Source organism: Pseudomonas sp. GD03903, from assembly GCF_029840045.1.
GTDB lineage: Bacteria > Pseudomonadota > Gammaproteobacteria > Pseudomonadales > Pseudomonadaceae > Pseudomonas > Pseudomonas pseudonitroreducens.
On sequence record NZ_JAOCBT010000025.1, the window covers coordinates 1 to 57671 of the forward strand.

Here is a 57671-nt window from a genome sequence, read left to right on the forward strand (position 1 = left end):
GCGCGTGGTGCAGGCACCGGACCTGGATTTCTGCGGGATACGCGAGGTGGAGATGATCTACGAGGACAGCGCCGGCCAGCGGCATACGCTGCGCTATCCGGTGTGGGGGCAGGGGTGTGGGAATGAGAACTGACGGCTCAGGCGGGAGCCCGGCTGCGGAACAGTTACTTGCTTCATCCGGGGCTGCAGTGCTCGGGTGCTCCTGACCGCGAACGCTATGGGCGTGTCCCTGTGGGCGAAAGCCAGTCGCACTATCGGGAAGGCAGCGGATGTGCGCGCAGCGACTTGCGGAAATCTGCCGGGGACATCCCGCGTGCCTGGCGGAAGGCGTGGCTGAAGGCGCTGGCCTGGGAGAAGCCGAGCAACAAGGCAATCTCCAGGACGCTGGAGTTGGTGTGCCGCAGATGCCGCTCGGCCAGGTCCATGCGCACCGACTCCAGAACCTGGTTGAAGCCCTGACCTTCCGCGGTGAGCTTGCGCTGCAGGGTTCTCGGGGACATGGCGAGCTGGCCGGCCAGACCTTCGAGGCTGAAATCCCCGTTGGGAATGCGTTCGGCCAGCAGCGCGCGCAGGCGGCCGGTTACTGATCGTGGGGTATGGGTGCGTCCCAGTTGCCGGTCGGCTTCGAGCAGCAGACTTTTGTGGGTGCTCGGGTCTGCGCCCATGATCCGCATGGAAAGCAGCGATTCGGAGAACGTCAGTACATTGCTGCCCGCGCCGAATTCCACCGGGCATCCGAAGTAGCGTTCGTAGAGAGCCGGATCACCCATCGCCGAGTGCATCATCTTCACTCCCAGCAACGGCACGTTGCAGCCGATGAGCCAGCGCCCGTAGGCTGCCCGGCCGGCAATCAGCGCTTCCAGCAGGTAGCCGTTGCAGGGCTCCTGATCGTCGACGAGTACGTCCTCCACCATCACCACATTGTTGTTGATGCTGATATGTGTCTGGCTGGACGGAAGATCCAGGACTATCGCCGCATAGCGGTGAACCAGACTGAGCGATTCGCCCAGCGTCGAGCTGGTCATCATCATGTAGCCGAGCACGCCATAGCTGCTGACATGCACCTTCGAACCCACCACCAGTCCGAAATGCGGTAGCCCGGTCAGGTAGGCGGAGCGTTCCAGCAGGTCGCACAGATAGTGAAGGGGAATCCGCTGGATCGGATCATGGAGCCAATCCTGGGGCAGTTCGACCTCGCGCAGAAGTTACTCAACCTGGCATCCATGCTGTTCAGCGACTCGTAACGCGTGATTGACGAATGTGGCGCTGACGGTGGCAGGGCGCATAAGAATGTCTGGGTCCGGTAAAATTGGGCGCGAATCTAGCAAGGGCAACGCTGGGGCGGCGAGTGGCATCCGTCGGCAGCGTCAAGCCCGGCCGCTGACCAGCACACCGGCACCGGTGATCTGCGTGGCGGCTTCGGATAGCAGGAACATGATCACCGCACAAAGCTGCTCCGGTGCCACCCAGCGACCGTACTCGGCACCTGGCATCGCCGCGCGATTCTGCGGAGTGTCGAGGACGCTGGAGAGCACCGCATTGACGGTGATCGCCTTTCCCTTCAGTTCCTCGGCGAGGTCCTCGGTCAGGTTCAGCACGGCGGCCTTGGTCGCCCCATAGACACCGTTGGCCTGGCCCTTTCGGGCGGCAACCCCTGAACCGATGTTGACGATGCGCCCGGCCGGCGATTGCAGCAGCAGGGGAAGCGCGGCCTTGCTGATGTTCAGCGCGGTACGCAGGTGCACGCCATACAGCCATTTCGCCAGGTTGCGATCCCCCAGCGGCATGGGCCGGCAGGTGATACCGCCGATGATGTTCACCAGTGCGTCGAGACGCCCGAAATGCTTCTCGACTTGCTGGATGATCTCCAGACAGGTGGGCGCTACGGTCAGGTCGACGCGGGGCAGGACCAGCAGGGTGGGCGAGGAGGGTACCGGGCAGGGCGTGCGGTCGATCAGCACCAGCCTGGCGCCACACCCCGCGAAGAGGTTCGCCAGCGCCTCGCCGAGGTCCCCGAAAGCCCCGGTGATAGCTACGACGCGGTCCGACAGCAAATGATCCATGGTCAACCTCCGGCCTGTGCGTTTAGCGCACGTAAGCTAAAGAGGAGTCCGCCTGGAGTCATGCGACTGAACGTCAACTTGGTATCGATAATCCGACATCGGTGTCGGAGCGGGAGAATCAGGCGTTTGGTCGGAACTTCCCCCGCCATTCGAACAAGCTATGTCCCTGCTGTATTGGAATAAGTGGCTACGATCTGGCGCTTGGCACTGAGGTCCGGTCGTCAGGAGTGCTTTGGCCGCAAGCGCTTCTGGCGCACTGTCAGCCTCACCTTCCGCACCGTCTCCACAAACGGCGTGACGATCAGGCTCCACAGCGACGAATACTTCGCATCGTCATGCTCCCCCGCGCCGAACTGGATTGGCTCCGGCGCGCGCTGGGTGACGTAGAGCGTGCCGAACAGCCAGTCCCACAGCGACAGGTTGATGCCGAAGTTCCTGTTGAAGTGCCGAGGCGCGTCGCTGTGGTGGATCTGGTGCTGGGCGGGGCTGTTGATCACGTGCTCGACCAGCGGCCCGAACGACAGCCACACATGGCTGTGGCGCAGGTTGGTCGCCAGCACGTTGAACAGCAGGATCAGGTAGGTCACGCCGAACAGCGTATAGGCGCTGATCTGCCCGCCACAGACGTACCAGAAGATGCCGGCGTAGGCGCCCAGCAGCACGGTCCCGGCCAGGTTCGCCGCCAGCTTCTCGACGAAGTGCACGCGGCTCGCCGTGATCGGTGTCAGCACCGCCGCCGAGTGATGCACCTTGTGGAACGCCCACAGCCAGCGCGAGTGGAAGGCGCGGTGCACCCAGTAGTTCTTGAAGTCGCTGACCAGGAACACGCCCAGCCCATAAAGAAGTGACAGGCTGAGGTTCTCGCCCACCTGCGGCCGCGCGCCCCACAGGTTGGTGAAGAAGGCGATGTAGTCGCCCGAGCGCAGGATGTAGGGATCGACCAGCCCGATGATGGGCAACAGCAACACCACATTGAGGATGCCGCGCACCAGGTAGTAGCGGTAATCCAGCAGCGCCGAACGATGGAAATTAACCCGCGCGCCGCCAATGAACTGCCAGAACGACGTCGATTGCGTCAGCCCGCGTTGCCGGCGGAAGCGGAACAGCGCGTAGGCGATGGCGTAGGAGCACAGCAGGAACACCACGCCGACGCGGCCACTGAGGTCGAAGAGGCCGGCGACCTGGTTGGTAACCGGATCGACCACCAGCTCGGTGAGGTGACGATGGATATGAGAGAGGTCAGGCATGGGCGCTGGCGCCGGAAGTCAGGTGAACAGAGTTGAACGTCGAGTGACCGGCCATGGCGCTGAGGCGCTGGCGACTCATGGGGCGTCACGTGTTCGCTCAGCATGGGACCTGGGGGAGGACGCTGTCAAAGTTCAGCAGCGCCGGGGCGGGGCAATTCGACAGGGGGGCGTCAGCAACCTGATGTGCGGAGGCGATCGGAGTGGCCTGAAATGGCCTGCTGAACGGGACAGCCCATCGATGAGGTGGGCAGGCGCCCGCACGGCGCACTAAGCCAGGGCGTAACCTTGAGGGAGTCGGCCAAGAACCGATATCCGCGAAGCTGCAGGTTCCGCGCGACGGGCAGGGTGCAGAGGTTTGCCGGTCAGCAATGAGCCGCGTGGTTGATGGCTCAGGCTGCCGTCGCCAAGGGCTGCTGTTGTCGATCCAGCATTTCCTGGAGTTCAGCCACTGAGTCCAGGACTCTCTGCGCCCAGCGCTCATCGTCCGGACGCACGACGACGACGCGGAAACCGTGGTCATGGCCTTCGCTCTTCACGCCTTCGGAATCATCGACATGCAGGTCGATATCGAATGCCGGCGGAAGTTTCGAGGGCGAGTTCGCCAGCCCGCGCTCGGTCAGGGCCTGGTTGTGCCGAACGCTGTTGACCACGCCGTCGACGTGGATGCCATACAACAACAGCCAGCGCCGGATATAGGACGGTGTACGGCCGGAGGACGTGTAGACCCAGATGCTGCAGCCCTGGCGGCGTAGTTCCCGGGTCAGGGAGCGGGTGCCGATACGCAGCGGTTCGCCAAGCCAGCGATGAATGAACAGCGGGAGCCTGCTGGGTTCGACGTCGCTGTGGTGGGGGAGGCAGGCCAGGGTGTCATCGATATCGAACGAAATCCGTATGCGCGGGCGTCCGAACCGGTAAGGCGCAAGGGAACCCTTCATGGCGTCCCACAGCTGATCCTTGATGGCCAGGCAGGTTGCGAGCATGGGCTGGGTGGTCATCAGGCACCTCCCTGATGGGCGGAGGCGTGTTTTTCGCCAAGGAAGAATCGCTGCGAATCCGCTGCCTGATCTTCGAGGAAGGCTGCGTACTTTTTCTTGATCTTGGGCAATTCGAAAAGCGCCTTTACGCCATGCTTGGCAGAGTTGCGGATGACCGATGACGGGTTGTAGTAACCCTTGGCGTTGTCCAGGGTCAGCACGAACGGCGGCAGCCCGGCACGTAGCAGCAGATAGCTGACGATGAGCGAGCCGCTGCGATGGTTACCTTCGATGAACAACTGCGGTTTGCTCAGAATCCGCACATAGACCCCGGCCGCGCGCTTCCACACCGATTCGCTGTGATACGCGCAGTACCAGTTGAACAGGTCCTTGATGCCGCCTTCCACGTTGTTGAAGAAGTGCGCCTCGGTGGCCGCCAGGTGCGGCGCGAATTCCAGCCGACGGGCAGGGTCCCGGCCGCACAGCACGGTGGCGTTGATCTCCAGCATCAGGTTGACCTGCTGCAGATCGAACAGGTCGACGCCCCGTGCGACGTAGTCGTCGATCAGGGCGTAGCCCTCCAGCACGTTGTGCAGCACTTCGTCGGTGAACGGATCACGCGGCTCGGTAAAGCACTGGCTGAGCTCGCCGAAACGGCCTTGCACCTCACGCAGCGCACGTTCAATCGCTCGCAGATCAAGACGGCGCGTGGCAGGCATGGGCGACCCTGAAGAGGAGGTGAGAGGCTTCATACGACTGCAGATTCGACTCAGCTGAACTTGCCGCTGATGTAGTCCTCGGTCATTTTTTCTCGCGGGCTTTCGAAGATCTGCTTTGTCGCGCCCATTTCGACCAGGTAGCCCGTGCGCGTGCCCTGGGAAATGTCCACCGAGAAGAATGCCGTGGTGTCAGCGACACGGATGGCCTGCTGCATGTTGTGGGTGACCAGCGCGATGGTGTAGTCCTTCTTCAGCTCGACCATCAGCTCCTCGACGCGGCGGGTAGCGATCGGGTCGAGTGCCGAGCACGGCTCGTCCAGCAACAGGACTTCCGGTTCGGTGGCAATCGCGCGAGCGATGCACAGGCGTTGCTGCTGGCCACCGGAGAGCGACAGGCCGCTCACCTTCAGCTTGTCCTTCACTTCATCCCACAGCGCGGCGCCCTGCAGGGCATGCTTGACCCGGTCGCCGATGTCGCCCTTGTAGCGATTGAGGCGCAGGCCAAACGCGACGTTGTCGAAGATGCTCATCGAAAACGGGTTCGGCTGCTGGAACACCATGCCGATGTAGCGGCGCACGACCACAGGGTCCACACCCTTGCCGTAGACGTCCTGCCCGAGGAAATGCACATGGCCCTCGAAACGGAAGCCGCGCACCAGATCGTTCATCCGGTTCAGGCTGCGCAGCACGGTGCTCTTGCCGCAGCCGGAAGGGCCGATGAAGCCGGTGATCTTGTTCTTTTCGATCGGCACGTGGCTGTCACGTACCGCCATGAAGTTGCCGTAGAAAATCTTGTCCAGTTTGCAGTCCATGACCACCTGGGTCTCGGCGCCAACCGGGGCGACTTTCTGTGCAGTAGCTGTGTTCACGATTCGGATGCTCCGTATCTCAAAACTTGGGCTTGCCAAAAATGCGACTGATGACGTTCACGATCAGCACGATCATCACCAGCACCAGCGATGCGGCCCACGCGAGCTCGAGCTGGTTGTCGAAGGGCATGCCGGAGAAGTTGTAGATCAGTACGGAAAGCGAGGCCGTGGGGTTCATCACTGCCAGGCTGCCGTCGTGGTAGATCCAGTAGTTGCTGAACAATGCGGTGAACAGCAACGGTGCGGTCTCGCCTGCGGCGCGCGCCACGGCCAGCATGACGCCGGTGAGGATTGCCGGCAGGCCGGTAGGCAGCACGATCTTCCAGATCACCTGGGCGCGGGTGCAGCCCATGCCGTAGGCGGCATCCTTCATGATCTTGGGCACCATCTTCATCGACTCTTCGGCCGTGAGCACGACGATCGGCAGCATCAGCACGGCCAGTGCCACGCCACCCGCCGGTGCCGAGTAGGTGCCGGTGGTCATCACGACCAGAGCGTAGGCGAAGACCCCGGCCAGGATGGAGGGCAGGCCGGTGAGCGTCTTGGCGGCAAAGCGCGCGGCGCTCGCCAGTTTGCTGTCCGGCCTCAGTTCAGCCAGGAAGACGGCTGCCATGATGCCAACCGGAACGGCAATGGCGGCGGCGATACCGACCATGACGAAGGTGCCGGCCAGCGCGTTGCCGAAGCCGCCGCCCGTCTCGAAGCCGGTCGGTGGCAGCTCGGTGAAGACCTCCAGGCTCAGGCGTGCACCGCCGCGGGTGATCAGCATGTAGAGCACGGAGATCAGCGGCACGCTGGCCAGCAGGGCGCCGATCCAGACCAGCGTGGTCAGCACGAGGCTGCGCAGGGCACGGCCCTCGAGCTTGCGCTGCAGGCTCGGCAGGGCGGATGCGGTGGGAGTGAGGCTGGTCATTACTTGGTCCCCCGCTGGGCGTAAAGCATGATCATGGAGCCGAGTACGTTGACGATCAGGGTGATGAACATCAGCACCAGTGCGGCATACATCAGCACTTCAACCTCGTTCGGCCCGGCTTCGGGGAAGTTCAGCGCCAGCAAGGCTGCCAGCGTGTTGGCCGGTGCGAACAGCGACAGGGAAATGGTGTTCGCGTTGCCGACCAGCATGGCCAGGGCCATGGTTTCACCCAGTGCGCGGCCCAGGCCCAGGACCAGGGAGCCGAAGATGCCGGTGGCAGCGGAGGGCACCATCACCTTGAGGATCGCTTCCCAATGGGTGGTTCCCATTCCGTAGGCGGCCTGCTTGGTCTTCATCGGCACGCTGGCAAGAGCGTCCTGCGAGACCGCGGCAATGGTGGGCAGAATCATGATGGCAAGCACCAGAGAGGCGGGCAGCAACCCTGGCCCGCTCAACGATGTGCCGAAAAAGGGTATCCAGCCGAGTTCGCTGTTCAACCACGCCGTCAGCGGGCGAATGGCCGGGATCACCACGTAGATCCCCCACAGGCCGTAAACGACGCTGGGGATGGCGGCGAGCAGTTCGACGATGGTACGGAACACCGCCGCCAGCCTGGCGGGGAGGAAATCCTGGGTCAGGAAGATCGCCATGCTGACGCCGAACAGGCCTGCGATCAGCAGCGCGATCAGTGCGCTGTAGAGCGTGCCCCAGATGGCCGGCAAAATGCCGTACTTGCCCTGGTTGACGTCCCAGACCGAACCCAGGAGAACGTCCAGGCCATGTTTCTCCATGCCCGGAAAGGCCTTGCGGCCGACTTCGAACACGAGGGCAACGACCAGCACCAGAATCAGGACCACACCCAGGCGTGCAATGGCACGGAAGGTCCGGTCAACCAGGAAATCCTTCGCGGATGGCGGTTGGCAGGCAGAGTCCGGATTTACCGGTACGACAAAAGGTTGGGTCATGGGGGAGTTCCGGAACAGGTGGAAATCTCATCCGGCGTGGCTGACAGCCCACGCCGGATGAAGACTCGCAGGCGTTACTGGATGTTGGCGGAAGCTTTGCGAACCTGATCGACGACTGCTTGCGGCAGCGGGATGTAGCCCATCGAATCAGCGATCTTCTGCCCTTCGGTCAGGCCGTACTCGACCATTTCACGCATGGCCTTGGCCTTGGCCGGGCTCTCGTTGTGCTTGCGGAAGATCATCCAGGTGTAGGAGGTGATCGGGTAGGACTGGGCACCGTCCGGATCGGGCAGCCAGGCCACCAGGTTCTCCGGGAACTTCACGGCAGCCAGCGCCGCAGCACCGCTTTCTGCGTTCGGTACGACGTACTGACCGGCCTTGTTCTGCAGTTCGGCGAAGTCGACCTTGGCCAGCTTGGCGAAGCCGTACTCGATATAGCCGATGGCGCCAGGGGTCTGGCGAACGGTAGCGGTCACGCCATCGTTCTTCGGCGACTTGATGAATTTGTCGCTGGCCGGCCAGTTGACGGTGTTGCCTTCACCCAGGGCAGTCTTGAACTCCGGGTTGATGGTCGACATGTGCTTGGTGAACACAGCGGTGGTGCCGCTGGAGTCCGCACGCACGACAACGGTGATCGGCAGGGCCGGCAGCTTCAGCTCAGGGTTGGCCGCGACGATCTGCGGGTCGTTCCACTGAGTGATCTTGCCCAGGAAGATGTTGGAGTAAACGTCGCGCGGCAGTTTCAGCCCTTTGGGGCTGCCCGGCAGGTTGTACGCCAGGACGATTTCGCCGGCGGTCATCGGCAGCAGTTGCACGCCTTCGGCAACCTTGGCGATGTCCTCGTCCTTCATGGCCGAGTCACTGGCCGCGAAATCCACGGTCTTGTTGAGGAAATCCTGTACGCCCGCACCGCTGCCCTTGGACTGGTAATCCACGGTGACGCCAGCGGTTTTCTTGCTGAAGTCCTTGAACCAGGTCAGGTAGATCGGAGCGGGGAAGCTGGCGCCCGAGCCGGTCAGGCGGACGCTTTCGTCGGCAAAGGCGACGGAAGTGGCACACATGGACAGCGTAACGGCGATCGCAGCAGATTTCACAAAGCTTTTCATCGAGGGCAATCCTTTTGATATCGGGCTGCCATACTGTGATCGGGTCCTGTGAAATTTTTATGACAGCGCGGTGGCAAGCGCTCTGGCTCGCCGGCTCGACTGGCCTATCTCCGGGCTTCCGCGATGCGCGTCAGGTGAATTCGCAGCTACTGCCCGCCTTGGCTGGCGGCCATTTCAGGGTAGGGGCGGAGGGGCAGGGCGGGGGAATGCCCCATCTGTTCGATGAGCGCGCTGCGCAATAAATAGTTACGGTCACTCGGCAGTGCAGAGGTGGGTGAACAAGGCGATGTAGTCGCCCGGCGCAGGAGGTACGGGTCGACCAGCCCGACGATGGGCAGCAGCAACACCCTATTCAGAATGCCGCGCATCAGGTAGTAGCGGTAATCCAGCAGCGCCGAGCGATGCAGATTCACCCGGCTGCCGCCAATGAACTGCCAGAACGATGCCGCCTGCTTTGCCGGCAGAAGCGGAACAGCGCCTAGGCGATGGTGTAGGAGCACAGCAGGAACACCACGCCGACGCGGCCGCTGAGGTCGAAGAGGCCGGAGTGCTAATTGGCCACGGGCTTGATGAGTAGGGTGATCAGGTGCTGGTGGAGGTGCGAGAGGTCAAGCATGAGAGTTATGCGCCGTTGAGTCCTACGTTCAGAGTATTCTTGCTGTGGCAGTTGCAAAATGGGGGGGGCATTTCGTTCAGATAGAAGGATGGGGGCGCGGGTCTGAATCACCAAGATGGATTCATAGTGGAAAAATAAATCCTACCCCTTCTTCGGTCATGGGTGAAATGCTCGGTAAGCTCAAGATTTTTCTTTTTATGAAAACGGCTCTCTTGAGTAGGTGTTTTAGTCCTAGGGTTGTTTTGATTTTTTTGGAGGGGATGAAGTGCTCGATTTTTACGATTTAATTGATAGAAAGATATTCTTTCGCGACCCTGGCGTAAATGTAATGGGGGAGAACGTTTTTACCATATTGGTCGGAAAGAATGGTTCAGGAAAGAGTCAGTTGCTGAGGTCGGTTTTGTTGAGTTTGGTTGGGGACTCATTATTGGTGGGTGTTAATCTTCAGGAGCGATTTAAAGAGTCAGTATCTCCGTCGAAGTTTGTTTTCTCTGGTCGACCCAAAAGTGTAATTGCTTCATCTGTCAGTCCGTTTGATAAATTTCCCATCAGTAAGTCGAAGAATAGGGCGGGGTATTATAGGTACTTGGGGCTGAAAGGTCTATCCAGTATGAATCTGGGTGCTGGGTTTATGAGTAGAACGATTTCTTCACTTGTTGATGTTCTTGTTAGTTGTCCGGAGCGGTTTGGGGTTGTAGGAAAGATTTTTGATTATCTAAATTATGACTTCTATCTTCGCTCAAGAGTACAGCTTGATATTCCTTTGGAGGAGGTTCAAGTTATCCTTGGCTCAGGAAGTTCTCATGATGCATTTTTTTCTGCCCTGAGAAGCCGCTATGGTTCTGTCGAATTCTCTCAGTCTAATAGGTTTAACTATAGTGAGGACGAGGTTGAGTCAATAATTTCGGCGCTTTCACACGTCTTGGCTCAGAGAGGGGAGAGGCGGAAGGGGAATGTAAAGTTTGATTTCTTTCTGACAAAAGATGGTGTTTTTTTAGAGTCAGGGCCGATAGATGGCTCGACATTGATTTTGTTGCGGAGTGGGCTGTTAGTCTCTAAGGAGATTAGCTTGTCAAAGAAGGGGGTTGGCAAACCTTTTCATATTAAAGATGCTAGCTCTGGTGAGCAGTCAGTTCTTTTGTCGCTCCTTGGTATCGCGAGTCATATTGTAGACGGGTCGTTGGTGTTAATTGATGAGCCTGAAATATGCCTGCATCCTGAGTGGCAAGAGAGATACATTGAACTTTTGGTGGGGCTTTTTAGTTCCTTTGTTGATTGTCACTTTATAATTGCGACCCATTCGCCGCAAATAGTTTCGGGGGTGGGTGACAGAAACTGCTATGTGCTTGATGTGCAGAGTGGTGAAATGAATTCGGCAGCGTCGTTCAATAAGAGGTCTGCTGATTTTCAGTTGGCTAATTTGTTTAGTGCTCCGGGATATAAGAATGAGTATTTATCTAGGGAGGTAATCGGTGTGCTGATGGCGCTATCTCGTCGCGAGGAGTTGTCGCCTCAGCGCCGTGAGTCAGTAGAGAAAATGGTGCGACTTTTGCCGTTGATTAATTCGGATGATCCAAATTTCAAGTTAATATCTATGTTGGCAGATGTTATGGAGTCTAGCTGATGGTTGCTGCTAGGCGCTGTTTTCAATTGACTAATGCGTATGTTTATACCGCTGAAGAGGTATTGCTGATAGAGCGAGGCTTTTCCGGTCTCTCCAGTGAGGATATGTACCGATTTTGGGGGGCTATTAAAGATGGTGAGTGGAGTGATCTAAAAGGACGAATAAAAACTCATTATATTTTGGTGCAAGATTATACTTGTCCCTATTGCCTTCAGCGTATGCAGGTTGACCACAAAGGGATGTGGGATGCGGAGCATATAATTCCAAGGCGGTCGCATCCGCATTTTACCTTTGAGGCTGAAAATCTATGTGTGAGTTGTAAAGATTGTAATGGAGAAAAATCTAATAAGGCCGTGACGAAGTCTTCCGTAAAAAATAAATTTAGCCGAGATGAAAGCGACTATTTAATTGTTCATCCTCATTTTGATAAGTATTCTGATCATATAAAAGTGGTCGCGCCTGCAGGTTTCTATCTTCCTAGAACTGATAAGGGGCGAGCGCTTGTGGAAGTTTGTGGTCTGTTAAGGTTTGTCTTTCAATATGCCGACTATGGTTTTGCCTCGGCCGAGGTTAAGGCGCAAATGGCGGATTTAAATTTCCAGTTGCAAGAGTCTGTGGATTCTCTAGAGCAATCTTTTGTTCTTGACTGTATACAGGAGTTGGCTGCTAGGGCAAAGGATGCAATGCGTAAAGATTCCTTGAAGAGTTTGATGTCTTGAATAGTTTCTGGGGTTTTATAGATCAAGTTTTTTATGTGGCTTTAGATTTTAAGTCGCGTGCAACTCCCCTGCTTGACGTATATCGGTCATCTACTTAACCTCTCCTTGCCCTGGGAAAGCGCCAGGGTCGGGTTTGGCGACTCGAATAACTACCTAGGTGCGGTGACGCTTCGTCAGATCGTGGCATATCAACACGTCCACGGTTCTTCGCTATGGCGGGCCGCACAGGGAGACCTTCGGGTCTGCCGGGACCTAGGTAGCCGGTTCGCCAACCCTGTGTGGCTCTGCCTCCCTCATCGTTTGGCGACGATCAGGGCGGTGGTTTCTCGAAACTACCTAGGAAAAGCACATGGACGACATCTACGTTCCCACCGTATTCCACCGCTACAACCGTTCCCTGCGCGGCGTGTTGATCGACAACCAGCCCTGGTTGGTCGCCCGCGAGCTGGGCTATCTGATCCGCGAGCGGGTCGAATCGTACGTACTTCGAATGGATGAAGACCTCTTTCGCGAAGCGCGCCTGGTGACGGGTGGCGGCGAGGAGGTCGTGTTGTTGGTCAGTGATTTCGGCGCCTTCCATGTGCTGCATCGGTTTCGCGATCCGGAGCATCGGGAGTTGCGCAAGTGGATCACCGGGCATGTGTTGCCGGTGCTGAGGGATCAGGGACCGGGCAGGGCGGGATACCCGCAGCGCATGCAGGCAAGAGGGGAAGGTCGGGCGCTGGCGGTACTGGATTGGCAGGGGGAGTTGTGGGTGCCGATGGAGGAGGTGCCGCGGTTGATGCGCGAGGAAAGGCGCGGGAGATGGTGGCGGAGGGAGTAGGGAGCGGGGATGTTGGAAAGCGCCTGTCGGCGCTGTTCGCGGGCATGGCACGCTCCTACAAGAGCAAGAGCCCCTCACCCTAACCCTCTCCCGCAAGCGGGAGAGGGGACCGTTCAGCGTCAGGGCAAGCCTTGGCGTTAGCCGGTGGGCATGTCCCAGCTAGCCGTCACGCAGCCGGCGGGGTGCCTTCGGCGTTGGCGACCACGGCGTCGATCTGGATCGCCGCGCCCTTGGGCAGGGCCGAGACGCCAACGACACGGCGGGCCGGAGTGCCGCCCGGGAAGTAGGTGGCGTACACCTCATCCACTGCGGCGATGTCGTCGATGCGGGTCAGGAAGACGTTGACCTTCACCACGTCGGCGAGCGCATGGTCGATGCTTTCGACAATGGCCTTGAGGTGCTTGAAGCACTGCGCGGCCTGTTCCTTGACGCCGCCTGCCACCAGTTCACCGGTCTTCATATCCAGCGGCAGCTGGGCGGAGATGTGGTTGTAGTGGGAGAAGGCGACGGTCTGCGTGGAGTACGGGCAGGGCGGCGCGGCGTCGGTGTTGTGGGCCTTGATGACGATGCCGTGGCGATCTTCCACTGCTTGCGGCGGGGTGCCGTCACCGTGGGAGACCACCGCTTCGATCTGCACCAGGGCATCCAGCGGCAGGGCTTTCGCCGCTACCACGGTGCGCGCCGGGAAGTAGCCGACGGCGCGGGCGATGGCGGAGTCGGGGAAGAAGGTGGTGTAGACCTGATTCACCGCTTCCATGTCGGCGAGGTTCTTGACGAAGACGGTGATGCGCACGATGTCGTCGAAGGGTACGTCGATGCCTTCGAGGATGTTCTTGATGTTGCGCAGGCACTGCGCGGTCTGTTCCTTGACGCCGCCGGCGACCAGTTTGCCGGTGCGTGGGTCGATGGGCAGTTGCGCGGAGAGGTTGTTGTAGTGCGAGAAGGCGACCGACTGGGTGGACAGCGGGCTCAGCGGCGCGCTCTCGGTGCTGCCCTCGACCTTGATCAGGTCGCCGGCCTGGGGGGCGTTGGGGATGGTGCCTTCGCCGCAGGTGATGAGGGCCTCGACCTGCACCTGGGCGCCCAGCGGCAGCGCTGCCACGCCGACGGTGGTGAGGGTCGGGAGGTAGTTGGGGAAGAAGCCTGCGTGGACTTTACCGACGGTTTCGGCGTCGGCGATGTTGGTCAGGAAGACCGAGATGCGCACGCTGTCGTCGAGCGTGTGGCCGATGCTTTCCACCACGGCCTTGAGGTTCCTGTAGCACTGTTCGGCCTGCTCCTTCACGCCGCCGGCGACCAGTTTGCCGCTGGCCGGGTCGATGGGCAGTTGTGCCGACAGGTTGTTGTAGTGGGAGAAAGCGACGGTTTGCGAATAAGGGCCGGTGCCCTGGGGGGCCTTGTCGGTGTTTCTCGCCAGTACTGCGTTGTAGCCACTCATGAGGGTGCTCCCTGGTTTGCTGGGAATCCGTGGGTTTCGTGGCAAAGGCTCAGTCCGGTTCGTTATCGGTCGTTGCCACTGTTGATTCAGACGACGGACATCGAACTCGTCGAGAGGCGCGCAGACTATCGAGTCTCCAGGGTGGACCCCTTTGACTTAAGGCAAGCGTAGTGGGGTCTTCTTACCGGGTTGTTTCAATTGGCGATGGACGTTAGTCGGGATTGTTTGCACGCGGGGTGCGATGGGCAGGAGTGAGTACTTCCGTGGAAGCCCGGTGTCAGAGCTTTTCCCTCACCCCAGCCCTCTCCCTGGGGAGAGGGGGTAGGCTGTGCCGGCTGACGATGCATTTTCATCCTGTACGAGCGGGGCGCGTAGCCAGGTTCAGGGTGAGGGGCTCTTGGCGCTCAACTCAGAAGATGTAATCGGTGGTCAGGAAGCTCGAGTCGCGGTCGCGGATGATCTGGCTGATCAGTTCCTTGTTGGCGTCGGTGAAGCGCGTGGCCACCAGCGTGCGGATGGAGAAGGTGCGCAGGGCGTCGTGGACGGAGAGGGTGCCTTCGGCGGAGTTCTTGCGGCCATTGAAGGGGTAGCTGTCCGGGCCGCGCTGGCACTGGGCGTTGATGTTGATACGGCCGACCTGGTTGACGAAGGCATCCACCAGCGGGCCGACCTGCGCCGGGTCGTTGCCGAACAGGCTGAGTTGCTGGCCATAGTCGGACTGCAGGACGTAGTCGATCACTTGCTTCAGGTCGCGGTAGGGCACCACGGGCACCAGCGGGCCGAACTGTTCCTCGTTGTACAGGCGCATGTCGGCACGCACCGGGCTGAGCAGGGCGGGGTAGAAGAAGCTTTCGCGGCTCTCGCCACCGCCTTGGTTGATGACCTTGGCGCCCTTGGCCAGCGCGTCCTGCAGCAGGCCGTTGAGGTAGTCGACCTTGCCCGGCTCGGGCAGCGGCGTCAGCGCTACGCCGGGCTCCCAGGGCATGCCGGGTTTGAGTTCGGCCAGCTTGGCGCTGAACTTGTCGAGGAAGCTGTCCAGCACGTCTTCGTGGACGAAGAGGATCTTCAGCGCGGTGCAGCGCTGGCCGTTGAAGGAGAGGGCGCCGGTGATGGCTTCGCTGACGGCGTTGTCGAGGTCGACACTGGGCAGGACGATGCCGGGGTTCTTCGCATCCAGCCCCAGGGCGGCGCGCAGGCGGTGCGGGCGTGGGTGCAGCTTCTTCAGATCGGCGGCGCCGGAGTGGGTGCCGATGAAGGCGAAGACGTCGACCTTGCCGCTGGCCATCAGCGCGCTGACGGTCTCGCGGCCGCGCCCGTAGATGACGTTGATCACTCCCGGCGGGAAGCTGTCGCGGAAGGCTTCGAGCAGCGGGCGGATCAGCAGCACGCCGAACTTGGCGGGCTTGAAGACCACGGTGTTGCCCATGATCAGCGCCGGGATCAGGGTGGTGAAGGTCTCGTTCAGCGGGTAGTTGTACGGGCCCATGCACAACGCCACGCCCAGCGGTACGCGGCGAATCTGCCCGAGGGTGCCCTGTTCCAGTTCGAAGCGGCTGGAGCGGCGGTCCAGCGCCTTGAGCGCCTCGATGGTGTCGACGATGTAGTCGCAGGTGCGGTCGAATTCCTTTTCCGAATCCTTGAGGTTCTTGCCGATCTCCCACATCAGCAACTTGACCACGGCGCTGCGCTGCTCGCGCATGCGGGCGAGGAAGCGCTCGACATGGGCGATGCGCTCGGCCACGCGCAGGTTGGGCCATTCGCCCTGGCCGTTGTCGTAGGCGGCCACGGCGGCATCCAGCGCGGCGAGGGCGGCGTCGGCGTCGAGCAGCGGCGTACTGCCGAGGATGACCTGTTCGTCGCCCTGGTCGGTGGCGAGGAACACCGGGCTGCGCACCGGCGCGAGCGGGCCGTCCCAGCGGCGCATCTCGCCGTTGACCAGGTATTCGCGTTGCTCGACGGGCGCGTCGGGGCGCCAGGTGTCGGGGATGTCCGTGAGGCGGGGAAACAGATGGTCGAGCTTGTGGGTAGCGGGCATGACTCATCCCTCGGGGGAAGGTGGGCGACTGGTCTGTTTTAGAGCGTAGCTACGGATTAGTAAATCGATTCAGCTCCGAGAGTACAGGCGACGCCTGTGTAGGGCGAATAACCGTTCGCGGTTATTCGCCGTCGGGTTCGATGTGCGGGGTTTGGCGGATAACGCGTGCGGCGTTATGCGCCCTACGGGTGTTTAGCCGGTTGCGGAGGCTGCAGGAGTTCCTGCTGCTCGGCGTAGCGGGCGCGGATGTCGAAATCGCGGGGCCAGGTGGGTTGGGCGGGGGCTTTCGGAGTTGCGGAGGAAGTCACGGGCGATACCTCGTTGCAGGAATCCGGTTGGCGGGCGGTTTGGGGAGCTCGCCGGGTGTTTTTGAGCGAGGCTTGATGGGTATCGCTGCGCTCCACGCCATCCTACGGGTGCCCGAGTGAGCCTCGTGCGTAGGATGGGTATCGCGCAGCGATACCCATCGATCAATGCCTCAGACAAACAACGACAGCAGCAGGATGAAGCCCAGGCCGACCACCGAGAGGATGGTTTCCATGGCGGTCCAGGTCTTGAAGGTCTCCATCACGCTCATGTTGAAGTACTGCTTCACCAGCCAGAAGCCGGCGTCGTTGACGTGGGACAGGATCAGCGAGCCGGCGCCGGTGGCCAGCACCAGCAGTTCGCGGTTGACGCCGGGGATCAGGTCGATCACCGGTACCACGATGCCCGCGCCAGTGATGGTGGCGACGGTGGCGGAGCCGGTGGCGATGCGGATTACCGCAGCGACGAGCCAGGCCAGGAGGATCGGCGAAATCTGCGCGTGCACTGCCATGTGGCCGATCACGTCGCCCACGCCGCTGGCCACCAGCATCTGTTTGAAGCCGCCGCCGGCGCCGATGATCATGACGATGGCGGCGGTGGGCGCGAGGCTCTGGTCGAGCAGCTTGAGGATCTTCTTCGAGTCGAAGCCGCGGGCATGGCCGAAGGTGTAGAGCGACAGCAACAGGGCCAGAAGCAGGGCGGTGATCGGGTGGCCGATCATGTCCAGCCAGGCGCGTACCACATGGCCGTCGGCGAGCATCACGTCGGCGAAGGTTTTCAGCAGCATCAGGAACACCGGCAGCAGCACGGTGAACAGGGTGACGCCGAAGCTGGGCAGGTTGCTGGTGTCCGGATCGTGGGCAATCTGTGCGACCAGTTCTTCATTGGGCTGGCCGGGGATCATCTTCGAAATCCACGCGCCGAAGATCGGGCCGGCGATGGCGGCGGTAGGCAGGGCGACCAGCAGGCCATAGAAGATGGTCTTGCCGATATCGGCGCCGAACACGCCGATGGCCAGCAGCGGGCCCGGGTGCGGCGGCACCAGGCCGTGCACGGCGGAGAGGCCGGCAAGCAGCGGGATGCCGATCTTGATCAGCGACACGCCGCTGCGCCGGGCGACGATGAACACCAGCGGCACCAGCAGGATGAAGCCGATCTCGAAGAACAGCGGGATGCCCACCAGGAAGGCGGCGAACATCATCGCCCAGTGCACGCGCTGCTTGCCGAAGGCCTGGATCAGCGTGCGGGCGATCTGATCGGCGCCGCCGGATTCGGCCATCATCTTGCCGAGCATGGTGCCCAGCGCGAGGATGATGCCGACGAAGCCGAGCACGCCGCCGAAGCCGTCCTGGAAGGATTTGACGATGGTCGCCACGGGCATGCCGGAGGTCAGGCCGAGGAAGCCGGCAGCGATGATCAGGGCGACGAAGGGATGGATCTTGAAGCGGGTGATCAGCAGGATCAGGCCGATGATGGTGACCACCGCATCCAGCAGCAGATAAGTCTCGTGGGACATGCCGAGCATGGGGCTCTCCTGTTGTTGTCGTTGTGTGCCGGAGCGGCGTTGGTAGGGGTGTAGAGAGTCTGGCGGGTTGAGATAGCGCTATCTTTAGCGGGCAGGCGCTATCGCAATCAGTCGCTGGAGTGCTGTCGCCACCACAGGTGTGCGGCTTCGGCCAGGTCGTCGACCGGGCGGGTGGCATCCAGGTGCAGGGTCAGCGGTTCGCTCAGCGGCGGTTCGAGGGCGGCGAACTGGCTGTCGATCAGGCTGGCCGGCATGAAGTGCCCGGGCCGCGTGGCGACGCGCTCGGCGGCGGCGTCACGGGTCAGCTCCAGGAACACCACGCCCAGGCCGGGCACCGCGCGGCGCAGGCGTTCGCGGTAGATCAGCTTGAGCGCGGAGCAGGTCAGCACCGGGCGCTGGCCGGCAGCGATAGCCTTCTGCAGCTCGGCGGCGAGGGTGTCGAGCCAACCGGCGCGGTCCTCGTCGGTGAGCGGGATGCCGGCGCTCATCTTCTCGATGTTGGCAGCGGGGTGGAAGGAATCGCCTTCGATGGCGAACGCGCCGTTGCGCAGGCAGAGCGCCTCGCCGACGCTGGATTTGCCGCATCCGGAGACGCCCATGATAAGGACGGCATCGATGGAGGGGGTCATGGAGAGCCTCATTGCTGAGACAGCGCTATCTTTGTTGGGCGTAACGAAAAGCATCGGGCTGCCTCCGTATTCTTGTCATTCTAGTCGGTCTGTCTCGGCGCTCTCGACAGAGGTGGTCTGTCGGCGGGTGAGGGACCGGTTGAGCCGGCCTCAGGCAATTGCCCTGGTCGCGAGACAGCGCTACCTTAGTGCCTCGATTTTTGTTTGGCAATACGCCCGATGACCGTCAAGAAGAACGACAAGAAGAACGACAAAAGCTCCCGAACCACCGGCCGACCGACACTGGATGAAGTGGCGCGCCGCGCCGGAGTAAGCCCGATTACCGCTTCGCGGGCCCTGCGTGGGGTGAGCACGGTGGCCGAGGAGCTGGCGGAAAAGGTCCGACAGGCGGCCGGCGAACTGGGCTACGTCGCCAACCCCGCCGCCCGTGCGCTGGCCTCCAAGCAGAGCCACAACATCGTGGTGCTGGTGCCGTCGCTGGCGAACCAGCTGTTCATCGAAACGCTGGAAGCCATCCACGCTGTGATGCACCCGCGCGGCCTCGAAGTGCTGATCGGCAACTACCACTATTCCCGCGACGAAGAAGAGAACCTGCTGCGCAACTACCTCTCCTACCAGCCGCGCGGCTTGCTGCTGACTGGCTTCGATCGCACCGAGAGCGCACGACGGATGATCGAGGCGAGCGGCGTGCCGAGCGTCTACATGATGGACCTCGACCCTGGCGCCGGGCTGCACTGCGTGGGCTTTTCGCAGATTCGTGCGGGGGAGGCGGCGGCGCAGCACCTGCTCAAGAGCGGTCGCAAACGCCTGGCCTACATCGGCGCGCAACTGGACCAGCGCACTCTCCTGCGTGGCGAAGGTTACCGCCGCGCGCTGCAGCAGGCCGGCTGCTACGACCCTGCGCTGGAAATCCTCACGCCGCGCCCGTCTTCGGTGGGGTTGGGTGGCGAACTGTTCCGCCAGTTGCTGGCCAGCCAGCCGCAGGTGGAGGGCGTCTTCTTCGGCAACGACGACCTGGCCCACGGCGCCTTGCTGGAAGCCATGCGTCACGGCATCCGCATTCCCGAGCAGGTGGCGGTGCTGGGCTTCAACGACCTGCCCAGCTCGGAGTTCATGGTGCCGCGCCTGTCCAGCATCCGCACCCCGCGCAAGGCCATCGGCACCCACGCAGCGGAACGCCTGCTCGACCTGATCAACGACAAGCCAGTGAGCGAACCGGTGATGGACCTGGGGTTCGAGTTGATGGTGCGGGAGAGCAGTTGACTCCAAATATTCTCTCCGGCCATTGGGTAGAATCGGCGCAAGAACATGTCCGTATATCAAGGAAGGATAATGACGGCGGGTAACATTCTGGCGAAGGTGATAGTTCTGATTCTGGTGCCCGCAGTGGTTCACTTCGTGGGCATTGGCCTGCAGAACAACGTGAACCAGGGCTATATGGACCAGTGGCTCATTGGAAACTACTTGTTCATGGCGGCTCCGCACCTTCTGATGGCGGTCCTCGCCGCTGTATCGGTGTTAAGCAAGAACACGCTGGTGCGGATTCTGATTGGTCTGAACATCGTCCTCATTGCATTTGCTTTCTACATCCAAGGCTTCGTTTCCCCTCGGGAGACGGGGCTGGCCTGGGTGCTGTATTACCCGCTTTGCGGCCTGTTCCTTCTGGCGTACGGGGCAATCAGATATGTGGTTGGCCGCGGTAAGGCATAGCGCAGATTCTTTGTAGGAGCGAGCTTGCTCGCGAACCGCTTTGACGCCAGTGCCGCCGGGGAATCTGTTCGCAAGCAAGCTCGCTCCTACAAAAAGCTGACTGCAGGAAGCACCGGCCGGGCATAAAAAAGCCCGCTGGAGCGGCGGGCTGAATGCGGAGGCAAAACAATCCGGCGGGCAAGCCGCCGGAGCAATCACTCAATACGCATCGCTCATTCCATCGGTGATGGTGATGCCCTGCTTGCGCATTTCCTGGATCAACCCGGCGCGGGTGCCGGGCAGGTTCATCAGGGCCTGGTAGCGCGTGGCCTTGACCTCTTCGGCGGTGTACGGCTTGAACTCGGCGGGCATGCTGTCGCCAGCCATGCCGTCCTTGCGCAGCAGCCAGTTGAGCAGCTCGGCCAGTTGCGCGTCGTTCAACGCGGACTGCGACATGCCCGGCACGCGCACGAGGAATTGCCGGCCTCCGTCCACCTTCAGGAAGTTGCCGACGAAGCCGTGCAGGCGCGGCGTGTCGTTGGCCTTGCTGCCGCTGCCTTCGGTGAGATGGCAGCCGGCGCACTGCAACTGGTAGTTGGTGGCCGGGGTGTAGCTGAGCTGGGAGATCGGCTTCTGCACCGCCTCGTTGCCGGGCGCCGGGCGCTGGTGCGGATCGGGGATCGCGCGGGCCTGGGCCAGCGGAGCGACCAGGCTGCAGAGCAGGGCGCCGACAACGAGACTACGCATGGGACTTCTCCGGACTCAGACCGCGACGCCGCGGATGATGGTGACGGTGCAGTTGTAGATGCGCGATTCCGCACCCAGGCACCAGTTGACGTCGTTGTTGTTGAACGGACGGTACAGCGGTTCCTCACTCTCGTTGCGGGTACAGGCGCACTGGGAGCAGCTGTGCTTACCGCAGCAGTCGTTATAGGAAATGATGTAGTCCTTGCCGTCTGCCGGGTTGCGGCAGGTGCCGATCCAGGTCACCTGGGATGCATCGGTGCCGGGCGGGCAGGAGGTGGTGGTACCGCCGCAGCAGGAGCAGAGGAAGCCGTCGATGGAGCAGTAGCGCCAGTAGTCGCAGCTGTTCGGATCACCCGGATCGCCAGCCTTCGGCGCCTCGGCGGCGAGGGCCTTGGAGGTACGGTCGATCGGCAGGATGATCGGCAGTGCCGCGCCAGCCACCAGCAACGAGCCGAAGCGGCCCAGCAGCTTGCGCCGCGAGGTGACGTTGGCCACCTGGCGGGAGGAGCGCTCGAACAGGTTGTCGAGGAATTTCATTCTTGTTCTCTCCGTGATCAGTGGCTGTGGCCGTGGCTGGCGTCGTGGGTGTGCACGCCGTTGTGGCTGTGGCCATTCATGTACTGCTGCAGGGTGGCGCTGCCCAGGTGCTCGACCTCGAACAGGCTGTCCAGGTGCTCGCGGGAGTTCACCAGGCCCTTGGCGCGCAGCACGCCCTTGCTGTCGATCAGCGCGGCGTAGGGCAGCTTGCCGATCTGGTAGGTCATGCCGACTTCCGGGCCGACCACGTAGGCGGCTTTTTCCAGGCCGTGCTCGGCGATCAGCGCCTGCTGGGCGGCCATGTCGCCGTCGCTGACGTATATCACTTCCAGTTCGCCGGCCTTGTCCTTGGCGATGGATTTGATCGCCGGCAGCAGCGATTTGCAGATCGGGCAGGTCGGCGAAAGGAAGAACAGTAGCTGGCCGCGCTCGCCTTCATAGCCGAAGTTGACCGGGCGACCGTGGCGGTCGGCGGCGGTGACTTTCGGCGCGGGCTCGTTGACGGCCACGCCCTTGTCGACCATCAGCGCGCCGGCCGGTGCGATGCGGCCATGCAGGACGCCGATCTGGCGCACCAGCGCCATCACGGTGAAGGCGAGGGCGATGAGCAGCACCCAGAGAAGAATGTTGGAAACGATCAGGCCTTCCATTTGTTCACCTTCCGATGAGTTTGAGCAGACGGGGATGGTTCGCCAGCAGGCTGTCGGCCGCGGCGTACAGGAGCAGGGTGACGGCGCTGGCCGCGAGGATCACGAAGGCGTCGAACACGCCCAGTTCGCGAGCTTGCGGAGCGCTGGCGGCGAGCAGGGCGAGCGCGGCGATGATCGCGTTGCGCAGCAGCAGCACCGGGCGCAGTGGTTGCATCTGGCCGGGACCGGAGCAGCCGCAGTCGATGTCGCGACGGCCGCGCCAGAGGTTGATGCCGATGGCGCCGGCGTAGAACAGGATCAGCGCCGTGGCGGCCAGGGCCGCCACATGACGGCTCGCCGGCACCAGCAGGGCGAAGGCGATGACGCCTTCGACCACCGGCAGCGCGCGGGCCACCGGGCCGACCAGCGCGGCCGGCAGCAGGCCGTAGTCTTCGACCTGGCGGGCGAAGCGCATCGGCGCGCGCAGCTTGTGGCTGGCGGCGCTGGCTAGCAGCACCGCAACGGCCACGGCACTGGCGATGATCAGGATCGGATCGGAAAACATATCCGTACCTCTCGGGGATGACTTGCTGAAAAGGCTTAGTGGCTCAGGACCAGGATCGGCGTCTTGGCGATCTTGTCCATGGCGCCGTTGTACTTGCCGGTCTTCAGGTCGAAGATCTGCAGGCCGCCTTCGATGTCGGTGCCCAGCAGCAGCGGCTTGTCGTCGGTGGTGGCGTGCAGGCTCCACACCGGCTTGGGCGCTTCCAGGGTGCCGATCTTCTTCTGCGTCTTCAGGTCGTAGACCCAGATGAACGGGCTCGGGTCTTCCCATTTGCCAGCGCTGTGCTCTTCATGCATCAGCACGTACATGCGGTTCAGCTTGGGTGCCACGGCCATCAGCTGCCAGCCGCCGGTGCCCCAGCCTTTCTTGCGTTCTTCATCGGTGGTCAGCGACCAGCTCGGCAGCATCTTCGGCTTGTCGCCGGAAACGTCGACCGGCTTGACCATGCCGTCGGTGGTCACGAAGAAGTAGGTCTCGCCCACGGCCAGGCCGCGTTCGTTGAGCTTCTCCTTGTTCGGGTCGAAGAACGGCGTCTGGCTGCGGCCTACTTCCTTGCCGTCGTCGCCGATTCTGGTGATCTGCAGCTGGCCGTCACCGCACAGCGAGGCGAAGCTGCGCTTGCCCACCGGGTAGTTGAGCACGCAGCCGCTGATGGCGATTTCGCTGGCGACCTTCTTCTCCTGCGTGTCGACCACGGTGACCGAGGTGGACGGGGTGAAGTTGTAGATGTAGACGAAGCGGTCGTCAGAGCTGGTGCCCAGGGCGTACTTCTGGGTCAGGATCGAGGCGCGCTTGGCCGGGATTTCCACTTCCCACTTCGGACGCAGGTTCGAGGTGTCCCAGGCGGTCAGCACATCGGTGCGCACGCCGCGAGTGCCGCGGGAGTAGAAGGTGTCGGCGGAGTACAGGGTCTTGGCGTCGTGGCTCAGGGTGGACGGAGCGACGAAGCCGGTGCTGACCATGCCGAGCATCTTCTTCTGCTCGGGATCGACCACGGTGACGCGGCCGGCGATGAAGTTCTCGAACTCCACGTCGACGATGTAGGCGCGGTGCGGCGAGGGCGGGAACGGCAAGACGGTCTCACCGATGCTCTCGGTCGGCAGCTCGGCCTGGGCTGCGCCCATCGCGAGGCACGTGCTCAGCGCGAGGACCGATGGAGCGAGGAACCTGGCGACGCTCATTGGCGGGTACTCCCTTTTTCTTGTTGGCGGGCTATCTGTTGTTATCAGGCCGTCTGCGTGAGGCGGACAGCGGACGGAACATTGAGGAGAGTCTGCCTGCGTCGGTGCTCGCCGGACTTGTTGTCCGTGCCATTTCCTTGTCTGGGGGTGACAGGGTGTCGCAGGGAGAAAGTGCAGCCCGCAAGCGCCGAACACGGCGGGAATTCTGCCGAACGGCACTGATCGATGTCAGGCGTTTCGTCTTTTTTGGTGCGAAAAAGCTGCATCGTGCCCCGAAAATCCGCACAATGCACATTTGAGCTATCTTGAAACGCCGTTACACCCACCGGAAGTGTGCATTGTGAACAGTTCACAATGTTCGACATGCTCAAAATTTCCGCGTCGTTCCTGATTGGCTTTTCCGGCCCGCTATTTGCGTTGGCCGGGAGTCCTCAACCAATCCTCGCGGAGACCCCCCTCGATGAGTTCCCCCAGTGAGTTCCCCCTGAGCGCGACGCCCAGGGAAGGGCGCAAAGGCCTGCTGCCCATCGCCATGGTCCTGTTCAGCTTCACCTTCTTCACCGGCACCATGTTCGCCGGCGGCAAGATCGGCATGGCCTTCGACTTCGTCGACATGCTCTGGGTCGCCTTCATCGGCAACGTGCTGCTCGCCATCTACGCTGCCGCCCTGGGCCTGATCGCCTCGCGCAGCGGCCTTAACACCGTGCTGATGGGCCGGTTCTGCTTCGGTGAACGCGGCAGCAAGCTCTCCGACTTCCTCCTCGGCTTCGCCGAACTGGGCTGGTACGCCTGGGGCACCGCCACCGTGGCCATCGTGCTGGTGAAGATGCTGAGCCTGCCCGAGTGGCTGAATATTCCGCTGATGGTGGTATTCGGCCTGCTGTTCTCGATCACCGCGATCATCGGCTTCAAGGGCCTGGACATCATGTCCCGCGTGTCGGTGCCGCTGATGTTCATCCTGCTGGTGGCCTCGATGGTCATCGCCACCAACCACGCCGGCGGCTGGAGCGGCCTGCTGGCGAAGGAACCGAGCCAGACGCTGACCTTCTCCGCTGCCGTGACCATGGTCTTCGGCACCTTCGCCAGCGGCGCGACCCAGGCCACCAACTGGACGCGCATGGCCCGCAGCGGGCGCATCGCGGTGATCGCCAGCGTGGTCGCGTTCCTCATCGGCAACGGCCTGATGATCGTCGCCGGCGCCTGGTGCGCCATCGTCTACCAGAACGCCGACATCGTCGAAGTGATGGTGCTGCAGGGCCTGTCCTTCGCCGCGGTGATCATGCTCTGCCTGAACCTGTGGACCATCCAGGGCCCGACCATCTACAACGTCTCCGCCGCCGCCTGCCACCTGGTACGCAGCGAGCGCCGCCGCAGCATGACCCTGCTGGCCGCCGGTATCGGCATCATCCTCGCCATCGGTGGCATGTACGAATGGCTGATCCCGTTCCTGGTGCTGCTGGGCTCGATCATCCCGCCGCTGGGCGGCGTGATCATGGCCGACTACTGGTACCGCAACCGCGGCGAATACCCGGCGCTGGTGGGCACTCATATCCCGGCGTTCAACGTCTCCGGCCTGGTGTCCTACGCGGTCGGTGCGGGCCTGGCCTACGCCTCGCCATGGATCGCCCCGCTGGTGGGCATCGCCGCCTCGGCCATCTGCTACATCGTCCTCACCGAAGTCACCCGCGCCCGCGCGCCGGTGGCCGAGCCGCGCGCTTGAGCCTGAGCGTCGAGGAAATCCTCCGCCTGCCGGGGCTGGAAAGCCTCGCGCTGCGGGCCGGCGCACGCAATGTGCATCGCAGCGTGCGCTGGTCCTATGTGGCGGAGAACGTCGGCATTGCCGACTGGGTGATGGGCGGCGAGCTGGTGTTCGTCACCGGCATCAACCACAGCCGTGACGAAGCCAACCTGCTGCAACTGGTGCGCGAAGGCGTCGCCAGCGGCATCGCCGGCATCGTCATCCTGACCGGTGACGAGTTCATCCAGCGCATTCCCGAGTCCGTGGTGCATCTGGCCGAGGTGGAAGGGCTGCCGCTGATCGAGCAGCCCTACGCGCTGAAGATGGTCATCGTCACCCACCTGATCGGCACGGCGCTGGTGCAGATGACCCAGGTGAAGACCTCGCGCCGGGACATCCTCGGCCAACTGCTGAGCGGCGACTTCCCCAGCCTGGAAATCGTCCGCCGCCGTGCGCAACACCTGGATTTGCCGCTGGAAGTGCCGCGCCGACTGGTAGCGCTGCGGCTTTCCGGCGTCGACACGCTGTTCCAGCAGCATGAACCCGAGGAGGCCGAGCGCGCGTTGCAGCTGACCCGCCAGCGCCTGCTCGACCATCTGGAAAGCTGGCAGCAGGAACGCCCCGAGCGGTTGCCGGTGGTGATCCAGGGCGACCTGTTCGTCCTGCTGCTGGACGATTCCGAAACTGCCGAGCGCGCCGAGCTGCACGCCCTGGCTGCCGGGTTGCAACAGGAACTGGCGCCGCTGCGTGCTTATCTTGGACTTTCCGCCCGCGCCGACAGCTGCGCCGAATTCCCCCGCGCACTGCTTGAGGCGCGCCAGGCGCTGGATGTCGCCGAAGGCATGCAGGCGCCCGGTGGCGTCTGCGACTACCGTGAGCTGGGCGTGCTGCGCCTGCTGCGGGCGATTCCCGATCGCGCGGTGATCGAGCAGTTCATGAAGGACACCCTCGGCCCGCTCAACGATACGGGCCGCAAACAGCCGCACCTGCTGATCGAGACGCTCGACGCGCTGGTCCAGGAAGGCGGCAACGCGCTCAAGGCGGCACAGCGCCTGGGCATCCATCGCAATACCCTGAACCAGCGGATCGCGCGCATCGAGGCCCTCAGCGGCCAGTCCCTGGACGACGCACAATTCCGCCTGAATACCTCCGTGGCGCTGCTCATCTGGCGCATGTCCAGCGCGCCGCGCCACGAATAGCCTGAAGAGGACCTAAGAGCCCATGAAAATCATCAACGCCTCGCTGCGCAAGCAGACCGGCCTGTTCACCATCCGCTGCGAAGGCGACGTCATCGCCGAAGTGGTGCAGCAAGCCGGCACCGTGGTCGCCAGCGGCGACGACATCGACGCCCGTGGCAACCTGGCCATCGCCCCGCTGGTGGAGCCGCACATCCACCTTGACGCCACCCTGACCGCCGGCGAGCCGGAATGGAACATGAGCGGCACGCTGTTCGAGGGCATCGAGCGCTGGGCCCAGCGCAAGGAAACCATTACGCACGAGGACACCAAGTCCCGCGCCCACACCACCATCCGCATGCTGGCTGCCCATGGCATCCAGCACGTGCGCACCCACGTCGACGTGACCGATCCGACCCTGGCCGCGCTCAAGGCCATGGTGGAAGTGCGCGAAGAGGCGCGGCACCTGGTGGACCTGCAGATCGTTGCCTTCCCGCAGGAGGGCATCGAGTCCTACGAGGGCGGCCGCGAGCTGATGGAAGAGGCGATCCGCCTGGGCGCCGACGTGGTCGGTGGCATCCCGCACTTCGAAAACACCCGCGAGCAGGGCGTCAGCTCGATCAAGTTCCTCATGGACCTGGCCGAGCGCACCGGTTGCCTGGTGGACGTGCATTGCGACGAGACCGACGACCCGAACTCGCGCTTCCTCGAAGTGCTCGCCGAGGAAGCCCGCGTGCGCGGCATGGGCGGCCGCGTCACCGCCAGCCACACCACGGCCATGGGTTCCTACGACAACGCCTACTGCTCCAAGCTGTTCCGCCTGCTCAAGCGTTCGGGCATCAACTTCGTCTCCTGCCCGACCGAGAGCATCCACCTGCAGGGCCGCTTCGACACCTTCCCGAAACGCCGTGGCGTGACCCGCGTGGCCGAGATCGACCGTGCCGGCATGAACGTCTGCTTCGGCCAGGATTCGATCAAGGACCCGTGGTACCCGCTGGGCAACGGCAACATCCTGCGCGTGCTGGATGCCGGCCTGCACATCTGCCACATGATGGGCTTCGATGACCTGCAGCGCGCGCTCGATCTGGTCACCGACAACAGCGCCCGCGCGCTGAACCTAGGCGCGCGCTACGGCATCGCTGCCGGCCGCCCGGCGAACCTGCTGGTGCTGGGCGTGGACAGCGACTACGAAGCGGTGCGCCAGCAGACCAAGGCGCTGTACTCGATCCGCAATGGCCGCGTGTTGATGAAGCGCGAGCCGGAGCAGGTGGCGCTGGTCGAGGGCTGAAATCGATGTAGGGGGCATAACGGCGGAGGTGTCATGCCCCCTACATGACCGCACGATGTCCTGCGCGGAGCCTGCCCTCACCCTAACCCTCTCCCGTAGGGAGAGGGGACCGTTCGGTGCAGGACGAAACCGCAGTGTCAGCCGGCACGGACAGCTCCCTCTCCCTGTGGGAGAGGGTTGGGGTGAGGGGGGAACCGCTGCATCGGCTCACCACCCTACGTGAGCCACAGATGCAATTCGTAGGATGGCGTGGAGCGCAGCGATACCCATCAATTTCGTGCACCGACCGCATGGGTATCGCTGCGCTCCACCCATCCTACGGGTGTCAGAGCTCTCTGCTCAGGGCACCATCGCCATGCCGACGCCGAAGCGGTTCCAGCCCTGTAGGGCGCATGACGCCGCAGGCGTTATCCGCCATCTGGCGATAACCCGTTCCGGGTTATGCGCCCTACGTGAGCCACAGATGCAATTCGTAGGATGGCGTGGAGCGAAGCGATACCCATCAATTTCGTGCACCGACCGCATGGGTATCGCTGCGCTCCACCCATCCTACGGGTGTCAGAGCTCTCTGCTCAGGGCACCATCGCCATGCCGACGCCAAAGCGGTTCCAGCCCTGTAGGGCGCATAACGCCGCAGGCGTTATCCGCCATCTGGCGGAAAACCCGTTCCGAGTTATGCGCCCTACGTGAGCCACAGATGCAATTCGTAGGATGGCGTGGAGCGCAGCGATACCCATGCGGTCCGTGCACCGACCGCATGGGTATCGCTGCGCTCTACCCATCCTACGGGTGTCAGGGCTCTTTTCTCAGGGCACCATCGCCATGCCCACGCCGAAGCGGTTCCAGGCGTTGATGGTGGCGATGGCCAGGGTCAGGTTGGCGATCTCGGCGTCGCTGAAGTGCTCGCGCAGGGCGTCGAACTGGTGCTGCGGGGCGTGCTTTTCCGGCAGGCGGGTGAGGCTTTCCACCCAGGCCAGCGCGGCGCGTTCGCGTTCGGTGAAGAAACGGGTTTCCTCCCACACGCTCAGGGTCTGCAACCGTGCCTCGGTTTCGCCGGCCTTGCGCGCGTCATTGGCGTGCATGTTCACGCAGTAGGCGCAGCCGTTGATCTGCGAGGCGCGCAGGCGGATCAGTTCCAGCAGCGAGGTTTCCAGGCCGGATTTGGCCAGGGCCTGTTCCAGGCCGAGCATGGCCTTGTAGGCGTCGGGGGCGGCCTTGGCCCATTCGATACGTGCGCTCATGGTGGTCTCCAGTGGGGCCCGCGGTAGTGCGGGAATGGAGCTAAGGTAACGCCGACTCCCCGGCGTTCGAATAGCCAATTCCCGGCAATACCGGCAGACCAATGGAGCCAATCCCGGGAATACGCCGGGCGCTCAGTCCCAACCGCCCGGGCAACCCTTGCAGCCGGCCATGTTGCTGCCCTGGAAGTTACCGAAGCGCTGGCGGCTGCCACGCAGGTCGGCGTCTTCCAGGTTGGCTTCGGCCAGCTTCACTTCCTGCAGGTTGGCGTCGCGCAGGTCGGCGCCCTTGAGGTCGGCGCGGGACAGCCAGGTCATTTCCAGGTCGGCCGCGCGGAGGTTGGCCTGGTGTAGCTTGCCGCCGCTCAGGCGGGCGAACTCCAGGTAGGCGGCGGTGAGGTCTGCGCCTTGCCATTGCGCGCCCTGGGCGAACAGGCCCCAGGCCTGGATGGCGACCAGCTTGGCGCCACTCAGGTCGGCGCCGCGCAGGTTGGACTGCTGCAGGCTGGCGCGGGTCAGGTCGGCACCATTCAGTTTTGCCTTTTGCAGATCCGCCAGATCCAGCTTGGCGTGGCGCAGGTCGGCTCCGGCAAGGTTGGCGCCGGACAGGTTCATCCGCGTCAGGTCCTGGTTGCGCAGGTCGGCACCGCGCAGGTCGGCGTTCGGGCATTGGCTGTCCGGCTCGATACGGCAGCCAGCGATGACGGTAACCGCGTCGTCCTCGGCTACTTCAGCCGGCTGGCTGGTGGCGAAGGCGAGGGCGGAGAAGGGGAAGAGCAGGCAGGCAAGCAGGCGCATGGCGATCTCCTGGGCAAATGAAAAAGGCCCGCGCCGGAGTCGGCGCGGGCCTGCGGATCAACGGCTGGCGGTCTTGTTGTCCCAGCTCGGCAGCTTGAACACCCAGAAGGAACCGCCCTGGGCCACCGGCTTGGTCAGCTCGGCCATGTCGCCGCCCCACAGCGGCACCGCGCCGCCGTAGCCGACGGTCACGCCGATGTACTGCTCGCCATCCTGTTCCCAGGTGATGGGCGGGGAGACGATGCCGCTGCCGGTCTGGAACTGCCACAGCTCCTTGCCGGTCTTGGCGTCGAAGGCCTTGAGGAAGCCCTCGCCAGTGCCGGTGAACACCAGGTTGCCGGCGGTGGCCAGCACGCCGGCCCAGAGTGGCAGGTGGTCCTTGTATTCCCACTCGACCTTGCCGGTGGTGGGGTTCATGGCGCGCAGGGTGCCGACGTGGTCGTCATACATGCGCTTGATGCGGAAGCCCATGCCCAGGTAGGCGCTGCCCTTGGCGTAGTTCACTTCCTCGGTCCAGTAGTCCTCCTTCCAGTGGTTGGCGGGGACGTAGAACAGCCCGGTGTCCTGGCTGTAGGCCATGGGGTTCCAGTTCTTGCCGCCGAGGAACGGCGGTGAGACTTCCACCGCCTTGCCGTGCTTCTGCCCAGGCTCCGGCAGCGGCGGGCGCTGGCCTTCGTTCTCCACCGGGCGGCCGGTCTTCAGGTCGATGTGGCTGGCCCAGGTGATGTTGTCGACGAAGGGGAAGGCGTTCTGCAGCTTGCCGTTGGTCCGGTCGACCACATAGAAGAAGCCGTTGCGGTCGGCGTGGGCGGTGGCCTTGACGATCTTGCCGTCCTGGGCCTTGTAGTCGAACAGCACCAGCTCGTTGTTGCCGGAGAAGTCCCAGGCGTCGTTGGGCGTGTGCTGGTAGAACCACTTCACCTCGCCGGTGCTCGGGTCGACGCCGACCTGGCCGGAGGTGTAGAGGCTGTCGTAGTCGTGCGGGTTGCCGCCCTTGGCGGTGCGCGCCCAGGTATTCCACGGGCCGGGGTTGCCGGCACCGACGATGATGGTGTTGGTCTCGGCGTCGAAACTCGCGCTCTGCCACGGGGCGCCGCCGCCATGGCTCCAGGCCTCGACCTTGCCGGTGGGGGAGTTCTTGTCTTCCGGCCAGGAAGGCGCTTTCACGTCACCGGTGACGGTGCTGTCCTTGCCGTTCAGGCGGCCCATGTGGCCCTCGACGAACGGGCGCATCCACACCTCTTCGCCGGTGTCCGGATCGCGGGCGAACAGGCGGCCGACCACGCCGAACTCGTCGCCCGAGCTGCCGTGGATCAGCAGCACCTTGCCGGTCTTGCCGTCCTTCACGATGGTCGGCGCGCCGGTCATGGTGTAACCGGCGCCGTGGTCGCCGAACTTCTTCTTCCACACCACTTTGCCGGTCTTCTTGTTCAGCGCCACGACCGAGGCATCGAGGGTGCCGAAGTAGATCTTGTCGCCATAGATGGCAGCGCCGCGGTTGACCACGTCGCAGCATGGGCGGATGTCGTCGGGCAGGCGGTGGTTGTAAGTCCACAGGCGTTTGCCGGTCTTCGCGTCGAGAGCGAACAGCCGCGAGTAGGAGGCGGTGACGTAGACCACGCCGTCGCTGACGATGGCCTGGGATTCCTGGCCGCGCTGCTTCTCGTCGCCGAAGGAGTAGGACCAGGCCGGGGTCAGCTTGAACACGTTGTCGGCATTGACCTGCTTGAGCGGGCTCCAGCGTTGGGCGTTGGTGCCCATGCCGTACTGCAGCACGTCGCCGGTGGTCTTGTGGTCGTTGGCGATATCGTCCCAGGTCACGTCTTTCGCCAGGGCGGAGCCGGCGGCGGTGAGGGCGATGGCGCAGGCGAGGCTGCTGAAGACCAGGTGCAGGGGGGCTGTTGTTGTTCTCATGGTGGTTTCCCGTGATGGATGGCGGCAGGCCGCTGCACGTGCCGCGGCGAATCCATGGTGGGAGGAGGGCGTGGTGGCGGGGAACGGAAAAGCTCCCGGTGATGCCGGGACTATTTCCCGGTCCGGGCATGACTTGGGCTTGCTGCCAAAGCGCCGGCAGTGGCCGACCGCCGTTCTAGTACGAAGGGAGTAGACGGGAGCATCCAAAGCAGGATTCGGCGCTCAGCCGCGCGTTCTTACCATCGTCATCACTGGCGTCGTTCCGGGCGCCGTGCCTTGCCAAGCATCTCGATGAGAGGATGAAGTGATGAACAACAAGAACGTGCTGTGCGGCCTGCTGTTGCTGGCCGGCCTGGGTGTTTCGGGCCTGGCCCTGTCCCACGGCAATGTGACGCCCCAGGCAGTGGATACCACGGGGCTGGAACCATTGGGCAAGGAATGGCGCGACACCAACCCCTACCGCGAACCCTACGCCAACCACGCCAAGGCGGTGGAGATCGGCGCTTCGGCCTACAACCAGAACTGCGCACGCTGCCACGGGCTGGAAGCCAAGTCCGGCGGCATCGCCCCTGACCTGCGCATGCTCGACGTCGGTGCCGAGGGGGACGAGTGGTTCAAGGAGCGGGTGATCAACGGCGCGGTGCGCGATGGTGCGGTGTACATGCCGAAGATGGCCGACTTCATCAGCCAGGAAGGCCTCTGGGCAATCCGTACCTACCTGGACAGCGTGCACGTGGACGAGTGATCGCCATGCGCCTGCCCGTTCTGCTGCTTGGCCTGCTCCTGAGTCTGCTGCTGGGGCAGGCGCAGGCCGGAGTCCGCCCCTACGAGGACATGGTCACCAGCGGCGTACTGCGGGTCGCCGTCTACGAGAACTTCCCGCCCTACAGCTTCCTGCAGGGTGGGCAGCCGCGCGGGGTCGACGTCGATCTTGCGCAGCGCCTGGCCAGCGGGCTGGGCCTGCGGGCGGAGTTCCTCTGGGTCACCCCCGGCGAGCGCCTGGACGACGACCTGCGCAACTTCATCTGGAAGGGCCACTACCTGCGCCCCGGCGTGGTCGCCGATGTGATGCTGCGCGTGCCCTACGACCGCCAGTACGCCAACCGGCGCAATGACGTCGGCGAGTTCGCCAACGAGCAGGTGGTGATGTTCGGCCCCTACCAGCGCGAGCGCTGGCAGGTAGTCAGCGATGACCGTCGGCTGGCGGAAGTGGACACCATCGCGGCGTTCCGCGAACACCCCATCGGCGTCGAACTGGACAGCGTGCCGTCGTTCTACCTGACCTCGGTGCTGGGCGGCCAGCTCAGCCGCATGACCGTGCATTTCCCCAGCACCCAGGCGGCCTTCGATGGCATGCGTGCGGGCAAGGTGGACGCGGTGATGGCCCTGCGCGGCGAGCTGGACTGGATGCGCGCGCAAGCCGCCGACGAGCACATGAAGAATGCCGAGAACACCTACCCGAACCTCGGCCAGCCCGAGTGGGACATCGGCATGGCGGTGCATGAGAGCAACCGCCAGCTCTCCAACGCGCTGGACGGCGAGCTGGAGGAGCTGGTGCGCAGCGGCGAGATGGCAAAGCTCTACGCGGTCTACGGCATGCGCTACGAATTGCCGGGGCTTTATCAGGATGTGCCATGAGGGATAGATGATGCACAGGCGCCAGGTGTTGCTCGGGCTCTGCGGTTTACCGCTGCTGGCCGCGGCGGTGGAGGGTGACCCGATGCCCTCGGTGATGTGGGAATACCACCACAAGCGCTTGCTCAACGGCGAGCCTTATGTGTTCGACGAGCGGGTGAAGCTCGGGGTGCCGCCGTTCGCCGAGGATTCCCGCCAGGTCCCGGTGGAGGTCGACGCCCGCGCCTTGCCGGGGCGCTTCGACCGCCTGCTGCTGTGGGCCGAACTGAACCCGATTCCCCATGTGCTGACGCTTTACCCCGGCGAGCACCTGGAGCCGCTGCTGGCGGTGCGCATCCGTATCGAACAGGCCACGCCGATCCGCGCTGCGTTGCGTGATGAGAAGGGCGTCTGGCACGTCGGCTCGGCCTGGATCGACGCGGCCGGCGGCGGCTGCACGGCGCCCAGCGTGGTGCGTGCGCAACCAGGTTGGGAGGATCGGCTCGGCCAGGTCCACGGCGAGTCCTACCCCAAAGGCGAGTACAGCCGCGTACGCCTGTCGGTCTTGCACCCGATGGACAACGGCCTGGTCGGCGGCATTCCCGAGTTCTACCTGGATCATGCCGAACTGCGCGGGCCGGACGGCGAAGTCTTCGCGACGCTGGACCTGTTCCCGGCGGTCAGCGAGAACCCGACCTTCACCTTCGAAGTGCGTGGCCAGCCGCATACCGAGCTCTGGCTGCACGACAACAATGGCAACGAATTCCAGGCCGCTCTGCGCTGACGTCGCACTGCGCCGACATCGCACAGCAATATCGAGGTACCCATGCGTTTCCTCCTGATCGCCCTCGCGTGCCTGTGCCTGCCGGCATGGGCCGACCTGCAGTACCACCTCCAGCCCCGGCAGATCGCCGAGGGCACCTGGGTGGTGCAAGGCAGCACCGACAATTTTGCCAAGGACAACGGCGGCGCCATCGTCAACGTCGCCTTCATCGACAGCGGCGACGGCGTGCTGGTGATCGATAGCGGTCCGTCAAAGCGCTATGGCGAAGCCCTGCGTGCGCTGATCCAGCAGACCACCGGCAAGCCGGTGAAGCGCGTGCTGCTGACCCACCACCACCCCGACCATGTGCTGGGCAACCAGGCCTTCACCGACGTGCCCATCGGCGCGCTGGCCGGCACCAGCAAGCTGCTGAAAGAGCAGGGCAATGCCATGGCGGAGAACATGTACCGCCTGGTCGGCGACTGGATGCGCGGCACGGAAGTGGTGCTGCCCAGCGAGACGGTGGAGCCGGGCGAACTGCAGATGGGCAGCCACCGTTTCCGCCTGCTGGGCTTGCGCGGGCACACCGGCGCGGACCTGGCGATTCTCGATGAAACCACCGGTGTGTTGTTCGCCGGGGATATCGTCTTCTACCAGCGCGCACTGACCACGCCGAACAGTCCCGGCCTGGATGTCTGGCTGGGTGATCTGGATACCCTGCAACAGTTGCCGTGGAAGCAGATCGTCCCCGGCCATGGTCCCATCGCCAGCGATGCCGCGCCCTTTACGCAGATGCGCGATTACCTCGGCTGGCTCGATAGCGTGATGCGCGACGGCATCGCCCAGGGTGCCGACATGAACGACCTGCTGCGCACGCCCATCCCCGAGCGTTTCGCCGGCGTCAGCCTGACGCGCTACGAGCTGATCCGCAGCGTCAGCCACCTGTATCCGCGCTATGAGCAGAAGGCTCTGCCGCGAGTCGATGAGCAATAGCCATTTCTGCGGAGGTTTCGGTGCGCGCGCAGGCCCTCACCCCAGCCCTCTCCCGGAGGGAGAGGGGGCTGTCTGGAGCGGCTTTGCTGCTCGTCGCTCCGATCTGCTCTTCCTGTAGGAGCGAGCTTGCTCGCGAACCTTCCGGCAGGATGAATTCCTGCTTTCGCCCCTCGCGCCGAACGGCTCCCTCTCCCTCTGGGAGAGGGCTGGGGTGAGGGGCTCGGATCCCCACTCAGGCAACGCAGTCGCCGGGGGAATCCGCTTCGCGAGCAAGCTCGCTCCTACAGGGACAAGGCTCGCCCATCCAGCCCGTAGAAGCCCCGAATTTCGCGCCTCGGCAGCCCGGTATTGCTACCAAGGAACTAGGGAATTCGGCACTGCGTTCAATTGTTGGTCTGCCGTACCAAACCAAGAATCTGCGACAGACCGGGAAATTTTCCCGGGTACAACAACAATCGCAGAGGCGCACCGCCATGAGACAGCTTCAACCTTTCGCCCGCACCGTGCTGTTCACCGCCATCGGCCTGGCCAGCCTGGGCGCCCACGCCGGGGTCACCGACCAGGACATCAGTGATGCCGCCAAGCGCACCGACCAGATCGTGGTCAACGGCATCAACCAGCAGGGCCAGCGTTTCAGCCCGCTGAACACCCTGAACAGCGATAACGTGAAGGAGCTGCGGCCGGTGTGGGCGCTGTCCTTCGGCGGCGAGAAGCAACGTGGCCAGCAGGCGCAGCCGCTGATCAAGGACGGCGTGATGTATGTCACCGCCTCCTACTCGCGGGTATTCGCCGCCGACGCGCGTACCGGGCGCAAGCTCTGGCAGTACGACGCGCGCCTGCCCGACGGCATCATGCCCTGCTGCGACGTGATCAACCGTGGCGTGGCGCTGTACGGTGACCTGGTGATCTTCGGCACCCTCGACGCCAAGCTGGTCGCCCTGAACAAGGACACCGGCAAGGTGGTATGGAAGAAGACCGTGGCCGACTATAAGGCCGGCTACTCCATCTCCGCCGCGCCGCTGATCGCCAAGGGCAAGCTGATCACCGGCGTGGCCGGCGGCGAATTCGGCGTGGTCGGCAAGATCGAGGCCTACAACCCCACCAACGGTGAGCTGCTGTGGAGCCGGCCGACCGTGGAAGGCCACATGGGCTACGTCTACAAGGACGGCAAGCCGGTGGAGAACGGCATCTCCGGCGGCGAAGCGGGCAAGACCTGGCCGGGCGACCTGTGGAAGACCGGCGGCGCGGCGCCGTGGCTGGGCGGCTACTACGACCCGAGCACCGACTCGCTGTTCATCGGCACCGGCAACCCGTCGCCGTGGAACTCGCACCTGCGCCCCGGCGACAACCTGTTCTCCTCCTCGCGCCTGGCGCTGAACCCGGAAGACGGCTCGATCAAGTGGCACTTCCAGACCACCCCGCACGACGGCTGGGACTTCGACGGCGTCAACGAGCTGGTGTCGTTCGACTACAAGGACGGCGGCAAGACCGTGCAGGCCGCGGCCACCGCCGACCGCAACGGCTTCTTCTATGTGCTCGACCGTACCAACGGCAAGTTCATCCGTGGCTTCCCCTTCGTCGACAAGGTGACCTGGGCCAAGGGCCTGGACGAGAACGGCCGGCCGATCTACGACGATGCCCACCGCCCGGGCGCGCCGGGTGAGGGCGGCGAGAAGGGCACGTCGGTGTTCGTCGCACCGTCCTTCCTCGGCGGCAAGAACTGGATGCCCATGGCCTACAGCCAGGACACCGGGCTGTTCTACGTGCCGTCCAACGAGTGGGGCATGGACATGTGGAACGAGAACATCGCCTACAAGAAAGGCGCGGCGTACCTCGGCGCGGGCTTCACCATCAAGCCGCTGAACGAGAAGTACATCGGCGTGCTGCGCGCCATCGATCCGAAGACCGGCAAGCAGGTCTGGCGCTACGAGAACTACGCGCCGCTGTGGGGCGGCGTGCTGGCGACCCATGGCAACCTGGTGTTCACCGGCAACCCCGAGGGCTACCTGATGGCCTTCGACGCCAAGACTGGCAAGAAGCTCTACCAGTTCAACACCGGCTCCGGCGTGATCGCCTCGCCGATCACCTGGGAGATGGACGGCGAGCAGTACGTGACCGTGCTCTCCGGCTGGGGCGGCGCGGTGCCGCTGTGGGGTGGCGAGGTGGCCAAGCGCATCAAGGACCTGGACCAGGGCGGGATGATCTGGACCTTCAAGCTGCCGAAGGATCTCGTCGCCAAGAAGTGATGGTGCTGTGAGGTGATCAGAGGGCCGGCCGTTGAGCCGGCCCTTTGTTTTGGTGCTCTTGGCGCGTGGATTTTTTCCTCAGGTACATCGGTTTTATCCAGCAGCGTAGGAGCGGACTCTGTCCGCGATGTGTCTGCCTCGCGCCTAGGCTTCCCGCGTCGCATCGATGTGCGCGTGGGCTCCTTGTTTCGCCCCCTCGGGCGAGTCCCTTTTGTCAATCGCCACAAAAGGAACCAAAAGGTCTTGCCCCGGACATCCGGTTTTTCGCTTAGGCGAAAAATACCCTCGTTGAACCGAAGTTTCAGGGGCACGCGGCGAAGGGCCGTCCCTGGCCCATCGCCGCTCTCGCGACATCCATGTCGCTCAACCCCTGAAACTCCGCTTCAACGAGGCCTCCTGAACGGGGCATTCGGCGTGTGCGGAAGTCTCTCTGGAAACCTTCAAAATCCAGAGCCAGAGCCAGAGCCAGAGCCAGAGCCAGAGCCAGAGCCAGAGCCGTGTTGTGGAGTTCCCTTAGGAGCGGACCTTGTCCGCGAAATCCTTCGCGGCGGACCTTGCGCTGATAAGCAACATCAGATGCTCGCCGCCACCTGTAGGAGCGAGCTTGCTCGCGAACCACCCGGCACCGTAGGGCGCATAACGCGACAGCGTTATCCGCCGTAGTGGCGTCGGCGGATAATCCGTTCCGGGTTATGCGCCCTACAACCTGCGACGCTCGCCGCATCTACTACCAAATGAGGAACCCATCCCTCCCATGGGTGCATTCCGGGCCGGGAAGGGCGCTGCCTAAGATCGCTCCATGACCTGGCCGATGGAGGCCGGGAACCGACAGGAGAGCACCCCCATGATCTACGCCGCACCCGGAACCCCAGGCGCCGTCGTCACCCTCAAACCGCGCTACGGCAACTACATCGGCGGCGAGTTCGTCGCGCCGGTGCTGGGCCAGTACTTCAGCAATACCTCGCCGGTGAATGGCGAAGTCATCGCCGAGTTCCCGCGCTCCACCGCCGAAGACATCGACAAGGCGCTGGACGCCGCCCACGCCGCTGCCGGCAGCTGGGGCCGCACGTCGGTGCAGGACCGCGCGCTGATCCTGCTGAAGATCGCCGACCGCATCGAACAGAACCTGGAACAGCTCGCCGTCGCCGAAACCTGGGACAACGGCAAGGCCGTGCGCGAAACGCTGAACGCCGACGTGCCCCTGGCCGCCGACCACTTCCGCTACTACGCCGGCTGCATCCGCGCGCAGGAAGGCGGCGCCGCCGAGATCAACGAGAACACCGTCGCCTACCACATCCACGAGCCGCTGGGCGTGGTCGGGCAGATTATCCCGTGGAATTTCCCGCTGCTGATGGCCGCGTGGAAGCTCGCCCCGGCGCTGGCCGCCGGCAACTGCGTGGTAATCAAGCCGGCCGAGCAGACCCCGCTGTCGATCATGCTGCTGGCCGAGATCATCGGTGACCTGCTGCCGCCGGGCGTGCTGAACATCGTCCAGGGCTTCGGCAAGGAAGCCGGCCAGGCGCTGGCCACCAGCAAGCGCATCGCCAAGATCGCCTTCACCGGCTCCACGCCGGTGGGCTCGCACATCCTCCACTGCGCGGCGGAGAACATCATCCCGTCCACCGTGGAACTGGGCGGCAAGAGCCCGAACATCTTCTTCGAGGACATCATGAACGCCGAGCCGGCGTTCATCGAGAAAGCCGCCGAGGGCCTGGTGCTGGCCTTCTTCAACCAGGGCGAAGTCTGCACCTGCCCGTCGCGGGCGCTGGTGCAGGAGTCGATCTTCGAGCCGTTCATGGTCGAGGTGATGAAGAAAATCAAGGCCATCAAGCGCGGCAACCCGCTGGACACCGAGACCATGGTCGGCGCCCAGGCCTCGCAGCAGCAGTACGAGAAGATCCTCTCCTACCTCGACATCGCCCAGGGCGAAGGTGCCGAACTGCTCACCGGTGGCTCCAGCGAACGCCTGGAAGGTGATCTGGCCAGCGGTTACTACATCCAGCCGACCCTGCTCAAAGGGCACAACGGCATGCGCGTGTTCCAGGAGGAAATCTTCGGGCCGGTGGTGGGCGTGACCACCTTCAAGGACGAAGCCGAAGCGCTGGCGATTGCCAACGACACCGAGTTCGGCCTTGGCGCCGGCGTCTGGACCCGCGACATCAACCGTGCCTGGCGCATGGGGCGTGGCATCCAGTCCGGTCGCGTGTGGACCAACTGCTACCACCTGTACCCGGCCCACGCCGCGTTCGGCGGCTACAAGAAGTCCGGTGTGGGCCGCGAAACCCACAAGATGATGCTCGACCACTACCAGCAGACCAAGAACCTGCTGGTGAGCTACGACATCAATCCGCTGGGCTTCTTCTAACCCTTGCAGTAACCCGGCGGACCTTCCCCCATCAGGTTCGCCGGCCCTTTCCGCTGTACCCCGCCTGGCACTCCACCAGGCATCCCTTGTGTCGACGCGCCCGTTCGGGCGGCCGTCCGCTTCCGTACCCATTCCACGGGTGACGGCCTTCGTCGAACGCGGCTGCGGCCGCGTTTTCTTTTTTCCGGATGAATCGTTATTCGCGAGCAAGCTCGTTCCTACGAAGAGCCGCCTGCAGGAGCGAGCTTGCTCGCGAACCCGCCCCTGCGTCGAAATATCCGGACAAGCACGTTCCGTAGGATGGGTGGAGCGCAGCGATACCCATCAATCGGGTGCAACGACCGCATGGGTATCGCTGCGCTCCACCCATCCTACAAGGGCTTTCGCAGCGTCCCGCGCGCGCAACACCTGCCGCTGGTGAGCGCAACACCTGTAGCGCCCGCAACACCTGTACAGCCTTCGGCAGAAAACGCCAGGGGGCCCCGAACCGCAAGCCCTCCAGCCCAATTCGCAAAGCCTGGCACAGCGGTTGCTCTGAGCCTTGCAAGCCGCGGCGAACGATCCGCGGCACCAACAAGAATCGGAGAACCTCCATGAGATCGATTGGCCTGTCTGTGCCTTCCGTTCGCCTGCAACCCGCCCTGCGTCATTCCCTGCTGACCGCCTCGCTGCTGATGGCCGGTCTGTCCGCCAACCTGCAAGCTGCCGAGACTCCGGCCAACGTTGATGGCCAGCGCATTGCCGACGCCGACAAGGAACCGGGCAACTGGATGACCACCGGGCGCACCTACGACGAGCAGCGCTACAGCCCGCTCAAGCAGATCGACCAGAGCAACGTCGGCAACCTGGGCCTGGCCTGGAGCCACAAGCTGGATATCGACCGCGGCGTCGAAGCCACACCCATCGTGGTCGATGGCGTGATGTACACCACCGGGCCGTTTTCCATCGTCTACGCGCTGGACGCCCGCACCGGCGAGCTGCTGTGGAAGTACGACCCGCAGTCCGACCGCAGCCGCGCCGGCGAGGCCTGCTGCGATGCGGTGAACCGTGGCGTGGCGGTGTGGAAGGGCAAGGTCTATGTCGGCGTGCTCGACGGCCGCCTGGAAGCCATCGACGCCAAGACCGGCAAGCGCGTGTGGAGCGTCGATACCCGTACCGACCCCTCGCGCAGCATCACCATCACCGGCGCGCCGCGCATCGTGAAGGGCAAGGTGATCATCGGCAACGGCGGCGCCGAATTCGGCGTGCGCGGCTACATCACCGCGTATGACGCCGAGACCGGCAAGCAGGACTGGCGCTTCTTCACCGTGCCCGGCGACCCCAAGGAAATGCCCAAGGGCAAGGGCATGGAAATCGCCGCCAAGACCTGGTTCGGCGACAACTTCCACAAGCAGGGCGGTGGCGGCACCGTGTGGGACTCCATGTCCTACGACCCGGAGCTGAACCTGCTGTACATCGGCGTCGGCAACGGCTCCTCGTGGAACCCGCGCATCCGCAGCGAGGGCAAGGGCGACAACCTGTTCCTCTCGTCCATCGTCGCGATCAACCCGGATAACGGCGAATACGTCTGGCACTACCAGACCACGCCGGGCGACGCCTGGGACTTCACCGCCACCGCGCACATCATGCTGGTGGACATGGAGATCGACGGCAAGCAGCGCAAGGTGCTGATGCAGGCGCCGAAGAACGGCTTCTTCTACGTCATCGACCGCGAGACCGGCAAGCTGCTCTCGGCCAACAACATCGTGCCGATCAACTGGGCCAAGGGCGTCGACCTGAAGACCGGCCGGCCGATCCGCAATGAGGCGGTGTCCGACTACTGGAAGGACCCGCAGAAGAAGGCGCGGCTGATCCAGCCGGCGTTCTGGGGCGCGCATGACTGGCAACCGATGTCGTACAACCCCAACACCGGGCTGGTGTACATCCCGGCGCACATCATGTCGGCGATGTATCAGGACGTCGACGGCGCGCCGCCGCGCTCCAAGTTCAAGAGCATCTACCAGCTCGACGTCAACACCGGGATGATGCCCGAGGACCCGGAGGGTCTGCGCAAGATCGCCGACACCTGGACCGGCAAGCTGATCGCCTGGGACCCGGTGAAGCAGGAACAACGCTGGGAAGTGCCCTACAGCACCATCTTCAACGGCGGCACCCTGAGCACCGCCGGCAACCTGGTGTTCGAAGGCACTGCCGACGGCCGCGTGGTGGCCTACGCCGCCGAGAACGGCAAGAAGCTCTGGGAGTCCCCGGCCAACACCGGCGTGATGGCCGCACCGATCACCTATGAGGTGGACGGCGAACAGTACGTGACCTTCATGGCCGGCTGGGGCGGCGCCTTCTCCACCTTCGCCGGCGCCCTGTCGCTGCGCGCCGGAGTCAAGCCCAACGCCCAGGTGCTGACCTACAAGCTCGGCGGCACCGCCAAGCTGCCGGACATCAACTACAAGTGGGCCGACCGCAAGCCCGAGCCGCCGGCGCTGACCGGCACCACCGCGCAGATCGACCAGGGCCGCGAGCTGTTCAACTCCAGTTGCTCGCAATGCCACGGCATCAACGCCATCAGCGGCGGCGTGGTGCCCGACCTGCGCACCCTCAGCGCGGAAAACCACCAGCGCTTCCTCGGCATCATCTACGGCGGACGCATCCCCGACGGCATGCCCTCGTTCCAGGGCCACCTCGACCTGCAGCAGGCCGAGGCCGTGCACCAGTACCTGATCAAGCGTGCCTACGACCTCAAGGAACAACTGGCCGGCGCGCAGAAGACCGCCGCCAAGTGATGGCTCCCCAAGAAACAGCCCAGCAGGAGACTGATTCATGACCGAAGTAACGACCTACCAGCACTACATCGACAACCGCTTCGTCGCCGGCGAGCCGTTGATCGAGGTGCACAACCCGGCCAATGGCGAGCTGCTGGCGCGCATCCCCGAGGCCAGCGCGGCCCAGGTGGATAGCGCCATCGGCGCTGCCCGTGCGGCGCAGAAGGGCTGGGCGGCCAAGCCGGCCATCGAGCGTGCAGGCTACCTGCGGCGGATCGCCGAGAAGGTCCGCGCCAACGCGCCGCGCCTGGCCAGGATCATCACCGCCGAGCAGGGCAAGGTGCCGGCACTGGCGGAAGTGGAAGTGAACTTCACCGCCGATTACCTCGACTACATGGCCGAGTGGGCACGCCGCCTGGAAGGCGAAGTGCTGACCAGTGACCGCGCCGGCGAGCACATTTTCCTGCTGCGCAAACCGCTGGGCGTGGTGGCCGGCATCCTGCCGTGGAACTTCCCGTTCTTCCTCATCGCGCGGAAGATGGCGCCGGCGCTGCTGACCGGCAACACCATCGTCATCAAGCCCAGTGAAGAAACCCCGATCAACTGCTTCGAGTTCGCCCGCCTGGTGGCGGAAACCGACCTGCCCACCGGCGTGTTCAACGTCGTCGGCGGCACCGGGGCCAGCGCCGGCAGTGCGCTGACCAGCCATGCCGGGGTGGACCTGATCAGCTTCACCGGCAGCGTCGCCACCGGTTCGCGGATCATGGCCGCGTCGGCGCCGAACATCACCAAGCTGAACCTGGAGCTGGGCGGCAAGGCGCCGGCCATCGTCCTCGCCGATGCCGACCTGGAGCTGGCGGTGAGCGCCATCAAGGCCTCGCGGGTGATCAACACCGGGCAGGTGTGCAACTGCGCCGAGCGTGTCTACGTGCAGCGCCAGGTAGCCGACCAGTTCATCGAGAAGATCGCCGCCGCCATGGCTGCCACCCGCTTCGGCGACCCGAACGTGCAGGCCGACCTGGACATGGGCCCGCTGGTCAACCGCATCGGCCTGGACAAGGTCGCGCAGATGGTCCGCACGGCAACCGCGCAGGGCGCCCAGGTCATTACCGGCGGCGCGGTGGCCGACCTCGGCAAGGGCTTCCATTACCAACCCAGCGTGCTGGCCGGCTGCACGGCCGACATGGAAATCATGCGCAAGGAAATCTTCGGCCCGGTGCTGCCGATCCAGGTGGTGGACGACCTCGATGAAGCCATCGCCCTGGCCAACGACAGCGACTACGGCCTGACCTCGTCGATCTACACGCGCAACCTCAGCGCCGCGCTGAAGGCCAGCCGCGAACTGGACTTCGGCGAGACCTACATCAACCGCGAGAACTTCGAGGCTATGCAGGGCTTCCACGCCGGCACGCGCAAGTCCGGCATCGGCGGCGCGGACGGCAAGCATGGGTTGTACGAGTACACGCATACCCATGTGGTGTATGCGCAGGAGTGAGCGGTAGGGGCTTCCAGGAGCCCCTCTGCCTGGCCCTAGCCTCAAGCAGGAGAGGGGCCTGTTCGGTACAGGTTGAAGGCACAGTCTCAGCCGGCACCGACGGCCCCCTCTCCCTGTGGGAGAGGGCTGGGGTGAGGGCCACGGGTCGGCACGGACTCTCCGCCGACCAGGCCGAAGACACCTCACCGTTTTGACTGGGCGGGCCGTCCTTGCCAGGTGCGGTCCGCTCCTTTTTCCCTGCGCCTGCAGGTGGCCTTTGCGTAGGAGCGGACTCTGTCCGCGATGTCCTCCGGCGCGATGCGGACCTGTCGCGGAGAGAGTCCGCTCCTACAACACGGGTCAGCACTCCACCTGATCAGCGGACGCAGGGAAAAGGGAAGGAATCAATACAACGCATTGGGCTGCACGATGCCGTGCTTCTTCATTTTCCGATACAGGGTCGACCGGGCAATGCCGAACTGTTCCGCCACCGCACTGATGTTCCACTGCCGCTCGCGCAATGCCGCCAGCAGGTGGCGCGCCTCATCGTCGTCCAGGCGGGCGGCGAGGGCGGTCGTGGTGGCTGTGTGCGGTATATCGGCAGCGACGGCGGGAGCCCCCTGATGCAGTTCCAGCGGCAGGCAGTCCAGGTCGATGCGACCGTCCTCGGCGAGGGCGGCGGCATAGCGCAGGCAGTTCAGCAACTGGCGGATGTTGCCCGGCCAGGGATGGCCGCGCAGCCGCTCGCGCACCGTCGCGTCGAGCCGCAGCTTGCCACCCAGGCCCGCCAGCAGACTGTCGATCAGCGCTTCGCGGTCAGTGCGCTCGCGCAGGGCCGGCAATTGCAGGGTCATGCCGGCGAGGCGGTAGAACAGGTCCTCGCGAAAGTCCTTGGCGCGGATCATCTCGGCCAGGTTCTGGTGAGTCGCGGAGACCACCTGCACGTCCAGCGCCACCGGCGATTCGGCGCCCAGCGGGAGGATTTCGCGCTCGGCCAGCACGCGCAGCAGGCGCGTTTGCAGGTGTGCCGGCATGTCGCCGATCTCGTCGAGGAACAGCGTGCCGCCGTTGGCCAGCTCCAGCTTGCCCTTCATGCCCTTCTTGCTGGCGCCGGTGAAGCTGCCGCCGCGGTAGCCGAACAGTTCGCTCTCGATCAGGCTCTCCGGAATCGCCGCGCAGTTCAGCGCCACGAAGGGCCCGGCGTGGCGCGCGCTGGCCTGGTGGATGGCACGGGCGAAGGCCTCCTTGCCGGTGCCGGTCTCGCCGGTGACCAGGATGGAAATACCCTTGTCGAGCACCTTGCGCAGCTTGCGCACGCCGTCCTGCAGGCGTGGGTCGGTGCCGGCGAGGCGGGTGAGGTCGGGATGCTCCGGGCTGTTCGCGCCGCTGCGAGTCGGCGATTGACGACGTGGCGGGCTGGCCGGCGTGCGCAGGCCGACGTCCACCAGCGCATGGTCGGCCAGGGTGCGCAGGCGAATACCGCGCGCGCCGCCCTTGCTCAGGTCGAGAAGCTGGTCGACGTCCGCCTCCAGCAACTGCTCGATGCGACTGCCCAGCAGCTCGCCACGGCTGGCGGTGAACGCGGCGTGGTTGGCGCCGATCACCCGGCCCTGTTCGTCGAGGGCAATCAGTTGCTCGTTGGCCAGGTCCGACACTTCGTCACGGGCCTTCACCGACAGCGTCAGGCGGTCGCGGTAGCGCTGGCGGAAACTGGCGTTCTCGATCAGCCGGGCATACAGGATCACCAGTTGCAGCGTCAGGTACTGGGCGTCCTTGGGCCCGTCGTTGTACAGGCAGGTGGCATTCAGGCAGCCGCGCAACTGGTGCTGGGCATCGAAGATCGGCGCCACCGAGCAGCTCAGGCGGAAGTTGCTGACCAGGAAGTGTTCCTGGCGGTGGATGGTCAGCGCCTCGCCGGCGGCCAGCGCGGTGCCGATGCCGTTGGTGCCGGCGATGGATTCGTCCCAGCGCGCGCCGACGATCAGCCCGGCCTGGGTGTAGCGGTCGCGCTCGCTGGGCAGGCGTGCATCGAGGGTGATGCCGCGCTCGTCGCTGAGCAGCACCGCGAAGCCCGCCGGCAGCACGCGCCGGGCCAGGCCGGTGACGCCCTGGCTGGCGATGGCCAGGTAGTCCTGGTGCAGGCTCTGGTGCTCGCGGATTTCCCCGGCGGTAAGGATGTGTTTTTCCGCCCGCGCACGCGGGTCGAGATGGTGCTCCATCACGCTGCGGTACCAGGAACGGGCGATGGCGCCCTCGGGCTGGATATCACGCTCGCCGAAGTGATCGGCGATGAAGGCGGCAAGGTCGTTCGGGCAGCTTTCCAGGGATGGCGGGTGCATGGTCACTCCCGGCGGCCGTCAGTCGGACTGCGGCGCATTGTTTTTGTAGGGGATCGGCTCCGTGTAGGACCGTTCCTAGGATTGCTCAGTCTAGACCGGTCGGTCACGGGCGACGAGAGCCCGAGCAAGGGCTGTGCCGGAACACGCCGCGCGGGGCACCGAGCCCCGCGCCAGGCCGCCCGCCGCCCAGGGGCGCGGGCGCTATCGGGCAACGGCTGTCGCAGCAATGGGACAGTTGTAGCGGTGGGGCGCGACAGCTGTCGCGGGCCCGCTACCAAATCAGGGGGGAATCTCCTTCGAAAGTATCATTCGGAGTGCCCGACCCTGGTGTTTAACTCGACCTTGCCGGTTCTGCCGGTGCCTTCCAACAAGAAAGAGGACAGACCCATGTGGACCAAGCCTAGCTTTACCGACCTGCGCCTTGGCTTCGAAGTGACCCTGTACTTCGCCAACCGCTGATCCACTCGGCCCCGGTCCGCCGGGGCCCCTGCCCACGGGGCACTGTCATGCACATCCGAATTCTCGGGTCGGCCGCCGGCGGCGGCTTTCCCCAGTGGAACTGCAACTGTCGCAACTGCCGTGGCGTGCGCGACGGCAGCGTGATCGCGCAGCCACGCACGCAATCGTCCATCGCGCTGTCCGACGACGGCGAAAACTGGATTCTCTGCAATGCCTCGCCGGATATCCGCGCCCAGCTGGCGTCCTTCCCGGCCCTGCAGCCGGCGCGGCGTCTGCGCGACTCGGCGATTGCCGCGATCGTCCTGCTGGACAGCCAGATCGACCACACCACCGGCCTGCTCAGCCTGCGCGAAGGCTGCCCGCACGAGGTGTGGTGCACGCAGATGGTCCATCAGGACCTGTCCACCGGCTTTCCACTGTTCCCCATGCTGTCGCACTGGAACGGCGGGCTGAAGCACCGGCTCATCGAACTGAACGCCGAGCCTTTCGTCATCCCCGCCTGCCCGGGCCTGCGCATCACCGCCATCGCCCTGCGCAGCAGCGCGCCGCCGTATTCGCCGCACCGGGGCAATCCGCATCCGGGCGACAACATCGGCCTGTTCGTCGAAGACACCGCCACTGGCGGCAAGCTGTTCTATGCGCCGGGCCTGGGGCAGGTGGACGACGGCCTTCTGTCCTGGATGCGCCGCGCCGACTGCCTGCTGGTGGACGGCACGCTCTGGCGCGATGACGAGATGCGCGTCTGCGAGGTGGGCGACAAGCTCGGCAGCGAGATGGGCCACCTGGCCCAGAGCGGCCCCGGCGGCACGCTCGAGGTGCTCGACGGTATCGACGGGCCGCGCAAGGTGCTCATCCATATCAACAACACCAATCCCATCCTCGACATCGCCTCGCCCGAACGCGCCGAACTCGACGCGCGCGGCATCGAGGTGGCGTTCGACGGCATGGGTATCTTCCTGTGACGGCCCTTTCAGAAGGAGCCTCGCGATGACCCGCGAAGCCATGAGCCCCGCCGAGTTCGAGCAGGCACTGCGCGCCAGGGGCGCCTGCTACCACATCTTCCACCCGTACCACGTGGCCATGTACGAAGGCCGTGCGAGCCGCGAGCAGATACAGGGCTGGGTGGCCAACCGCTTCTACTACCAGTTGAACATCCCGCTGAAGGACGCGGCGATCCTCGCCAACTGTCCGGACCGCGAGGTGCGCCGCGAATGGCTGCAGCGCATCCTTGACCACGATGGCGCGCCCGGCGAGGAGGGCGGCATCGAGGCCTGGTTGCGCCTGGCCGAATCCGTGGGGCTGGAGCGCGAGCAGGTGCTGTCCGAGGAGCTGGTGCTGCCCGGTGTGCGCTTCGCCGTGGATGCCTACGTCAACTTCGCCCGCCGCGCCAGCTGGCAGGAAGCGGCGAGCAGCTCGCTGACCGAGCTGTTCGCCCCGCAGATCCACCAGTCGCGCCTGGACAGCTGGCCGCAGCACTACCCGTGGATCGACGCCAGCGGCTACGACTACTTCCGCAAGCGTCTGTCGCAGGCGCGCCGCGATGTCGAGCATGGCCTGCGCATCACCCTGGAGCACTACCGCACCCGCGAGGCCCAGGAGCGCATGCTGGAAATCCTGCAATTCAAGCTCGACGTGCTCTGGAGCATGCTCGACGCGATGAGCATGGCCTATGAACTGCAGCGCCCGCCGTACCACACGGTGACGAGCGAGCGCGTATGGCACAGGGGGTTGCTGTGATGAGTCTGCCGTCGCTGGACAGCGTGCCGGCGCTGCGCCGGGGCTTCCGCCTGCAATTCGAACCGGCCCAGGGCTGCCACGTGCTGCTCTATCCTGAAGGGATGGTGAAGCTCAACGACAGCGCCGGGGCGATTCTCGGTCGCGTCGACGGGCAAGCCGACGTCGCCGGCATCATCGATGGCCTGCGCGCGGATTTCCCCGGCGTGCCGGGCATCGACGAAGACATCCTGGCATTCCTCGAGGTGGCCCATGCGCAATTCTGGATCGAGCTGCGCTGAAGCGCCGGTAGGGCCACCGCTCTGGCTGCTGGCCGAGCTGACCTACCGCTGTCCGCTGCAGTGCCCGTACTGCTCCAACCCGCTGGACTTCGCCAGGGGCGGCGAGGAGCTTTCCACCGAACAATGGATCGAGGTATTCCGCCAGGCCCGCGAGCTGGGCGCGGCGCAGCTGGGCTTTTCCGGTGGCGAGCCGCTGGTGCGCCAGGACCTCGCCGAGCTGATCGCCGCCGCGCGCGGGCTGGGCTTCTACACCAACCTGATCACCTCCGGCATCGGCCTCAACGAGAAGCGCCTGAAGGAGTTCGCCGACGCCGGGCTCGACCATATCCAGATCAGCTTCCAGGCCGCCGACGAGGAGGTGAACAACCTGCTCGCCGGTTCGCGCAAGGCGTTCGCCCAGAAGCTCGCCATGGCCCGCGCGGTAAAGGCCCACGGCTACCCGATGGTGCTGAACTTCGTTACCCACCGGCACAACATCGACAGCATCGAGCGGATCATCGAGCTGTGCATCGAACTGGAGGCGGATTTCGTCGAGCTCGCCACCTGCCAGTTCTACGGCTGGGCCGAGCTGAACCGCGCCGGCCTGCTGCCAACCCGCGAACAGCTGCAACGCGCCGAACGCATCACCGCCGAATACCGCGAGCGCCTGGCCGCCGCAGGCAACCCGTGCAAGCTGATCTTCGTGGTGCCGGACTACTACGAGGAACGTCCCAAGGCCTGCATGGGCGGCTGGGGCAGCGTGTTCCTCGATGTCACCCCCGACGGCACCGCGTTGCCCTGCCACAGCGCACGCCAACTGCCGGTGAAGTTTCCCAATGTGCGCGAGCACAGCCTGCAGCACATCTGGTACGAGTCCTTCGGCTTCAACCGCTTCCGCGGTGATGCGTGGATGCCCGAACCGTGCCGCTCCTGCGACGAGAAGGAGCGCGACTTCGGCGGCTGCCGCTGCCAGGCGTTCATGCTCACCGGCGATGCCGAGGCCACCGATCCGGTTTGCGCCAAGTCGGCCCACCACGGGATCATCCTCGATGCCCGCCGCGAGGCGGAAACCGCCGCCGCGCCGCTCAGTGCGCTGACCCTGCGCAACGAGCGGGCCTCGCAACTGATCTGCAAGGCCTGAGGATGCAGCACAGTGACTGGAGCGCCGAACGGGCGGTGGCCGCCGCCGGGGATTTCGCCGAGCTGCAGGTGGCCCACGGTGGCCTGCTCTGGGCCGCCTACGATCCGCTCAGCGGGCGCTGCCGCCTGTTCCTCCGGCGCGAAGGCCAGAGCCGCGAGCTGACACCGCCTGGCGCCTCGGTGCGCAGCCGTGTCTACGAATACGGCGGCGGCGCCTGCTGCGCCACCGCCGACGGCGTGGCCTGGGTGGAAGAGGGCGACCAGCAGGTGTATTGGCTGCGGCTGGGCGGCACGCCACGGCCGCTCACCCACCGCGACGATTGCCGCTACGGCGATCTGCATTACGTGCCGGCATGGAACGCGATTCTCGCCGTGGAAGAGGAGAACGGCAGCGGCGGGGTGATCCATCGCGTGGTACGTCTCGACGCCGATGGCCGGCGTCGGGTGATTGCCTGCGGCGCGGACTTCTACGAAGCGCCGGTGGCCGACGGCAGTGGCGAACGCATCGTCTGGGTGGAGTGGGATCGCCCGCACCAGCCCTGGACGCGCACCCGCCTGTGCGAGTCCTTCGCCGGCGAAGAGCGCTGCCTCGCCGGGCAGGCCCGCCACGAATCGATCCAGCAACCGCGCTTCGCCGAAGACGGCAGCCTGCACTGGCTGAGCGACGGTGGCGGCTACTGGCAGCCGTACCACGAAGTCCGCGCTGCCTTGCCGAGCGCCGCCGCCGATCACGCCGGCGCTCCTTGGCAACTGGGCGGGCAGACGTTCCTGCCGCTTTCGCAGGGCAACCTGCTGGCGACCCGCTACGAGGAAGGGCGCGGCGTGCTGGTGCTGTATGACGGGCGAGGCGGCGAGCGCCGGCTGGTCCCGGAGTACAGCCGCTTCCGCGCGCTGGCGGCGGACGAACGGAATTTCTACTGCATCGCTGCCGCGGCGGACCGCTTGCCGACGCTGCTGGCGATCCGCCGGGTGGACGGCTCCACCCAGGTACTCGCCGGTGGCGAACGGCCGCTGGCGGAAGCCGAACTGTCCCGCGGTGAGGCGTTTCACTACCCGGTGGGCGAAGACGAGTGCGGGCACGGGTTCTTCTATCCAGCGCATGGAAACCAGGCGGCGCCGCCGCTGGTGGTATTCCTCCACGGCGGGCCGACCTCGGCCTGTTACCCGGTGTTCGACGGACGCATCCAGTTCTGGGCCCGCCGCGGCTTTGCCGTGGCGGATCTCAATTACCGTGGCAGCAGCGGTTACGGCCGCGCCTATCGGGAGCGCCTGCACCTGGGCTGGGGCCAGGTCGAGGTGGAAGATATCGGCGCGGCGCTGGACTACCTCGCGCGGGCCGGGCGCATCGATCGCCAGCGCGTGTTCGTGCGTGGCGCCAGTGCCGGCGGCTACAGTGCGCTGATGGCGCTGGCGCGGCTGCCGGGCCTGCGCGGCGGTGCCAGCCTCTATGGCGTGAGCGACCCGCAGGCGCTGGCGCGGGTAACCCACAAGTTCGAAGCGGATTACCTGGACTGGCTGATCGGCGACCCGCAACAGGACGCCTTGCGCTACCGCGAGCGCACTCCGCTGCTGCTGGCCGAGCGCATCCGCGCACCGATGATCTTCTTCCAGGGCGAGCTGGATGCGGTGGTGGTGCCGGCGCAGACCGACGCCATGGTCGAGAGCCTGCGCCAGCGCGGCGTGCCGGTGGAGGTCCACCGTTACGCCGGGGAGCGCCATGGCTTCCGTCAGGCCGCCCACCTGGCCCACGCGCTGGAGGCCGAATGGCGCTTCTTTCAGGCGCTTCTGAGTGGCTGAGCTGCCTGTCAGAGCCGTCTGCCAAGGTCGCATTGCAATACCTGACGGATACAGTAGGCTGCCGGAAATATCCCATAACAATAACGACAGAGCCCCCGATGTCCCACGAGCTCAGCCAACTGCGCAAATTCGTCTCGCCTGAGATCATTTTCGGTGCCGGATGCCGGCACAATGTCGCCAATTACGTGAAGACCTTCGGCGCCCGCAAGGTGCTGGTGGTGTCGGACCCGGGTGTAGTCGCCGCCGGCTGGGTCGCCGATATCGAGGCCAGCCTGGCCGCCCAGGATATTTCCTTCTGCCGCTATACCGATGTGTCGCCCAACCCGCGCGTGGAAGAAGTCATGCGCGGCGCCGAGGTCTACCGCAGCGAAGGCTGCAACGTGATAGTCGCCGTCGGCGGCGGCAGCCCGATGGATTGCGCCAAGGGCATCGGCATCGTCGCCGCCCACGGGCGCAATATCCTCGAGTTCGAGGGCGTGGACACCCTGCGCGTGCCCAGCCCGCCGCTGATCCTGATTCCCACCACTGCCGGCACCTCGGCGGACGTCTCGCAGTTCGTGATCATCTCCAACCAGGACGAGCGGATGAAGTTCTCCATCGTCAGCAAGGCGGTGGTGCCCGACGTGTCGCTGATCGACCCGGAAACCACCCTGACCATGGACCCGTTCCTCTCCGCCTGTACCGGCATCGATGCCCTGGTGCACGCCATCGAGGCCTTCGTCTCCACCGGCCACGGCCCGCTTACCGACCCCCATGCGCTGGAGGCGATGCGGCTGATCAACGGCAATCTGGTGCAGATGATCGCCAACCCGGCGGACATCGCCCTGCGCGAGAAGATCATGCTCGGCAGCATGCAGGCCGGGCTGGCGTTCTCCAACGCGATCCTCGGCGCGGTGCACGCCATGTCCCACAGCCTGGGCGGCTACCTCGACCTGCCGCACGGGCTGTGCAACGCCGTGCTGGTGGAGCACGTGGTGGCGTTCAACTACAGCGCCGCGCCCGAGCGCTTCAAGGTGATCGCCGAAACCTTCGGCATCGATTGCCGCGGCATGAGTCACGCGCAGATTCGCCAGCGCCTGGTGGAGCACCTGATCGCCCTGAAGAATGCCGTGGGCTTCCATGAAAGCCTGGCGTTGCATGGCGTTGGCAGTTCCGACATTCCCTTCCTCTCGCGCCATGCGATGCAGGACCCGTGCATCCTCACCAACCCGCGTGAATCCAGCCAGCGCGATGTTGAGGTGGTGTATGGCGAGGCCCTCTGACGAGCAGCAGCAACAGGCCCTGGCCGGGTTGCTCGGGCTGGGCAGCCACTCGGCGCGCAAAAGCCATTATCCCGAGCTGGTGGCGCGCCTGGACGAACTCGAGGCGGAGCGCAACCGCTACAAATGGCTGTTCGAGAACGCCGTCCATGGGATCTTCCAGGCCAGCCTGAGCCAGGGATTGCGCGCCGCCAATCCGGCGCTGGCGCACATGCTCGGTTACGACGATCCGGCGCAGGTGCTGTGGAGCCTGCAGGACATGGCCAGCCAGTTGTTCGTCGGCGGTGAGCAGGAGATGCGCCGCATCCGCGACCTGCTGCGCGACGGTGGCGGGCTGTTCGGCTACGAGACGCGTCTGCGCCGGCGCGATGGGACGCATGTCGTGGCGCTGATGAACCTGCTGATGAAGCCGGACGAAGACGGGCTGGTGGAAGGCTTCGTCGCCGATATCACCGAGCGCGTCCAGGCCCAGCAGCGCCTGCAGAGCCTCAATGAGGAGCTGGAGCAACGCGTTGCGGCGCGGACCCTGGAATTGCAAACGCTCAACCAGCAGCTGCGCGAGGCCCGCGATGCCGCCGAGGCGGCCAACAACAGCAAGGACAAGTACCTGGCCGCCGCCAGCCACGACCTGCTGCAGCCGCTGAACGCCGCGCGGCTGCTGGTTTCGACCCTGCGCGAGCGCAAGTTGCCGAGCGCCGAGCAGCTACTGGTGGAGCGCACACACCAGGCACTGGAAGGTGCCGAAGACCTGCTCAGCGACCTGCTGGAAATCGCCCGCCTGGACCAGAGTGCGATCCGTCCGGACCTGGACCTGCATCCGCTGGACGAACTGCTCGCGCCGCTGCTCTCGGAGTTCGACGAAGTGGCCCGCGCCGCCGGCCTGCGCCTGCGCAAGCGGATTCCCGCGCTGGCGGTGCGCACCGATCACCGCCTGCTGTCGCGCATCCTGCGCAACTTCCTCAGTAATGCCTGCCGCTATACCGAGCGCGGCAGTGTGATGTTGGCGGCGCGGCGGCGCGGCGAGAACGTGCGGCTGGAGGTCTGGGATACCGGGCGCGGGATCCCGGCGGACCAGCTGGAGGCGATCTTCCTCGAGTTCAACCAGCTGGATGTCGGCCGTGCCGCAGACCGCCGGGGTGTCGGGCTGGGCCTGGCGATCGTCGACCGGATTGCCGGCATCCTCGGCTGCCAGGTGCAGGTGCGTTCGGTGCCCGGGCGAGGTTCGGTGTTTGCCATCGAGGTGCCGCTGGTGCGTGATCTGCCGGCACCCGTCGCGGCGGACAGCGCTCCGCGCGCGGTCACCGGGGATCCCTTGCCCGGCCGGCGCCTGCTGGTGATCGACAATGAGGACGCAATCCTGGCCAGCATGGCAGCGCTGTTGGGGCAGTGGGGCTGCGAGGTACTGCTGGCGAGTGATTTCGATGAGGCGTTGAGCGTGCTGAAGGGGCGCGCGCCGGAAGTCATCCTGGCCGATTACCACCTCGACCATGGCCAGACTGGCTGCGACGCGGTGCACCGGCTGCGCTTGCAGTTCGCTGCAGAGTTGCCGGCGGTGATGATCACCGCCGACCGCAGCGACGAATGCCGCCGCGCCCTGCAGAAGCTCGGGGTGCCGCTGCTGAACAAGCCGGTGAAGCCGGGCAAGCTGCGGGCGGTGCTGAGCCTGCTGTTGAGCCATTGAAGGCCGGGCGGCGGATCAGTCGCCTTGGCGCCCTAGCATGCTGTTGACCTTGTCGCGCAGGGCATCGATGGAGAACGGCTTGGCGATCATCGACATGCGCGTGGCCAGTTCGCTGCCGTCGATGTGGACGATCTCGGCGAACCCGGTGGCGAACAGGATCGGCAGCTCCGGGCGGGCTTCGCGCGCGGCGCTGGCCAGTTCCTCGCCGTTCATGCCTGGCAGGCCGACATCGGTGAGCAGCAGGTGGATCGCGGTGTCGCCCTGCAGGAGCGGCAGCGCCTCTTCGGCATCCTCGGCCTGCAGCACCCGGTAGCCGATCTCCTCCAGCACTTCCACGGTGAGCATGCGCACCAGGTCGTTGTCCTCGACGACGAGGACGCATAGCTGCTGGCTCGCCGGTTCGTTGGGGGGCGTCGGGGCGTCGGGGATGCTGACCACAGGATTGCCTCTCGGTAGGTAGAGTGTGACGCAGGTGCCCTGGCCGGGCTCGCTGCGCAGGCGGATGTGCCCGCCGGATTGTTTGATGAAGCCGTAGACCATCGACAGGCCCAGGCCGCTGTTGGGGCCGATGCCCTTGGTGGTGAAGAACGGGTTGAAGACCTGGGTCAGGGTCGATTCGCTCATGCCCTGGCCGCTGTCCTGCAGGGCGACGGCAAGATAGTCGCCAGCCGGCAGGTCGTGGGTGCCGCTGGCTATCTCCTGGCGTTGCAGGGTGATGCCCAGGGTGCCGCCGTTGGGCATGGCGTCGCGGGCGTTATCCACCAGGTGCAGGAGCGCCTTGTGCAACTGGTCGCGGTCGGTCAGCACGCTCGGCACGTCATCCAGGCTGAGCGTCAGGGCGACGTCCGGCCCGACCCGCACGGCCAGCTCGTCGTGCCAGTCACGCAGTTGCTGGCCGAGGTCCACCGGATGCATGGCCAGCGCCTGGCGGCGAGCGAAGGCCAGCAGGTTGTGGGTCAGCTCGGCGGCGCGCTCGGTGGCCTGGGTGGCGGCGTGGAGGATGTGGCTGAGCTCCGGCTGGGCGTTGGCCGGTGCGCGGCGGGTGATCAGGTCGAGGCTGAAGCGGATGCTCGCCAGCAGGTTGTTGAAGTCGTGCGCCAGGCCGCCGGTGAGCTGCCCGACGGCTTCCATGCGCTGGGCATTGAGCAGGGCGGCCTGCGCCTGTTGCAGCAGTTCGACGCCGCGCTTCTGCTCGCTGATGTCGCGCCCGCAACCATAGATCACGCCGTCTGCCGCGGTGGCATGCCAGGAAATCCAGCGGTAGCTGCCATCGGCATGGCGCATGCGGTTCTCGAAGTGCTGCAGGCGTTCGCCACGGGCCAGCGTGGCGCGGATGTCGATGCTCGGCCGGAGGTCGTCCGGATGTACCAGCTCCTCGCTGTTGCGTCCGCTGAGCTGCTCCTCGCTCCAGCCCAGCAGGCTGCTCCAGGCCGGGTTGACGCTGCGCAGGATGCCCTGGTGGTCGAGCACGCAGAGCAGGTCCTGGCTCACCGTCCATACGCGGTCGCGCTCCAGGGTGCGCTGGCGGGCCTCTTCCTGCACCGCTTCCCTGATCCGGCGTTCTTCCGTGCGCTGGGCAGCGGCGGCCAGGGCATGGCCGAGCAGGGCGGCCAGCTCGTTGAAGAAGGTCGCGTAGTGTTCATCCAGGCGTCGTCGCGGGCTGATGCCGAATACCGCGAGGCTCTCGGCGTCGCCGTCCAGCGGCGTGGCATAGGTGCTGTCGAGCACTTCCGGCCAGGGCGCGAAGGCGCGCGCATGCTGGCTGCCAAGGGGCGTCTGGTGGGCTTGCTGGAGACCGTTGAACAGGTGCAGGGGGTCATCCTCGGCGGTCAGTTGCGCCGGGGCAAAGCGGTCGCGGGTATCGGTGCCGCAGGCGCCGATCAGGGTGCCGGCCCGGTAGAGCAGGCAGAAGGGCACGTCATGGCCGGCTTCGCCGAGCAGGGCGAAGGCCTGGGTGCAGATCTGCGCACTGTCGTCGGCCTGGCCGAGGCGCTCCGCCAGACGGGTGAGCAGGCGCTGGCGGCGTTGCTGGATGACGTTGCCGGTAGTCTCGACCGCCGTATTGAACAGGCCGATGGGCTTGCCGTCCTGGCCGAAGATCGGGCTGACGTTGTAGGTGAAGTAGGCCTCCTCGACATAGCCGAAGCGCACCATGGGCAGCAGGCGATCCTCTTCATGGGCGGCGACGCCGGTCTGCAGGATGCCGTTGTACATGGGGTCGAGGATCGACCAGATATCCGACCAGGCGACCCGCGCCGGCTGGCCGAGGCAGGCGGGGTGCTTGTCGCCGGGGATGGCGCTCCAGGCGTCGTTGTACAGCAGGATGAACTCCGGCCCCCAGTAGATGCACACGGGCAGGCGCGAGTTGAGCCCGACCTCGAGGATACCCTTGAGGATGGCTGGCCACTGGTCCATGGGGCCGAGTGGCGAGGATGCCCAGTCGTGCTGACGGATCAGCGGTGCCATGGCGCTACTGCTGTTGAGGAAATCGCCTGGCGAAATGGGGGTTTCCCCCGGGGAGCTTGGCATCGAGCAAACCCTGCGACCGATTGATCTTCTGTTCCTTGTCGGACGTTGGAAAGGCCCGTTAACAGAAGATTCCACTTTTCTCCGTGGGCGGCCGGAAATATTTCGAACGCCCGCGCGGGATCGGCTGTCAATTGGCCAGCCGGTGTGTAGCCTACAGCGCTTCACGTTATTATTTATGCTGTTTTAAGAACG

At 64.5% G+C, this 57671-nt stretch carries 49 protein-coding genes; 25 read left to right on the forward strand and 24 right to left on the reverse strand.

Going from position 1 to position 57671, the window contains the following annotated elements; all coding sequences use genetic code 11:
- The first annotated feature begins 7 nt into the window (after nt 1-7).
- On the forward strand, nt 8-133 hold the full coding sequence (locus tag N5C91_RS27450; RefSeq protein WP_279833509.1) for a DUF2790 domain-containing protein: 126 nt from the start codon (nt 8-10) through the stop codon (nt 131-133).
- A 118-nt stretch (nt 134-251) separates the two neighbouring features.
- Here the strand turns inward: N5C91_RS27450 and N5C91_RS27455 are convergent, their stop codons facing one another.
- The 10 genes from N5C91_RS27455 to N5C91_RS27500 form a co-directional block, all read right to left on the reverse strand.
- Entirely contained in the window at nt 252-1202 is a 951-nt protein-coding gene (locus tag N5C91_RS27455; RefSeq protein WP_279833511.1) for an AraC family transcriptional regulator, read from the reverse strand.
- Between the two features lie 165 nt (nt 1203-1367).
- Nucleotides 1368-2063, reverse strand: coding sequence for an SDR family NAD(P)-dependent oxidoreductase (locus tag N5C91_RS27460; RefSeq protein WP_279833392.1), 696 nt, complete (start codon nt 2061-2063; stop codon nt 1368-1370).
- Nucleotides 2064-2284: 221 nt separating this feature from the next.
- Nucleotides 2285-3310, reverse strand: a complete 1026-nt coding sequence (locus N5C91_RS27465; RefSeq protein ID WP_279833394.1) for a sterol desaturase family protein — start codon at nt 3308-3310, stop codon at nt 2285-2287.
- A 389-nt stretch (nt 3311-3699) separates the two neighbouring features.
- Nucleotides 3700-4245: a hypothetical protein gene (locus N5C91_RS27470; protein WP_236174140.1), complete on the reverse strand. Its 546-nt coding sequence runs from the start codon at nt 4243-4245 to the stop codon at nt 3700-3702.
- 59 nt (nt 4246-4304) lie between these two features.
- Complete coding sequence (locus N5C91_RS27475) at nt 4305-5003, reverse strand: hypothetical protein (RefSeq protein ID WP_236174033.1); 699 nt, start codon at nt 5001-5003, stop codon at nt 4305-4307.
- 50 nt (nt 5004-5053) lie between these two features.
- Nucleotides 5054-5815 (reverse strand): phosphate ABC transporter ATP-binding protein PstB, encoded by a 762-nt coding sequence (gene pstB / locus N5C91_RS27480; protein WP_054911197.1) that lies wholly within the window; start codon nt 5813-5815, stop codon nt 5054-5056.
- Between the two features lie 76 nt (nt 5816-5891).
- Nucleotides 5892-6785, reverse strand: a complete 894-nt coding sequence (pstA, locus tag N5C91_RS27485) for a phosphate ABC transporter permease PstA (protein ID WP_279833398.1) — start codon at nt 6783-6785, stop codon at nt 5892-5894.
- Nucleotides 6785-7750, reverse strand: a complete 966-nt coding sequence (gene pstC / locus N5C91_RS27490; RefSeq protein ID WP_081519724.1) for a phosphate ABC transporter permease subunit PstC — start codon at nt 7748-7750, stop codon at nt 6785-6787. The genes pstA and pstC overlap by 1 nt, the downstream gene beginning before the upstream one ends.
- A gap of 74 nt (nt 7751-7824) precedes the next feature.
- Nucleotides 7825-8856, reverse strand: a complete 1032-nt coding sequence (gene pstS, locus N5C91_RS27495; RefSeq protein WP_236200905.1) for a phosphate ABC transporter substrate-binding protein PstS — start codon at nt 8854-8856, stop codon at nt 7825-7827.
- 146 nt (nt 8857-9002) lie between these two features.
- Nucleotides 9003-9356, reverse strand: coding sequence for a hypothetical protein (locus N5C91_RS27500; protein ID WP_279833401.1), 354 nt, complete (start codon nt 9354-9356; stop codon nt 9003-9005).
- 381 nt (nt 9357-9737) lie between these two features.
- On the opposite strand from N5C91_RS27500, the gene N5C91_RS27505 reads away from it, so the two are divergent.
- The 3 genes from N5C91_RS27505 to N5C91_RS27515 all read left to right on the forward strand — a co-directional run bounded on the left by N5C91_RS27505 (nt 9738) and on the right by N5C91_RS27515 (nt 12638).
- Entirely contained in the window at nt 9738-11096 is a 1359-nt protein-coding gene (locus N5C91_RS27505) for an AAA family ATPase (protein WP_279833402.1), read from the forward strand.
- Nucleotides 11096-11815 (forward strand): HNH endonuclease signature motif containing protein, encoded by a 720-nt coding sequence (locus N5C91_RS27510; RefSeq protein ID WP_279833404.1) that lies wholly within the window; start codon nt 11096-11098, stop codon nt 11813-11815. The genes N5C91_RS27505 and N5C91_RS27510 overlap by 1 nt, the downstream gene beginning before the upstream one ends.
- A 349-nt stretch (nt 11816-12164) precedes the next feature.
- A complete protein-coding gene (locus tag N5C91_RS27515) occupies nt 12165-12638 on the forward strand; it encodes a phage antirepressor (protein WP_279833405.1) in 474 nt (157 codons plus the stop codon).
- A 166-nt stretch (nt 12639-12804) separates the two neighbouring features.
- Here the strand turns inward: N5C91_RS27515 and N5C91_RS27520 are convergent, their stop codons facing one another.
- The 4 genes from N5C91_RS27520 to N5C91_RS27535 all read right to left on the reverse strand — a co-directional run bounded on the left by N5C91_RS27520 (nt 12805) and on the right by N5C91_RS27535 (nt 18571).
- Entirely contained in the window at nt 12805-14076 is a 1272-nt protein-coding gene (locus N5C91_RS27520; protein ID WP_279833409.1) for a Rid family hydrolase, read from the reverse strand.
- A gap of 409 nt (nt 14077-14485) precedes the next feature.
- Nucleotides 14486-16111 carry an NADP-dependent glyceraldehyde-3-phosphate dehydrogenase gene (locus tag N5C91_RS27525; protein ID WP_279833411.1) on the reverse strand — a complete coding sequence of 542 codons (1626 nt, stop codon included), beginning with the start codon at nt 16109-16111 and terminating at the stop codon, nt 14486-14488.
- Nucleotides 16112-16589: 478 nt separating this feature from the next.
- Nucleotides 16590-17942 carry a GntP family permease gene (locus N5C91_RS27530; protein ID WP_279833413.1) on the reverse strand — a complete coding sequence of 451 codons (1353 nt, stop codon included), beginning with the start codon at nt 17940-17942 and terminating at the stop codon, nt 16590-16592.
- A 107-nt stretch (nt 17943-18049) separates the two neighbouring features.
- The gene (locus N5C91_RS27535; RefSeq protein ID WP_024762474.1) at nt 18050-18571 is read right to left on the reverse strand and encodes a gluconokinase; all 522 of its coding nucleotides are present in this window, start codon (nt 18569-18571) and stop codon (nt 18050-18052) included.
- Between the two features lie 219 nt (nt 18572-18790).
- Here N5C91_RS27535 and N5C91_RS27540 point away from each other — a divergent pair, with 219 nt between their 5' ends.
- Both N5C91_RS27540 and N5C91_RS27545 read left to right on the forward strand, forming a co-directional pair.
- Nucleotides 18791-19834, forward strand: a complete 1044-nt coding sequence (locus N5C91_RS27540) for a LacI family DNA-binding transcriptional regulator (protein WP_279833417.1) — start codon at nt 18791-18793, stop codon at nt 19832-19834.
- A 69-nt stretch (nt 19835-19903) separates the two neighbouring features.
- Nucleotides 19904-20281 carry a hypothetical protein gene (locus N5C91_RS27545; protein ID WP_279833418.1) on the forward strand — a complete coding sequence of 126 codons (378 nt, stop codon included), beginning with the start codon at nt 19904-19906 and terminating at the stop codon, nt 20279-20281.
- A 198-nt stretch (nt 20282-20479) separates the two neighbouring features.
- Here the strand turns inward: N5C91_RS27545 and N5C91_RS27550 are convergent, their stop codons facing one another.
- Genes N5C91_RS27550 through N5C91_RS27570 form a run of 5 tightly spaced genes read right to left on the reverse strand, consistent with a single transcriptional unit; the run spans nt 20480 to nt 23862 of the window.
- Nucleotides 20480-21007: a cytochrome C gene (locus N5C91_RS27550; protein WP_279833420.1), complete on the reverse strand. Its 528-nt coding sequence runs from the start codon at nt 21005-21007 to the stop codon at nt 20480-20482.
- A 15-nt stretch (nt 21008-21022) separates the two neighbouring features.
- Complete coding sequence (locus tag N5C91_RS27555) at nt 21023-21544, reverse strand: methylamine dehydrogenase light chain (protein WP_017518360.1); 522 nt, start codon at nt 21542-21544, stop codon at nt 21023-21025.
- Between the two features lie 17 nt (nt 21545-21561).
- Nucleotides 21562-22194, reverse strand: coding sequence for a methylamine dehydrogenase accessory protein MauD (gene mauD / locus N5C91_RS27560; protein ID WP_054910258.1), 633 nt, complete (start codon nt 22192-22194; stop codon nt 21562-21564).
- Nucleotides 22195-22198: 4 nt separating this feature from the next.
- Nucleotides 22199-22738, reverse strand: a complete 540-nt coding sequence (locus N5C91_RS27565; protein WP_279833426.1) for a MauE/DoxX family redox-associated membrane protein — start codon at nt 22736-22738, stop codon at nt 22199-22201.
- A 35-nt stretch (nt 22739-22773) separates the two neighbouring features.
- The gene (locus N5C91_RS27570; RefSeq protein WP_279833428.1) at nt 22774-23862 is read right to left on the reverse strand and encodes an amine dehydrogenase large subunit; all 1089 of its coding nucleotides are present in this window, start codon (nt 23860-23862) and stop codon (nt 22774-22776) included.
- A 517-nt stretch (nt 23863-24379) separates the two neighbouring features.
- Here N5C91_RS27570 and codB point away from each other — a divergent pair.
- Genes codB through codA form a run of 3 tightly spaced genes read left to right on the forward strand, consistent with a single transcriptional unit; the run spans nt 24380 to nt 28120 of the window.
- Nucleotides 24380-25639 carry a cytosine permease gene (gene codB / locus N5C91_RS27575; RefSeq protein WP_236174021.1) on the forward strand — a complete coding sequence of 420 codons (1260 nt, stop codon included), beginning with the start codon at nt 24380-24382 and terminating at the stop codon, nt 25637-25639.
- Nucleotides 25636-26856, forward strand: a complete 1221-nt coding sequence (locus N5C91_RS27580; RefSeq protein ID WP_279833432.1) for a PucR family transcriptional regulator — start codon at nt 25636-25638, stop codon at nt 26854-26856. Before codB ends, N5C91_RS27580 begins: the two co-directional genes overlap by 4 nt.
- A 22-nt stretch (nt 26857-26878) precedes the next feature.
- The gene (gene codA, locus N5C91_RS27585) at nt 26879-28120 is read left to right on the forward strand and encodes a cytosine deaminase (RefSeq protein WP_236174019.1); all 1242 of its coding nucleotides are present in this window, start codon (nt 26879-26881) and stop codon (nt 28118-28120) included.
- An 806-nt stretch (nt 28121-28926) separates the two neighbouring features.
- Here the strand turns inward: codA and N5C91_RS27590 are convergent.
- From N5C91_RS27590 to exaA, 3 genes are all read right to left on the reverse strand, one after another.
- Complete coding sequence (locus N5C91_RS27590) at nt 28927-29361, reverse strand: carboxymuconolactone decarboxylase family protein (protein ID WP_236173325.1); 435 nt, start codon at nt 29359-29361, stop codon at nt 28927-28929.
- 132 nt (nt 29362-29493) lie between these two features.
- Nucleotides 29494-30156 (reverse strand): pentapeptide repeat-containing protein, encoded by a 663-nt coding sequence (locus N5C91_RS27595; protein ID WP_236200893.1) that lies wholly within the window; start codon nt 30154-30156, stop codon nt 29494-29496.
- A 57-nt stretch (nt 30157-30213) separates the two neighbouring features.
- Nucleotides 30214-32070, reverse strand: coding sequence for a quinoprotein ethanol dehydrogenase (exaA, locus tag N5C91_RS27600; RefSeq protein ID WP_236173323.1), 1857 nt, complete (start codon nt 32068-32070; stop codon nt 30214-30216).
- Between the two features lie 307 nt (nt 32071-32377).
- On the opposite strand from exaA, the gene pedF reads away from it, so the two are divergent.
- The 8 genes from pedF (at nt 32378) to aldA (ending at nt 44302) form a co-directional block, all read left to right on the forward strand.
- On the forward strand, nt 32378-32815 hold the full coding sequence (gene pedF / locus N5C91_RS27605; RefSeq protein WP_037013308.1) for a cytochrome c-550 PedF: 438 nt from the start codon (nt 32378-32380) through the stop codon (nt 32813-32815).
- Nucleotides 32816-32820: 5 nt separating this feature from the next.
- Nucleotides 32821-33708: a transporter substrate-binding domain-containing protein gene (locus N5C91_RS27610; protein ID WP_279833437.1), complete on the forward strand. Its 888-nt coding sequence runs from the start codon at nt 32821-32823 to the stop codon at nt 33706-33708.
- Nucleotides 33709-33718: 10 nt separating this feature from the next.
- Nucleotides 33719-34468, forward strand: a complete 750-nt coding sequence (locus tag N5C91_RS27615) for a quinoprotein dehydrogenase-associated SoxYZ-like carrier (RefSeq protein WP_279833438.1) — start codon at nt 33719-33721, stop codon at nt 34466-34468.
- A gap of 42 nt (nt 34469-34510) precedes the next feature.
- The gene (locus N5C91_RS27620) at nt 34511-35440 is read left to right on the forward strand and encodes a quinoprotein relay system zinc metallohydrolase 1 (protein WP_279833439.1); all 930 of its coding nucleotides are present in this window, start codon (nt 34511-34513) and stop codon (nt 35438-35440) included.
- Between the two features lie 473 nt (nt 35441-35913).
- The gene (locus tag N5C91_RS27625; RefSeq protein WP_045217984.1) at nt 35914-37686 is read left to right on the forward strand and encodes a methanol/ethanol family PQQ-dependent dehydrogenase; all 1773 of its coding nucleotides are present in this window, start codon (nt 35914-35916) and stop codon (nt 37684-37686) included.
- Between the two features lie 844 nt (nt 37687-38530).
- On the forward strand, nt 38531-40051 hold the full coding sequence (locus N5C91_RS27630; protein ID WP_236200890.1) for an aldehyde dehydrogenase family protein: 1521 nt from the start codon (nt 38531-38533) through the stop codon (nt 40049-40051).
- Between the two features lie 593 nt (nt 40052-40644).
- The gene (locus N5C91_RS27635; RefSeq protein ID WP_279833442.1) at nt 40645-42828 is read left to right on the forward strand and encodes a PQQ-dependent dehydrogenase, methanol/ethanol family; all 2184 of its coding nucleotides are present in this window, start codon (nt 40645-40647) and stop codon (nt 42826-42828) included.
- A gap of 37 nt (nt 42829-42865) precedes the next feature.
- Entirely contained in the window at nt 42866-44302 is a 1437-nt protein-coding gene (gene aldA / locus N5C91_RS27640; protein ID WP_279833444.1) for an aldehyde dehydrogenase, read from the forward strand.
- A 383-nt stretch (nt 44303-44685) separates the two neighbouring features.
- Here aldA and N5C91_RS27645 read toward each other — a convergent pair whose 3' ends face one another.
- Nucleotides 44686-46620, reverse strand: a complete 1935-nt coding sequence (locus tag N5C91_RS27645) for a sigma-54-dependent Fis family transcriptional regulator (RefSeq protein ID WP_279833445.1) — start codon at nt 46618-46620, stop codon at nt 44686-44688.
- A 387-nt stretch (nt 46621-47007) separates the two neighbouring features.
- Between N5C91_RS27645 and pqqA the strand changes: the two genes are divergently transcribed.
- The 8 genes from pqqA to N5C91_RS27685 all read left to right on the forward strand — a co-directional run bounded on the left by pqqA (nt 47008) and on the right by N5C91_RS27685 (nt 54950).
- A complete protein-coding gene (pqqA, locus tag N5C91_RS27650; RefSeq protein ID WP_003106462.1) occupies nt 47008-47079 on the forward strand; it encodes a pyrroloquinoline quinone precursor peptide PqqA in 72 nt (23 codons plus the stop codon).
- 47 nt (nt 47080-47126) lie between these two features.
- Nucleotides 47127-48041 (forward strand): pyrroloquinoline quinone biosynthesis protein PqqB, encoded by a 915-nt coding sequence (pqqB, locus tag N5C91_RS27655; protein ID WP_279833448.1) that lies wholly within the window; start codon nt 47127-47129, stop codon nt 48039-48041.
- Between the two features lie 25 nt (nt 48042-48066).
- Complete coding sequence (pqqC, locus tag N5C91_RS27660) at nt 48067-48816, forward strand: pyrroloquinoline-quinone synthase PqqC (protein WP_236173314.1); 750 nt, start codon at nt 48067-48069, stop codon at nt 48814-48816.
- Nucleotides 48816-49094, forward strand: coding sequence for a pyrroloquinoline quinone biosynthesis peptide chaperone PqqD (pqqD, locus tag N5C91_RS27665; protein ID WP_017518379.1), 279 nt, complete (start codon nt 48816-48818; stop codon nt 49092-49094). The genes pqqC and pqqD overlap by 1 nt, the downstream gene beginning before the upstream one ends.
- Nucleotides 49066-50214, forward strand: a complete 1149-nt coding sequence (pqqE, locus tag N5C91_RS27670) for a pyrroloquinoline quinone biosynthesis protein PqqE (RefSeq protein WP_236173313.1) — start codon at nt 49066-49068, stop codon at nt 50212-50214. Before pqqD ends, pqqE begins: the two co-directional genes overlap by 29 nt.
- Nucleotides 50215-50216: 2 nt before the next feature.
- Nucleotides 50217-52010: a S9 family peptidase gene (locus N5C91_RS27675; protein WP_279833452.1), complete on the forward strand. Its 1794-nt coding sequence runs from the start codon at nt 50217-50219 to the stop codon at nt 52008-52010.
- 98 nt (nt 52011-52108) lie between these two features.
- Complete coding sequence (gene ercA, locus N5C91_RS27680; protein WP_236173311.1) at nt 52109-53272, forward strand: alcohol dehydrogenase-like regulatory protein ErcA; 1164 nt, start codon at nt 52109-52111, stop codon at nt 53270-53272.
- Nucleotides 53256-54950, forward strand: coding sequence for a NahK/ErcS family hybrid sensor histidine kinase/response regulator (locus tag N5C91_RS27685; protein WP_279833454.1), 1695 nt, complete (start codon nt 53256-53258; stop codon nt 54948-54950). The genes ercA and N5C91_RS27685 overlap by 17 nt, the downstream gene beginning before the upstream one ends.
- Nucleotides 54951-54965: 15 nt before the next feature.
- Here the strand turns inward: N5C91_RS27685 and N5C91_RS27690 are convergent, their stop codons facing one another.
- Nucleotides 54966-57416: a PAS domain-containing sensor histidine kinase gene (locus N5C91_RS27690; protein WP_279833457.1), complete on the reverse strand. Its 2451-nt coding sequence runs from the start codon at nt 57414-57416 to the stop codon at nt 54966-54968.
- Nucleotides 57417-57671: the final 255 nt, after the last annotated feature.

Coding starts and splice junctions, on each gene's coding strand:
- N5C91_RS27460 (WP_279833392.1), bottom strand. CDS start 2,063: ATGGATCATTTGCTGTCGGACCGCGTCGTAGCTATCACCGGGGCTTTC.
- N5C91_RS27465 (WP_279833394.1), bottom strand. CDS start 3,310: ATGCCTGACCTCTCTCATATCCATCGTCACCTCACCGAGCTGGTGGTC.
- N5C91_RS27470 (WP_236174140.1), bottom strand. CDS start 4,245: ATGAAGGGTTCCCTTGCGCCTTACCGGTTCGGACGCCCGCGCATACGG.
- N5C91_RS27475 (WP_236174033.1), bottom strand. CDS start 5,003: ATGCCTGCCACGCGCCGTCTTGATCTGCGAGCGATTGAACGTGCGCTG.
- pstB (WP_054911197.1), bottom strand. CDS start 5,815: ATGGACTGCAAACTGGACAAGATTTTCTACGGCAACTTCATGGCGGTA.
- pstA (WP_279833398.1), bottom strand. CDS start 6,785: ATGACCAGCCTCACTCCCACCGCATCCGCCCTGCCGAGCCTGCAGCGC.
- pstC (WP_081519724.1), bottom strand. CDS start 7,750: ATGACCCAACCTTTTGTCGTACCGGTAAATCCGGACTCTGCCTGCCAA.
- pstS (WP_236200905.1), bottom strand. CDS start 8,856: ATGAAAAGCTTTGTGAAATCTGCTGCGATCGCCGTTACGCTGTCCATG.
- N5C91_RS27510 (WP_279833404.1), top strand. CDS start 11,096: ATGGTTGCTGCTAGGCGCTGTTTTCAATTGACTAATGCGTATGTTTAT.
- N5C91_RS27515 (WP_279833405.1), top strand. CDS start 12,165: ATGGACGACATCTACGTTCCCACCGTATTCCACCGCTACAACCGTTCC.
- N5C91_RS27520 (WP_279833409.1), bottom strand. CDS start 14,076: ATGAGTGGCTACAACGCAGTACTGGCGAGAAACACCGACAAGGCCCCC.
- N5C91_RS27525 (WP_279833411.1), bottom strand. CDS start 16,111: ATGCCCGCTACCCACAAGCTCGACCATCTGTTTCCCCGCCTCACGGAC.
- N5C91_RS27530 (WP_279833413.1), bottom strand. CDS start 17,942: ATGCTCGGCATGTCCCACGAGACTTATCTGCTGCTGGATGCGGTGGTC.
- N5C91_RS27535 (WP_024762474.1), bottom strand. CDS start 18,571: ATGACCCCCTCCATCGATGCCGTCCTTATCATGGGCGTCTCCGGATGC.
- N5C91_RS27540 (WP_279833417.1), top strand. CDS start 18,791: ATGACCGTCAAGAAGAACGACAAGAAGAACGACAAAAGCTCCCGAACC.
- N5C91_RS27545 (WP_279833418.1), top strand. CDS start 19,904: ATGACGGCGGGTAACATTCTGGCGAAGGTGATAGTTCTGATTCTGGTG.
- N5C91_RS27550 (WP_279833420.1), bottom strand. CDS start 21,007: ATGCGTAGTCTCGTTGTCGGCGCCCTGCTCTGCAGCCTGGTCGCTCCG.
- N5C91_RS27555 (WP_017518360.1), bottom strand. CDS start 21,544: ATGAAATTCCTCGACAACCTGTTCGAGCGCTCCTCCCGCCAGGTGGCC.
- mauD (WP_054910258.1), bottom strand. CDS start 22,194: ATGGAAGGCCTGATCGTTTCCAACATTCTTCTCTGGGTGCTGCTCATC.
- N5C91_RS27565 (WP_279833426.1), bottom strand. CDS start 22,738: ATGTTTTCCGATCCGATCCTGATCATCGCCAGTGCCGTGGCCGTTGCG.
- N5C91_RS27570 (WP_279833428.1), bottom strand. CDS start 23,862: ATGGGCGCAGCCCAGGCCGAGCTGCCGACCGAGAGCATCGGTGAGACC.
- codB (WP_236174021.1), top strand. CDS start 24,380: ATGAGTTCCCCCAGTGAGTTCCCCCTGAGCGCGACGCCCAGGGAAGGG.
- codA (WP_236174019.1), top strand. CDS start 26,879: ATGAAAATCATCAACGCCTCGCTGCGCAAGCAGACCGGCCTGTTCACC.
- N5C91_RS27590 (WP_236173325.1), bottom strand. CDS start 29,361: ATGAGCGCACGTATCGAATGGGCCAAGGCCGCCCCCGACGCCTACAAG.
- N5C91_RS27595 (WP_236200893.1), bottom strand. CDS start 30,156: ATGCGCCTGCTTGCCTGCCTGCTCTTCCCCTTCTCCGCCCTCGCCTTC.
- exaA (WP_236173323.1), bottom strand. CDS start 32,070: ATGAGAACAACAACAGCCCCCCTGCACCTGGTCTTCAGCAGCCTCGCC.
- pedF (WP_037013308.1), top strand. CDS start 32,378: ATGAACAACAAGAACGTGCTGTGCGGCCTGCTGTTGCTGGCCGGCCTG.
- N5C91_RS27610 (WP_279833437.1), top strand. CDS start 32,821: ATGCGCCTGCCCGTTCTGCTGCTTGGCCTGCTCCTGAGTCTGCTGCTG.
- N5C91_RS27615 (WP_279833438.1), top strand. CDS start 33,719: ATGCACAGGCGCCAGGTGTTGCTCGGGCTCTGCGGTTTACCGCTGCTG.
- N5C91_RS27620 (WP_279833439.1), top strand. CDS start 34,511: ATGCGTTTCCTCCTGATCGCCCTCGCGTGCCTGTGCCTGCCGGCATGG.
- N5C91_RS27625 (WP_045217984.1), top strand. CDS start 35,914: ATGAGACAGCTTCAACCTTTCGCCCGCACCGTGCTGTTCACCGCCATC.
- N5C91_RS27630 (WP_236200890.1), top strand. CDS start 38,531: ATGATCTACGCCGCACCCGGAACCCCAGGCGCCGTCGTCACCCTCAAA.
- N5C91_RS27635 (WP_279833442.1), top strand. CDS start 40,645: ATGAGATCGATTGGCCTGTCTGTGCCTTCCGTTCGCCTGCAACCCGCC.
- aldA (WP_279833444.1), top strand. CDS start 42,866: ATGACCGAAGTAACGACCTACCAGCACTACATCGACAACCGCTTCGTC.
- N5C91_RS27645 (WP_279833445.1), bottom strand. CDS start 46,620: ATGCACCCGCCATCCCTGGAAAGCTGCCCGAACGACCTTGCCGCCTTC.
- pqqB (WP_279833448.1), top strand. CDS start 47,127: ATGCACATCCGAATTCTCGGGTCGGCCGCCGGCGGCGGCTTTCCCCAG.
- pqqC (WP_236173314.1), top strand. CDS start 48,067: ATGACCCGCGAAGCCATGAGCCCCGCCGAGTTCGAGCAGGCACTGCGC.
- pqqD (WP_017518379.1), top strand. CDS start 48,816: ATGAGTCTGCCGTCGCTGGACAGCGTGCCGGCGCTGCGCCGGGGCTTC.
- pqqE (WP_236173313.1), top strand. CDS start 49,066: ATGCGCAATTCTGGATCGAGCTGCGCTGAAGCGCCGGTAGGGCCACCG.
- N5C91_RS27675 (WP_279833452.1), top strand. CDS start 50,217: ATGCAGCACAGTGACTGGAGCGCCGAACGGGCGGTGGCCGCCGCCGGG.
- ercA (WP_236173311.1), top strand. CDS start 52,109: ATGTCCCACGAGCTCAGCCAACTGCGCAAATTCGTCTCGCCTGAGATC.
- N5C91_RS27685 (WP_279833454.1), top strand. CDS start 53,256: ATGGCGAGGCCCTCTGACGAGCAGCAGCAACAGGCCCTGGCCGGGTTG.
- N5C91_RS27690 (WP_279833457.1), bottom strand. CDS start 57,416: ATGGCACCGCTGATCCGTCAGCACGACTGGGCATCCTCGCCACTCGGC.